We start from the raw sequence: 57,671 nt of genomic DNA, 5'->3' as shown, positions 1-57,671 counted from the left end.
GGTTTATCCGTACTTGGGCTATGGCTGCCGCCATCGGCATGTCGCTGCTCTCGTCTTCCTATCAGGTCGCCAACAACCTGCCCAATATGCTCTATGAGCTCGTGATGGGCGGTATGTTGGTTACCGCCTTTTTGCCGGTGTACATGGGCGTGCGTCGTGAGCAGGGTCGCGACGCCTCAAACGAATACGTAGGTAATCTGCTCGGCATCCTGCTTTTGCTGCTGGGCGGCATTTCGGTGTTGGGCACCGTGTTTGCTCCGGGCTTTATCTGGACGCAGTCGTTCCTTTCGGGCGATGGCGGAAGCATGGATACCGCTGCATTCATGTTCCGTTTCTTTGCCATTCAGATTTTGTTCTACGGCTTGGGCTCGGTGTTCTCGGGCGTTCTTAACGCGCATCGTGACTACTTTTGGTCGACGTTCGCCCCGGTACTCAACAATGTGATTGTCATTGCGAGTTTTATGGGCTTCGCTCCCGTATCTGCCTGCTTTGGTGAGCGGGCGGGCGTCGTTTTGATTTCGCTCGGCACGACGCTTGGCGTTTTTGTCCAGATGGCGTGCCAGATTCCCGCACTCGGTAAGCATGGTGTCCGGCCTCATATTCATATCGACTTTAAGGATCCTGCACTGCGACAGACGCTCGCGCTCGGCGTCCCGACGTTGCTCGCTACGGTATGCATGTTCGTGTCGACTTCCATTACCAACGCAGCCGCGCTGGTGGTGCAGCCCGAGACCGGTCCTTCTGTAATTGCCTATGCGCGCCTTTGGTACACACTGCCTTATGCCTTGATAGCCGCCTCGCTCTCGACGGCGCTTTATACCGAGCTTTCGCACGATGCCCAGGAAAAGGATTATGACAGCGTGCGCGCTGGTATCTCGCGCGGCGTGGCCCAGATGCTCTTCTTCCTGATTCCTTTCGCGCTATATCTCATGGTGTTTGCCCGTCCGCTCAACATGATTTATTGCGCCGGCAAGTTCGACGAGTCGGGTGTGGCGCTTGTGTCCGAGTTTCTGGTTTATCTGGCGCTCTCCCTGCCGCTCTACGGCGTGGTCGTGTTGATGCAGAAGAGCTTCTCGGCGCTGCTCGACATGAAGCCCTATAGTCGCTATTGCCTATACTCTGCCATCGGTCAGGCTGGTTCGGTTCTGCTGTTTGGTGTGGTGCTGGGCTATGGCATGCCTGCGATTGCGATGTCGTATGTTGTCGACTATGTGATTCTGGTCGGCTGTTCGCTGTGGTGGCTGCGTCGTCGTCTGCAGGGTCTTCAGGTTAAATCTATTCTGCACGGCTGCTTCTATGGCCTTTTGCTCGGCGGCCTGGGTGCCGCAGCGGGTGCCGGCGTTTTGTGGGCGCTCGAGAGTTTTGTCGGAGCGCTTGGCGGATCGATTCTTATTACCTTGGGCTATGTTTGCATCGCGGGCATGGTTTCACTTGCCGTGACTTTTGGCCTTGCCGTCCTTCTAAAGATGCCTGAGGTCTCCGCGCTTCTTCGCCGCAGGTAGGCAGTCGTGGCAGGTCATGACAACATTCCAACGCTTGCCGAACAGGTTTCGCGTGTGCCCATGCAGCCTGGCTGCTACCTTTGGAAAGATGCCAAGGGCGATGTCATTTACGTTGGCAAGGCTAAAAATCTGCGCTCGCGCATGCGTCAATATGTGACGCTGCAGGACGAGCGCCAAAAGATTCCACTGATGATGCAGCTGGTTGCGAGCTTTGACTATATCGTTGTCGAGAACGAGCATGAGGCGCTGGTGCTCGAGCGCAACCTGATCGGTCAATATCATCCGTACTTTAATGTCGACCTTAAGGACGATAAGAGCTATCCCTTTATCGCTATCACCAAGAGCGATCTGTTCCCAGCTATTAAATATACTCGTGAGCGTCATAAGCCGGGAACGCGTTATTTTGGTCCCTACACCGACAGCCGCGCGGCGCGCGAGACCATTGATACGCTGCGCAAGGTAATCCCGATCTGCTCGGCTTCTTGTGCGGAATGGCGTCGATGCCGCCGTATCGTCGAGTCCCACAAGGGCGAAGAAGATATCGTCAATATGATTTGCGCTCAAAACGGGCGTCCCTGCTTTGACTTCCATGTTGGCCGCGGCCCGGGGGCATGCGTCGGTGCTATCTCTCCAGCCGACTATGCTAAAAACGTTAAACGCGTCGAGCGATTTTTGTCGGGCCATCGTAAAGATGTCGTTGATGAGCTTACATCCGAGATGACGGACGCCGCCGAAGCGCTCGATTTTGAGCGGGCGGCGCGCGTCAAGCGTCGCTTGGAAGTTATTAGGGGCCTGGACGACCGACAGCAGGTCGTTTTTCCGTCGAGTGTCGATCTCGATGTGATTGGTTTCTATCGAGAAGAGACCATTTCGGCCGCCTGCGTGTTTGTTGTGCGCGAGGGGCGAACGGTTCGAACCTGTGAGTTCATTCTCGATAAGGGCCTGGATGTCGATGAAGAGGAGCTTCAATCGGGCTTTCTCAAGCGCTATTACGACGAGACGGCTGATATTCCAGCCGAGGTGAACCTTTCCGTCGAGCTTGAGGATGCGGAGGCGCTAGGGGAGTGGCTTTCGGACAAGCGCGAGCGTTCCTGTCATCTCCATAGGCCTCAGCGCGGCGAAAAACACCGGTTGCTCGATATGGCATCTAAAAATGCGCGTCATGCCCTCATGCGTTATATGATGCGCACGGGATACGCCGACGATCGCACCAATCGAGCGCTCCTGGAGCTTGAGAGCGCCTTGGCGCTACCTGCGCCGCCAATGCGAATCGAGTGCTTCGATATCTCTACGCTTCATGGCACCTTTACGGTCGCCTCGATGGTGGTGTTTACCAACGGCCACGCCGACAAGAGCCAGTACCGCCGCTTTAAAATCCAGGCCGAATTGGACGAGGCGAACGACTTCGTTTCGATGTCCGAGGTTTTGGGGCGTCGTTATGCTCCCGAGCGGATGGGCGACGAACGTTTTGGCTCGCGCCCCGATTTGCTCGTTGTCGACGGCGGCAAGCCGCAATTGACGGCTGCAATTAAGCAACTTGAGGCCCTTGGGCTCGATATACCAGTTTGTGGTTTGGCAAAGGCCGATGAGGAGGTTTTCGTGCCTTGGGACGAGACTCCTGTCGTACTTCCGACCGGGTCTGCGTCGCTCTATCTCATCAAGCAGGTGCGCGACGAATCGCACCGTTTTGCCATCACGTTCCATCGCGAATTGCGCGATAAAGCCATGACGGTTTCGGTACTCGATGACGTTCCAGGCGTGGGACCCACTAGAAAACGTGCAATTATGCGCCATTTTGGCTCGATGAAGCGGTTGCGCGCGGCGAGTGAGCAAGAGATCGCGGAAGTTCGCGGCATACCTGCCGATGTTGCCAAGGCGGTCCACGAGGCGCTCGTTGCATGGAATGCCGAGCGCGCCGAGGCAGCGGCTGGCCATTCCGATAGCTAAACACGAGCCTAAACAACTGATATACATGATTGCGCGATTTTCAACCATTTATTTCGCCATGATTGCCTGCTGGTTTCGGGTTTTATTAACGCTAAAACGTTTGACTAACCCAAGCGAAAACCCTGCTATCCTGCGGGTTGACGAAGACTGATATCTCACCTCGCCGATACATACTGTCTGCTGTATCGTTTGTCAACGAATTCGGTGAACGGTAGTAAATACCGTTCAAGCGTATGTATGTATCGGTCGCCGAGCGCGGCACCTCAGTTGGGTTTGTCGGTAGGTAAGGTATATATCGTCCGCAAGTTGCGCGGGGGCAAGTTTAGGTGCTCCCGGGTAAGATTCTCTATTGATAGGAGAAGACATGGCCATCATCAATAAGGGTATGTCCAGGCGTTCGTTCCTTGGCCTCACCGGCAGCGTCGCTGCTGTCGCCGGCTTTGGTCTCACTGGCTGCGGTGGCAGCTCTAGCGACGAGGGTTCCGCTCCCGCCGATTCCGCCAACCGTGGCGGCGGCGTGATCACCGCCGGTTCCGCTTACGCTCCGTCCAGCTTCGACCCCGCCAGCACCGGCTCCGCCGTGGGCCTGGGCGCTAACTGGCACGTCATCGAGGGCCTCTACGGCATCGATTACCACGACTACAGCACTTTCAACGAGCTCGCCACCGATGATCCCAAGTCCGTGGACGACACCACCTTCGAGGTCACCATCCGCAAGGGCGCCAAATTCTCCGATGGCACCGAGGTTACCGCTGACGACGTCGTCGCCTCCTACACCGCTTGCGCCGCTTCTGCCACCTACGCTCCGTTCTTCCAGCCTTTCGAGTCCATCGAGGCCAAGGATGCCAGCACCGTGACGGTCAAGACCAAGGTCCCCAACTTCTCCCTGCTCAAGGATCGTCTGGCCATCATTCGCGTTACTCCTGCCGCCCAGAGCGAGGAGGATCGCGCCAAGCAGCCGATCGGCTCCGGCCCCTGGATGTACGATTCTATCTCCGATACCGAGATCACCCTGGTTCCCAACCCCGAGTACAACGGTGAGTATGCTGCCGAGGATAAGAAGATCCAGTACAGCATCCTGACCGACCCCACCGCTCGCGTCACCGCTCAGCAGGAAGGCTCCACGCTCGTCATGGAGCTCGTTACCGCTGATGCCGTCGACCAGCTCGAGGGCGCCGGCTGCAAGATTGACAACGTCCAGGGCTTCGGCACCCGCTTCATCATGTTCAACGTCGCCAAGGAGCCTTGGAACGACGTCAAGGTCCGTCAGGCTGTCATGTATGCGCTCGACACCGAGAAGATGATCAGCAACACCTTCGCCGGCCTTGCTACCGCTGCCAGCTGCTACCTGCCCAAGAGCTTCACCAACTATCATGAGGCCTCCACGGTGTACAAGACCGACGCCAAGAAGGCCAAGAAGCTTATCGAGGAGTCCGGTATCACCCCGGGCGCCATTACCCTGCGCACCACCGATAACGAGCAGATCAAGGGTATGGCTGCCCAGGTCAAGAACGACCTCGACGCTCTCGGCTTCGATGTGACCATCCAGACCGATACTTCGCCGGCCACCTATGCTGCCATCGACGGCGGCGAGGCCTACGATATCCTCCTTGCCCCTGGCGATCCTTCCTGCTTCGGCGCAGACCCCGACCTGCTGCTCAACTGGTGGTACGGCGACAACGTCTGGATGCAGACCCGTTGCCCGTGGAAGGAGTCCGCTGAGTGGCAGAAGCTCCACGGCCTTATGGACGAGGCTCTTGCCGCCGAGGGCGACGAGCAGCAGAAGAAGTGGAACGAGTGCTTCGACATCATCGCCGACAACGCCGTTCTGTACCCCGTTGTCCACGTTAAGACCGTCTCCGCTTCCTGGAACGACCCGTCCATTGCGCCCAACGGCGAGGCCCTCGATGGCTTCAAGGGCATCGGCACGACGAGCATGTCCTTTAAGGGCGTCGCGACCGTCAAGGCGTAAGACTCGCTTGAGTCTATATGCAGGATGTCGGCCGTTGGGACCGTATCCTCATAGTTGAAACAAAGACCCGGGCGGCAACGATGTCGCTCGGGTCTTGTAATGAGTGTCCGTACTCATATACCAGTTGGTCCTACCGACAAAAGAAAGGGGAGAGAACGTGAACAACTTTCTACGTTTGATTGGAAGGCGTCTCGTGGCGCTGCCGATCATGGCATTGGGCGTCACCGTCCTGGTGTTCTTCCTTATGTCGTTCTCCAAGACCGACCCCGCCTACACGGCGTTGGGTGACGGTGCCTCGCCCGAGGCGGTTGCCGAGTACCATGAGAAGTATGGTCTGGACGACCCCTGGCCCGTGCGCTACGTGCGCTATATGGGCAATTTGATCCATGGCGACATGGGCACCTATGGTGCTGCTCGCAACTCCGTTGCCAAGCGCATCTCCACGGCCCTACCCGTCACGATGCAGCTGACCTTCATCGGTCTTGCCATCGGTGCGGTCGTATCGTTTTTGCTCGGCGTCATCGCGGCACTGTATCGCGATAAATGGCCGGACCAAGTGATCCGCGTCTTTTCCATCGCCGGCTTGGCAACCCCGTCGTTCTGGCTTGCCGTTCTGTTGATCCTGCTGTTCTCCTCCTACCTTAAGGTACTCCCGGCATCGGGTGCCCTGCCGCACTTCACCACGAATCCGGCTGGCTATCTGGGACGCATGATCATGCCCGCCATCGCCTTGGCATTTCCGCTGACGGGTCAGATGACTCGTATCGTGCGTACCGCCATGGTCGAGGAGCTCGACAAGGACTATGTCCGTATGGCTCGCGGCGCCGGCGTTCCCGAGAAGGTCGTCGTCGGCATCAACGTTCTTCGCAACGCGCTGATCACCCCGGTCACCACCCTCGGTCTTAAGATTGGCTATCTCATGGGCGGCGCCGTCGTCATCGAGGTCATCTTCAACCTCCCCGGCATGGGCACTGCGATCCTGCAGGGCGTTCAGGGCAACGAGGCGAACCTGGTTCAGGGCGTCGTCATCGTCGTTGCTCTTGCCTTCATCATCATCAACATCGTGGTTGACATGCTCTACCTGCTCATCAACCCGCGCATCAGGACGGTGTAGATTATGGTAAAGATTCGAGAGAAGCAAACCGAGCAGCTCGAGAAGGCTGCCTCCAAGGGGCTCAAGCTCGGTGGCTGGAAGAAGATGACGTTATCTTCTAAGATTGCCGCCATCGTGCTGGTGCTGGTCGCCCTGACTGCGATTCTTGCCCCCGTTCTTGCCCCCTATAGCCCGGTCGAGATCTTTACGGCTCGCCAGGCTCCCGGCAACGGGTTTATCTTCGGAACCGACGACAAGGGCCGTGACATCCTTTCGCGTATGCTCTACGGTGGCCGTTACTCGCTGATCATCGGCTTTGGTGCTACCGCTATGGCTCTGGTCTGTGGCTCCGTTGTCGGTGCTCTTGCTGCGGTTTCGCGCAAGGCCGTCTCCGAGACGATTATGCGCATCCTGGACATCATCATGTCTGTCCCGGGTATCGCCCTCGCAGCCGTCTTCGTTTCCATCCTGGGCAACTCCGTGCCGTCGATTATCTTTGCGATCGGCTTTATGTACACCCCGCAGATCGCCCGTATCGTGCGTGCCAACATCGTATCCGAGTACGGTGAGGACTATGTCCGCGCGGTCATCGTCTCCGGCGCCAAGGCTCCGTGGATTCTGATCAAGCACGTTCTTCGTAACTGCATTGCCCCGATCATGGTCTTCACCGTCACCCTGGTCGCCGACGCTATTATCTTCGAGGCTTCGCTGACCTTTATCGGCGCTGGCATCCAGGAGCCCACTGCTACGTGGGGCAACATCCTCGCCGACGCCCGCGGTGGCGTGCTCGCCGGTCGTTGGTGGCAGGCGCTGTTCCCGGGTCTGGCCATCATGATCACCTGCCTGGCGCTCAACATCCTCTCCGAGGGCATTACCGACGCTATGGCCGCTGCTCCTTCCGCCGCCCTGGATCCGACCGATTCCTCCAAGCGCCGCGAGGCCGACCTGCTGGTCTCCGACCCCGTTCGCGCCTACAAGGAGCAGGCCCAGTCCCTGTCCGCCCGTCTTGGCGCCCTGCGCGATGTCGAGCTCAAGCGTAACGACCGCCATGTGCCCGATGAGTCCGTTGAGCCGATTCTTTCGGTCCGCGATTTCTGCATCCAGTTTGAGCACCACGGTGATATCAACGTGGTCGACCATGTCAACTTTGACGTCCGTCCCGGCCAGACCATGGGCCTGGTAGGCGAGTCCGGCTGCGGTAAGTCCATCACCACGCTGGCCATCATGGGCCTGACCGATGAGGACGAGCATCTTTCCGGCGAGGTCCTCTGGGAGGGTCGTGACCTGCTCAAGATGAGCAAGAAGGAGTGGTTCGGCCTGCGCGGTACCGATATCGCCATGGTCTATCAGGACGCCCTGTCCTCGCTCAACCCCTCTATGCTCATCTCCGCCCAGATGAAGCAGCTCACCAAGCGCGGCGGCACCCGCAGCGCCGAGGAGCTCCTGGAGCTCGTCGGCCTCGATCCCAAGCGCACGCTCGAGAGCTATCCGCACGAGCTTTCCGGTGGACAGCGTCAGCGCGTTCTGATCGCTATGGCCCTTACCCGCGACCCCAAGCTGGTCATCTGCGACGAGCCCACGACCGCTCTGGACGTTACCGTCCAAAAGCAGGTCATTAAGCTGCTCAACGATCTTCAGGCCAAGCTCGGCTTTGCCATGATCTTCGTTTCGCATGACCTGGCGTTGGTCGCCGAGGTCGCCCATAACATCACGGTTATGTACGCCGGTCAGGTTATCGAGCAGGCGCCCACCAAGGAGCTGCTCACCAACCCGATTCACGAGTACACCCGCGGTCTTCTGGGTTCCGTTCTGTCCATCGAGAGCGGTTCGGGCCGCCTGCACCAGGTGCCCGGCGCCGTCCCCAGCCCGCGCGATTTCCCCAAGGGCGATCGCTTCGCGCCCCGCTCAAGCCATCCGCACATCGGCCTGGACACCCGTCCGGTCTTCAAGCGCGTGCCCGGCACCGAGCACTTCTATTCCGAGCTCCCCGATGAGGTGCTCAAGGCAAATGGTTTGACCCCTCATGCGGAGGTGATGTAGATGAGCGAGACTGCGGTCAACGGCGTCGAGCCGATTATCTTCCTTGACGATGTCCACGTCACCTTTAGGACCCGTACCGGTTCGATCCTGCACCCCAATCTGGTTCATGCCGTCCAAGGCGTGACCATTAAGCTCATGCCCGGTCAGACGATCGGCATCGTCGGCGAGTCCGGTTGCGGCAAGTCCACCACTGCTAATGTCATGTGCGGCCTGCAGGCCCCCACGAGTGGCAAGGTCTACTTTAAGGGCAAGGACGTCACCAAGCGTACTGCCGAGGATCGTCGTCACATGGGCCGCGTCATCTCGGTCGTGTTCCAGAACCCCGCGACGGCACTCAACCCTCGCATGGTCGTTCGTGAGCAGCTGCTCGACCCCATGCGCGTCCACAACCTGGGTACCGAGGCCGAGCAGGAGAAGCGCGTTAAGGAACTCCTGGAACTCACCGGTCTGCCCAGCTCTGCCGCCGAGGTTCTTCCCGGCCAGCTTTCGGGCGGTCAGCGCCAGCGCGTGGCAATTGCCCGTGCCCTGTCGTTGAACCCTGACGCCATCATCGCCGACGAGCCCACCTCGGCTCTGGACGTTTCGGTCCGCGCGCAGATCCTCAACCTGTTGACCGATCTTAAGAAGGAGCTCGGCCTGGCTATGGTGTTCATTAGCCATGACATCCAGACGGTCCGCTACATCTCTGACGACATCATCGTCATGAACGGCGGCAAGATCGTCGAGCAGGGCGAGGCCAAGCAGGTCTTCCAGAACCCGCAGGACCCCTACACCAAGATGCTGCTCGGTGCTGCGCCGTCGCTGCTGCACCCCAAGCTTGGCGAGTAGGTTCGCTTTCCCTCCTGTGCGCCCGGCTCCCTTGCCGGGCGCACCTTCGTTGCGATTTCGAAAGGTTGGGTTCACGAGCCATGCCAAGCGCTCAGGAGCTACAACAGCAATTTGGTGGTTATCGGGGCGCCATGCCTCGTCCATCAGATTTCGATCTCTTTTGGAACGACCGCATGGCCGAGGCTGACGCCGTCGAGATCGACTATTCGGTTGAGGCGGCATCGATTGCCGATGCTGCGACCTGCCAGTTTTTTGACCTCTGGTATACCGGCATGTGTGGCGCCCGCCTGCATGCCAAGTATCTCAAGCCGGTTTCGGACGAGTCCGTGCCGCTGGTGCTACAGTTCCACGGCTATCCGGGCGCAAGCCGCAGCTGGTTCGAGCAGGCATCGTTTTCGGGTATGGGCATGGCACTTGTCGCCCTCGACTGCCCCGGTCAGGGTGGCCCCTCCGCGGATATTGGTGGATTTGAAGGCACAACGGTTGCCGGGCATATCGTTGCCGGTATCGACGGCGATCCGGCCAATCTCTACTACGTACGCTTGCATCAGGATATCCGCATTCTGTGCCGCATTATTCGCGAGCTCGAGGGCATCGATCTTGCCCGTGTTTTTGTGAACGGTGCTTCGCAGGGCGGTGGCTTGGGCATTGCGACCTGCGCGCTTAACAGCGAGCTTATCAATCGTGCCGCCATCCTCTATCCTTTCCTGTCGGATTTCCGCCTGGTCTGGGATTTGGATGCCGACGACATTGCCTACGAGGGCCTGCGCTATTGGTCTCGCTGGTTTGACGAGGACTCGACTCGTATTGACGAAGCCTATGCCAAGCTGGCGTATTTCGATTCCAAGAACTTTGCCCCCATGGTCAAATGCCCCGTGCTGTTTGGCACGGGAACGGCTGATATCGTCTGTCCACCGGCGACGCAGTTTGCGGTCTACAACAACCTGACCTGTGAGAAGCGCCATGAGTTCTTTGAGGGTTTTGGCCACGAGGAGATTCAGGATTTTGACGATCTGATCATTCCGTTTTTCTGCAAGGAAGGGGAGGCTCATGTCTAAGTGCGAGAGCAATGTCAATGAGCTGATTGACCCCGAGCTTGCGGGGATCTCTGGGACGGTTTCGTCAAGGCTCTCCGATTTCCGTGATTGGCGTGGCGATGCCTTGGCGGATGTTTCCGAGTTGGAGACAGCCGCTTCGGACCTTGAGGTTTGCGGACTGACTGTCACGGCGATTGATTTCGCCAATCCGTGCGCGCGTTACTCCGAGGTTTCCTTTGAACTTGCCGGGGAAGTCGTACACGGCCGTTTGATTGAGCCCTCAGGTTGCGCCCGGGCATCCGAGCTTGTGCCGCTATGCCTGATGTTTCACGACATCGACCGACCCGTACGTGGATGGCATCACATGACGAGGTTTGCCGCCATGGGATATGCCGTGCTTGCGCTGGACGACGATGTGATTGGGCTCAGCGAGCTGAAGCAGGGGGTTACCTCGCCCGTTTTTGTTGAACGCGTCCGCTGGGGCTGTGCAATGGCAAAGGTCGCGCGCAATCTTGACGGCATGGACCCCGACCGCATCTTTGCATGGGGCGAGGGCCTTGGCGGTGGAGTCGCGCTGGCGGTTTCTGCTCTGGACGAGCGGGGCCTTGCCTGCACGGCGGTTGCCAATCCGCTTCCCGGCGGCCTCGAAGCGCTGTCGTCTCGGGTGCGCGGATCGGTACTCATGGGTACATCGCTCATGGATGCCGTGAGCGATCCCAAGGGCCAGTTTGCCGTATTCAACGGTCTTGAGTGTGACCGGAGGCATATTATCTATGCCAAATATGCTCACGAACGCATCAATGCGTTCGAAAACGAAGTCGTCGACTTCTTTAACCAAGCGTTCTACCTGTGTTCTTTGGCCTAGACGGCCTGGACACTGCCAACAAGAGTGGGCGGCATAGGGCCACCCGCCAGACAACTAAGGAGATTCTTGTGGCAACTCAGAAATTCACCGGCGTTATTCCTCCCGTCGTTGTTCCCGATACCGAAGATCACCAGCTCGACGTTGCCTCCTTTGAGCGCAGCATCAACCGCATGATCGACGCCGGCGTCGATGGCCTGTTCTTCCTGGGCTCTTCGGGTGAGGTCGTTTTCTCCACCGACGAGCGTCGTCGACAGATCATCGCCGAGGCCGTTCGAATCGTCGACCACCGCGTTCCTGTTCTGGTCGGCATCATCGATACCGAGACCGAGCGCATGATTGAGCACGGTAAGGTTGCTCAGGAGCTGGGCGCCGATGCGCTCGTCGCCACCTGCCCGTTCTATGCCCTGCAGGGCATGACCGAGGTCGAGGAGCATTTCCGCATCCTGCACGAGGAGCTCGACCTGCCCATCTTTGCCTATGACATTCCCGTGTGCGTTCACACCAAGCTCCCCTGGAAGCTCCTTGCAAAGCTCGGCGCCGAGGGCGTCCTTGCTGGCGTCAAGGATTCCTCGGGTGACGACGTCTCGTTCCGCTACCTCGTTCAGGAGAACGAGAAGAACGGCCATCCGATGAGCATCCTCACCGGCCATGAGGTCGTCGTCGACGGTGCCTACCTTGGTGGCGCCGACGGCTCTGTCCCGGGTCTCGCCAACGTTGAGCCCGAGGGCTACGTGCGTCAGTGGAAGGCCGCTCAGGCTGGTGACTGGGCTACCGTCAAAGCCGAGCAGGATCGCCTCAATGAGATTTCGCACATCTGGGACGTCACCTCGGGCGTCCAGGGCTATGCCGGTGGCGTTGGCGCCTTCAAGACCGCTATGAACCTCATGGGCATTTTCGACAGCCCGACCATGCCGCGCCCGGTGAAGGCCATGACCGGCGAGAACGTCGAGGCGATTAGGAAGGTCCTGCAGGACAACGGTCTCCTGTAAAGCTTTCCCGGGCACCCGATCTTGGGCTCAAGCGATCGAGCGTGACCCATTAGGTCAATGCCCGACCGCTTTCACCCCAACCCCGGGCACTCGGGAAGCCTTTAGCAAGCTGCGGCGATAACACCGCCTTTAATTTCCTGTAGTTGTTTTTATCTCCTAAGGAGAGCGACATGGAGAACAAGTACATCTGCTCCGTTGATATCGGTGGCACCAAGATTGCGACCGCCATTATGGAATATCCGGCTGATGGCGGCGTGCCCCATCCCGTATTTGAGGCTGAGGTTCCCACCGAGGCCCAAGAGGGCGGTGAGGCCGTCTTCCAGCGTATCGAGGCGTCCGTCAAGGCCGCTCTCGAGGCGAATCCCGATGTCGAGGTCCTTGGCGTCGGTATCGGTGCCGCTGGCGTCGTCGATCCCAAGACGGGCGCCATCGCGTATGCCAACGAGATCATGCCCGGCTGGTCCGGCGTTCAGTTGGGGCCGCGTCTGCGCGAGGACCTCGGTCTTCCCGTTGCCGTTGTAGGCGACGTGCAGGCTCATGCTCTGGGTGAGGCCCATTGGGGCGTCGGCAAGGGCAAGTTCTCCGTCTTGTGTCTGGGCATCGGCACGGGTATCGGAGGCGCATATGTCGAGAACGGCCGCGTGATGCAGGGCTTCCATGGTGCTGCCGGCCATATGGGCCACATCGAGTGCTCGGCTGCCGCCGGCATTCCCTGCGCCTGCGGGCGTTCCGGCCATCTGGAGTCGGTGGCTTCGGGTACGTCGATTGGGCGCATGTACGACGAGCGCTTCGGTCGTGTTGACCCCAGCCGTCCCTCGGTTGGCCGCGACGTGAACGACCTGTGCCGCGCGGGTGACGCAAAGGCGACCGAGGTCATCCACGATGCCGGCTTTGCATTGGGCGCTAGCTTGGGCTCGCTCGCCAACATTCTGGATCCAGAGGTCATCGTGCTTTCGGGTGGCGTAATTCACCAGGGACCCGATTGGCGTTCGCAGACGTGGAAGGATTCGGTACACGAGGGCTATGCCAGCCAGGCGCTCGATCCGCTTCAGGACACGCCGATCCTCATCGGTTCTCTGGAGGGCGACGCACCGCTTATCGGCGCCGCCGAGCATCTTCTTGCCTCGTTAAAGTAAACGTATCTGCTGTAGGAGCCTCCCGAGACGACACGCCTCGGGAGGCTGTTCTGAGAAAGGTTATAGCCTTATGACCGTCGATCCTTTAATTCAATCCCTGAAGGGTAAGCTCATCGTGAGCGTTCAGGCGTATATGGGCGAGCCGCTTCGTACGCCCGAGACCATGGCTCAAATGTCTCGCGCTTGCGAACTCGGAGGCGCCGCCGCCATTCGCTGCCAGGGCCTTGCCGACATTGCTGCCATTAAGGGTCGTTGTGAGGTTCCTGTTATCGGCCTGTGGAAGGATGGACACGAGGGCGTTTACATCACGCCGACGCTGCGTCACGCCCGCGCCTGCGTTGCTGCCGGTGCTGACATCGTGGCGATTGACGCCACCGATCGTCCGCGCCCCGATGGCAAGTCGCTCGAGGACACTTTTCGTCCGCTGCACGAGGAGGGCGTGCTTCTGATGGCGGACTGCGCCACGATCGAGGATATCCGCCGCGCGGTCGACATGGGCTTCGATTTGGTTTCCACTACGCTTTCGCATGGCGTCGCCGCCATCGATTGCACCATGGCAGACGGCCCCGACCTGCCGCTTTTGCGCCAGGCAACCGAGGAGTTCCCCGGTCTTCCCATTATTTGCGAGGGTCGTGTGCATACGCCCGAGGAGGCTCGCGCCGCGATTGACGCCGGCGCCTGGGCCGTTGTCGTTGGCACTGCCATTACGCACCCCACAAGTATTACGAGTTGGTTCAAGGCTGCGCTTGAGGCGTAAGACGGGCCTCGTATCCGCTTGGGGCGGTATACTCAACTAAGGCAATTGATCGCGCGGGATCCGCTGGCCGGGTCCTGCGCTTATTTTAGGAGGCAGCACATGCAAAAGGGAGATGCCATGGATGCGGCGGAGCGCACGGAGCGCATTCCCGATATCGTCATCATCACCGGAATGTCCGGATCGGGCCGAACGCAAGCCATGCATGTGTTTGAGGACATGGGCTATTTTTGTATCGACAACCTGCCTCCGCGTCTGATTGCGCAGCTCGCAGAGCTCGTTGGCATCAATACGGGTGTGGGTAGACATCTTGCTGTTACCTGTGACCTTCGCAGCCAAGGCCTGTTTGATGAGCTGCTTGACGCCGTTGCCGCCTTGGAAGAGCGCGAGATGAGCTGTGACATTGTGTTTCTCGATGCATCTGATGAGGTGCTGATTCGCCGCTACAGCGAAAACCGCCGCCGCCATCCCATTGCGAAGCCGGGGGAGACCACGGCCGACGCCATCCAGCGCGAGCGTTTACAACTCCAGGGCGTGCGCGACCGAGCCGATATGATCATCGATACGAGCCGCCTTCGTACCTCTGCTTTACGCAATAAGCTGCGTGCGGCTTTTTCAGAGCTGTCCGACCAGCAGCTCATGGACGTCCACGTCTTCTCATTTGGCTTTAAGCATGGTATGCCCGTCGAGGCAGACATCATGATCGATGTTCGCTTCCTGCCTAATCCATTCTACGACCCCGAGATGCGCACGTTGACCGGCCTCGATAAGAAGGTCTCCGACTTTGTCCTGGACCATCCCAAGACGCAGGAGTTCTGGAAGGTTTGGACGCAGTTGCTCGATACGGTCATGCCGGGTTATATCGCGGAGGGCAAGCCGCAGCTTTCCATTGCCATCGGCTGTACGGGCGGCCAGCACCGCAGCGTTGCCATTGCAGAGGCTACGGCCCGATACCTGGAAGGTGCTCAGTATCACGTGAGCATTTCTCACCGCGACCTGTCGCGTGCCAATACGAAAGCATAGGTTTGAATGTCGTTTACCGCCGAGGTGCGTGACGAGCTCGCGCGCTGCGAACCCGAATGTGAATATTGCGATCTGTCGACACTTGCCGCTCTTACACGTGTGAGTGGCACGCTTTCGCTGGCGGGCTCTGGTCGGTACCGTTTGACGGTTGCGACCGAGACGGGTGCCGTTGCACGCACGATGATTACGCTGACGCACCGCATCCTCAAGCTCAAAACGGAGTTTACCGTTCGCAAGTCGGTCTTGCATAAGGTGCGAAACTATCTCATCACCTTGCCCGACCAGCCCGACCTCGATAAGGCTTTGGTTCTGCTGGGCATTCTCGACCGCAGGGGAGGGCTCGTCGCCGGTGTGCCGCGCCATATCGTCGCCCGGCCCTGCTGCAGGCTCGCCTACATTCGCGGCGCTTTGATTGCCGGCGGCTTTGTGGCAGACCCGCGTGGCGATTTTCACTTGGAGATTGCGGTGCAGGGCGAACAATACGCCAAGGGGCTTTGCGACCTGTTGGAGCAGGTCGGGGTTCATGCACGCGTCAACGCCCGGCGAGGATCATATGCCGTGTACATCAAGAGCGCCGAGGAGATTGAGCATTTGCTCAAATTGATTGGCGCCAAGCGCAGCGTTGCCGAAATCGAGGAAGCCCGTGCGGTCAAGTTGGTGAAAAACGACGTAAATCGTCGTGTGAATGCTGAGCTGGCCAACCAGACGAGAAGCGCCGGCGCTGCCCAACATCAGCTCGCGCTTATCGAGGAGCTTGAGCGACGCGGCATGCGCGATGTGCTCCCGGATGCCTTGGCGGCCTTTTGTGACTTACGTGAGCGCTATCCCGATCTCTCACTGCGAGATTTGGGGGAGATGGCCGACCCTCCTTTGTCAAAGTCGGCCCTATATCACCGTGTTTTGCGTCTTGAAAAGCTCATTGAAGCGAACAGGTAGTTTAAAGCGGCAGTTTATATAGTACTTGAACTGCTGTTTTATGCTTTAAAACGTTTTAAAGCAAATTTGATTTTCAATTTCGAGCATTCTCGTGAAATTCAAGTCAAAAAAAAGGTATATTAGGCGAGTGGTTAGTTTGTGGGCCTCAACGGCGGGCGCTGTAGCTTGCGGGGGCCTTACGAAAGGAGACACAATGGCAGTAAAGGTTGCTATTAACGGCTTCGGTCGCATCGGTCGTCTGGCCTTCCGTCAGATGTTCGGTCATGAGGGCTCCGAGATCGTCGCTATCAACGACCTCACCTCTCCCGATATGCTCGCTTACCTGCTGAAGTACGACTCCACGCAGGGCAACTATGCTCGCGATCACGAGGTCGTCGCTGGCGAGGATTCCATCACCGTTGACGGCAAGGAGATCAAGATCTACAAGGAGGCCGACGCCAACAACCTGCCTTGGGGCGACCTCGACGTCGACGTCGTTCTCGAGTGCACTGGCTTCTACACCAGCAAGGCTAAGGCTCAGGCCCACATCAACGCTGGTGCCAAGAAGGTCGTCATCTCCGCTCCGGCTGGCAGCGATCTGCCCACCATCGTGTACAACGTCAACCATGAGACGCTGACCGCTGAGGACAACATCATCTCCGCTGCTTCCTGCACCACCAACTGCCTCGCCCCGATGGCCAAGGGTCTGAACGACTTCGCTCCCATCGTGTCCGGCATCATGACCACCATTCACGCCTGGACTGGCGACCAGATGCCGCTCGACGGCCCGCAGCGCAAGGGCAACAAGCGTCGTAGCCGCGCCTGCGCCGTCAACATCGTCCCCAACACCACCGGTGCTGCCAAGGCTATCGGCCTGGTTCTCCCCGAGCTCAACGGTAAGCTCATCGGTGCCGCCCAGCGCGTCCCGACGCCGACCGGCTCCCTCACCAACCTCTACGCTGTCGTTGACAAGAAGGTTACCGCCGACGAGGTCAACGCCGCTATGAAGGCCTACGCTGCCACCATCTCCGAGACCTTCGCTTACAACGAGGACGACATCGTCTCCACCGATATCATCGGCGAGACCCATGGCTCCATCTTCGACGCCACTCAGACCATGTGCTCTGACCTCGGCAACGGCCAGACCCTCGTTCAGGTTACCTCTTGGTACGACAACGAGAACTCCTACACCTCTCAGATGGTCCGCACCATCAAGTACTTCGAGAAGTTCGTTGCTTAATTTAGCTTTTAGCGAATAGCTCGTTGAGCGTCTAAAAAAGGGCGCGGCCTTATAGGGCTTACACCCTAAGGTCGCGCCCTTTTTATAAGAAATCGTCTGCCGTAATGGGAGGCAGACACGTACGAAAGGTAGAAGCAAACATGGCCTTTACCAAGAAGACCGTCCGCGACATCGATGTCGACGGCAAGCGCGTTCTCGTCCGCGTTGACTTCAACGTGCCTATCAAGGATGGCGTCGTTGGCGACACCACCCGTATCAAGGCTGCCCTGCCCACCATCAACTATCTCGTTGAGCACAATGCTCGCGTTATCCTCATGAGCCACCTTGGCCGTCCTGAGGGCACCGGCTTCCAGCCCGAGCTTTCCCTCGAGCCCGTCGCCAAGAAGCTCGCCGAGCTCTCTGGTCTCGATGTTGCTTTTGTCGCCGACACTTATGGCGAGAAGGCCGCCGAGGCCGTCGCCGCCGTCGAGCCGGGCAAGGTCCTCGTTCTCGAGAACGTCCGTTTTGACAAGCGTGAGAAGAAGAACGATCCCGAGATCGCCAAGACCCTCGCTTCCTATGGCGACGTCTTCGTTCTCGACGCCTTCGGTACCGCTCACCGCGCCCAGGGTTCCGTCGTGGGTCCCGCCGCTTACCTGCCCGCAGTCGCTGGCTTCCTTCTGGAGAAGGAGGTCGACACGCTGACCGGTATCTTCGCCGAGCCCGAGCGTCCCTTCGTCGCCATCGTCGGCGGTTCCAAGGTTTCCTCCAAGATCGGCGTTCTCGATCACCTTATCGACTCCGCCGACACCCTGATTATCGGTGGCGGCATGGCCTATACCTTCTTCCTGGCTCAGGGCATGACCGTCGGTCAGTCCCTCAAGGAAGAGGACTGGGTCGAGCGCGCTGGCGAGATGCTCAAGAAGGCCGAGGAGAAGGGCGTCAAGATCCTGCTCCCTATCGACAACCGTGTTGCCGACCACTTTGGCGAGGACGCTGTCCCCGAGGTTGTCGCTTCCGACGCTATCCCCGACGACCGTGAGGGCATGGACATCGGCCCCAAGACCGAGGAGCTCTACGCCGAGGCCGTCAAGGGCGCCAAGACCGTATTCTGGAATGGCCCCATGGGCGTCTTTGAGTTCGACAACTTCGCTCACGGCACCCAGGCTATCGCCGAGGCTGTCGCCGAGGCTGATTGCACCTCGATCATCGGTGGTGGCGATTCCGTCGCAGCCGTCAACAAGTTTAACCTGGCCGACAAGATGAGCTGGATCTCCACCGGCGGTGGCGCTTCCATGGAGCTCGTCGAGGGTAAGGCCCTGCCCGGAGTGGAGGCGCTTCTCGATGCCTAATCGCACCCTTCTTATCGCTGGTAACTGGAAGATGAACAACGACGTCGCCGAGGCTGCCAAGCTCGCCGACGAGCTGGCCCAGGCTCTGCCCGAGGTGCCGGCTGGCGTCGAGGTGCTCGTCTGCCCTCCGACCATCGACATTACTACGGTTCATGACCGCATTCAGGCTGCCCCCATCGCCCTCGGTGCACAGAACGTGTACTGGGAGGCCAAGGGTGCCTTCACCGGTGAGTCCTCTTGCGACATGCTCAAGTCCGCTGGCTGCACCTACTGCATCATCGGCCACTCCGAGCGTCGTGACTACTTCCACGAGACCGATGAGGACCAGAACAAGAAGGCTAAGGCTCTCGTTGCCGCCGGTCTTGTTCCCGTCTTCTGCTGCGGTGAGTCCCTTGAGGTTCGCGAGGCCGGCACCTATGTCGAGCATGTCGTGAACCAGGTCAAGGCTGGTCTCGAGGGTCTTGAGATCACCTGCCCCAAGCAGGTCGTCGTCGCCTACGAGCCCATCTGGGCCATCGGCACCGGCAAGACCGCTACCGCCGAGGACGCTCAGGAGGTCTGCGGCGCTATCCGTGAGACCCTCAAGGAGATGTTCGGCGAGGAGCTCGCCAACGGCATCCGCGTTCTTTATGGTGGCTCCGCCAAGCCCGCCAACATCGCTGAGCTTGTTGCCAAGCCCGACGTTGACGGCGCCCTCGTGGGCGGCGCTTCGCTCAAGGCTGCCGACTTCGCCTCTATGGTCGTCAAGGCAGGCGAGTAGGGCATATGGCACAGCGTCATCTTCCTGCACTCCTAATTATCATGGATGGCTGCGGCTTGGCTCCGGCCGACGGCGAGAACGCCGTCGCTGCCGCCAAGACGCCCTTCCTCGATAGCCTGTACGAGAAGTATCCTCACACCACGCTCGGTGCTTCGGGCGAGGACGTGGGCCTTCCCGACGGCCAGATGGGCAACTCCGAGGTGGGTCACCTCAACATCGGTGCCGGCCGCATCGTGTTTCAGGAGCTTTCGCGCATCAACAACGCCATCAAGGACGGCTCCATCGCCAAGAACGAGGTTTTCGTCAAGGCTATGGATGACGTCAAGACCGAGGGCAAGACCCTGCACCTCATGGGCCTCATGAGCCCCGGCGGTGTTCATTCTCACATGAACCATGTCGAGGCCCTGGTCAAGATGGCTGCCCAGTATGGCATTAAGACCGTTCGCGTTCACGCCTTTATGGATGGCCGCGACGTCGATCCGCAGTCCGGTGCCGGCTACATGAGCGAGTTCTGCGCCTTCCTGGCCAAGATCTCCGAGGAGACTGGTTGCGACGCTCGCGTTGCTACCGTCTCGGGCCGTTATTGGGCTATGGACCGCGACAACCGTTGGGAGCGCATCGAGCGCGCCTACGACGTCATGGTCAATGCGTCCGATGCCGATACCGACCCCGTTGCCGGTATCAAGGCCTACTACGAGAAGGATCCGCGCGGCGATGAGTTCGTTGAGCCGTTCGCTGCCCACAACGAGGGCATCCACGAGGGCGACGCGGCCATCTTCTTCAACTTCCGTCCCGACCGCGCTCGTCAGATGACCCGCGTGTTCACGGACAAGGAGTTCGACGGCTTTGAGCGCGAGCAGATCAAGCTCTCGCACTTTGTGACGATGACCGAATACGATCCGACGTTTGACGTCGAGGTCGCCTTCCCCAAGACGTTCCCCGAGAACGTTCTGGCCGACGTAATCGCAGCCAATGGCCTGAAGCAGCTGCACACCGCCGAGACCGAGAAGTACGCCCACGTGACGTTCTTCCTTAACGGCGGCATCGAGGAGCCCAAGGAGGGCGAGGAGCGCGTGCTCGTCGCTTCCCCCAAGGTTGCTACCTACGATTTGCAGCCCGAGATGAGCGCTCCCGAGGTTACCGAGAAGCTCGTCGCTGCCATCAACGAGGACCGCGCTGATTTCTACATCGTGAACTTCGCGAACTGCGACATGGTTGGTCACACCGGTGTCTTCGACGCGGCCGTTAAGGCCGTCGAGGCTGTTGACGATGCCCTGTCCAAGGTTGTCCCGGCGATTCTCGCTAAGGGCGGCTTTGCGCTGATTACCGCCGACCACGGCAACGCCGATCACATGTTTGACGTTGCTTCCGACGGTTCCAAGCATCCGTTTACGGCTCACACCACCAACCGCGTGCCGTTCATCATCGTTGATGAGAAGGCACAGCTCACCGGTATCGAGGACGGTCGACTTTCCGATATCGCCCCGACTATGCTCACCATGGCTGGTCTGGAGCCTTCCGCCGAGATGACGGGCCGCGTGCTCGCGACCGAGGCCTAAGAGAAAACGCCAAGCGTTTCTTTGCAAGGGGGTTGACCATATTCGGGCAACCCCCCCTTTTTTTGGTATTTCTGCCATTTCTACCTCGTCCCCAAATGGCAGGTGGGGAGTGTCGGGGGTTGTGGTACAGTACTAGAGTTTGAATTGTTCTATTAAGGAGCTTCTCTATGGGTCCGTTTCAGATTCTGCTGTTTGTAGTTTGGGCTGTCTCTGCCGTGGCGCTGACGATTCTCGTCCTGATGCATTCCGGTAAGGGCACCGGCGTTTCGGATATGATTGCCAGCTCGCTGTATAACTCCAGCTCTGCCACGGGCGTTATGGAGCAGAACCTTGACCGCCTGACCGTCATCATGGCTGTCGTGTTTGCCGTGTGCGTCGTGCTCTGCATGTTTTTCTTCCCGCAGGGCATCGTGGGCTACTAAGCACGAGTCGCATAAAAAAATTAAAAAGGGTCCCGCATGTACGGGGCCCTTTTTGTTTACAGACTTGTAACAGAGCCAGAATATCACCACATACTGCGCCCAACTAAAGAAATTCTCGACCGTTAACCGGAATTAGCCCCAAGCCGTGCATAAAATGCGCTACTGTATTGAAAACGTTGGCCTGTTGTGCATAACCAGCCATAGCAACGGGCGGCGTTTCGATAGTTCGGATCGGATTGTCTCGACATATGTCCGACTGAACGTTTCTTTGTCCTATCTCATAAGGAGGATGGCATGGCTGATTCTATGTTCCACCAGCCCGTTATGGGTCGTCGCGCCTTTGTCGGCGGTACCCTTGCTGCGAGCTCCATGGCTTTTCTTGCCGCATGCGGCAAGAAGGGCGGCGACGCTTCCGGTTCTGAGTCCGGTTCGACGCTGAACTTCTACATCAATAACCCGGTCTGCATCGACCCCTACAATGTCCAGGAGGACCAGGGCACTCAGGTCGAGTACCAGCTCTTTGACGCTCTGACCTCTTATGACGCCGAGAAGGGCGAGATCGTTCCGCTGGCTTGCGAGTCCTTCGAGGCCAACGACGATGCCACCGAGTTTACCTTCAAGATCAAGAAGGCCAAGTTCCACAACGGTGATGACGTTACCTCCAAGTCCTTTAAGCTCGGTTGGGAGCGTCTGGTCAGCACCAAGTCCGCTGTCGCTCAAGAGTATGGTCCTTCCGAGGTCTCCTATCACCTTTCCATGGTCGAGGGCTATGACGATCTGCTTGCCGGTAACACTACTGAGCTCAGCGGTGTTACCTGCCCTGACGATGAGACCCTCGTCGTCAAGCTGACTTCCGCTTACGCCGACTTCCCCTTCGTCGCCTCTCATCCGGCTCTGTCCCCGGTTCCCGAGTGCGCCGAGTCCGATGTCAAGAGCTTCTACCTTGCCCCGATCGGTAACGGCCCGTTCATGATGGACGGCAAGTGGGAGGATGGTCAGGAGATCAACCTCAAGAAGTTCGACGATTACTATGGCGACAAGGCCAAAATCGATGGCATCCACTTCCAGGTCATCAAGGACGTGGAGACCGCTTACAAGGAGTTCCAGGCCGGTAACCTTGACATCTGCGACGTTCCCGTTGCTCAGATCGACGCCGCCAAGAAGGATCGCGGCGAGTCCAAGGACGGCTACACCATGGGCGACGGCGAGCGCATGCTGCTCGGTGCCGAGCCTTCCACCTACTACCTGACCTGCAACACCACGGCCGAGCCGTTCAACAACGCCGATCTGCGTAAGGGTATCTCCCTGGCCATCAACCGTGAGGCCATCTGCAAGACCATCTTCAAGGGTACCCGCACCCCCGCTGATGGCATTGTTCCTCCGGGCATCGATGGCTACAAGGAGGGCGCATGGGAGTTCTGCGCCTACGACGTCGACAAGGCTAACGAGTACCTCGACAAGGTTGCTCCCGCCGACGCCAACGGTGACCGTGGCATTAACGTGACTCTGTCCTACAACCAGGACGGTGGCCACAAGGAGATCATGGAGTCCATTATCGGTGACCTTGCCAAGGTTGGCATTACCGCCGTCTCCGATACCCCCGAGTGGTCTGCCCTGCTCGAGCAATACCAGAACCTCAACTATCAGTTCGGTCGTCTGGGCTGGATTGCCGACTACCCGATCATGGACAACTTCCTGTATCCGCTGTTCCACTCCGACTCCCTCGGTGGCGACAACCGTTCTGGTTACAACAACCCCGAGTTCGACGCCAAGGTCGACGAGGCCCGTACCACGATTGACGACGAAGAGCGCGTCGCTAAGATGCAGGAGGCCGACGCAATGGTCGCTGCTGACTGCCCGGTCATCCCGCTGATGTTCTACACGCACACCATCGCCGGCTCCGATCGCATCAAGTACCTCTATGTCGATCCGCAGAAGCACGCCGATCTGGGTACCGCTGAGCTCGCCTAAGAGTTTTGCAGCTTCCGTGAGGGTCAAGTATTTACGTAGACCTCATGGGAAACATACAGTTCTCCCTAACCTGGGGTAAACTGGCTGATGGTAATTTTGGGATGCCGGTCTGGCGATCGGCATCCCATTTAGGTTAATCCCTAGATAGGGGAGTGGTATGGGTAAGTACATCGTTAAACGTGTGCTTCAGTTCATCCCGGTATTTTTGGGCGTTACGCTGATTCTGTTCGCCCTCCAGAATATCGTGCCGGGAGATCCGATCAAGCTGATCGGTGGAGACAAGGCTCTGTCCCCCGAGGTGGAGCTTCAGCTTCGCGTCCGCTATCACCTGGTCCAATCGGACGAGGACGGCAACGCGATCCTTGACGAGAACGGCGACCCCGTTCAAACGTCGCTCGTGGACCGTTACTTGTATTACATGAACGGCCTGCTTCATGGCGATCTGGGTAATTCCTATCAGCGCAAGCTGCCGGTTACGGAAATCTTTGCCCAGAAGTATCCGTATACGGTCAAACTTGCCGCGTGCGCCATCGTACTCGAGGCAATCATGGGTATCGGTGCGGGTATCATTTCGGCGGTAAAGCGTTATTCCTTCTGGGATATTTTGGTAACGCTCACCACGTCGATCCTCGTTGCCGTCCCGGCCTTCTGGCTCGGTATGTTGCTGCAGCTGTTCTTTGGCGTCATTCTCAAGGACGCCACGGGCGGTGCATTCTCCATGCCGATCTCGGGTGCCGGTGGTTCCAGTTCTCAGTATCAGGATTGGATGCACTATGTGCTTCCGACCATTACGCTGGCTTCGGTTTCGACCGCTTATGCCGCCCGCATTATGCGCTCGCAGCTGCTTGACGTCATGAGCCAGGATTACATCCGTACGGCAAAGGCCAAGGGTCTCTCCAATCGCGCGATCATCATCAAGCATGCGCTTAAGAATGCACTCATCCCCGTCGTTACCTATATTGGTGTCGACTTTGGTGCCATGCTTTCGGGCGCCATCCTGACCGAGACGGTTTTTAACTGGCCCGGTATCGGCTATGAGGTCTATCGCGCCATTAGCATGCGTGACTGGCCCATCGTTATGGGCGGCGTTACGCTCATCGTCGTCGTCGTCATGGTGATCAACCTGCTCGTCGACATTAGCTATGCATTCCTCGACCCGCGCATCCGCCTTGGCGGTCCGTCGGATAAGGCCTAAGGGAGGTACGTCTCATGCAGGAAACTGATTCTCAGTCTCAGGAGCAGGCTACCGCCACCATGGCCGCATCTGCTCCCGCCAAGTCTCGCACGCTGTGGGGCGACGCTTTTAAGCGTCTTCGTAAGAACAAGCTCGCCGTTATCGGTGTCTGCTGGATCATTATCGTCGTTGTGGTTGCCTTGACCGCAGATCTGTGGGCTAAGCCCTGGCTCGGTTCGCCGACGGCTTCCGATTCGACCACCATGGCCGAAACGTCGCTGCTGGCTCCGTGTGCAGAGCACCCGTTTGGCACCGACTCCCTTGGCCGTGACATTCTCGTCCGCGTTATCTACGGTGCACGCGTTTCGCTGTCCGTCGGCATTATGGCCACTGCGATCTCCACGGTGATTGGTCTGGTCATGGGCGCTCTGGCCGGTTTCTACGGCGGCATCTGGGATACGATCATCATGCGCTGTGCGGACATCTTCCTTGCGTTCCCGTACGTGCTGTTCGTTGTCGCCATGATCGCCGTTATCGGCCGTGGTCTTCAGAACGTCTTTATCGCCATCGGTATTCTTGGCTGGCCTTCGATTGCGCGCGTCTTCCGATCCGCGATCTTGACGGTCAAGGAAAACGACTATGTTGACGCTGCGCGCGCGATGGGTGCATCTGATGCTCGTATCGTCGTGCGTCACATCTTCCCGAACTCCGTTGCCTCCATCGTGGTCTACGCGACCATGAACATTGGTGGCGCCATTCTGACCGAGTCCGCTCTGTCCTTCCTCGGCATGGGCGTTATTCCGCCTACGCCTTCGTGGGGCTCCATGATTCAGGACGGCCAGCAGTATCTCCTGACTGCTCCCTGGATGATGATCATGCCCGGTCTGGCAATTCTCTCGACGGTGCTCGCCTTCACCCTGCTGGGTGACGGTCTGCGCGACGCCCTCGACGTCAAGATGAAGGACGCATAAGGATGAAGAAGAACAAGAACTATGTGGACCTGAAGGACCAGCCGGTTCCCGAGGGCCAGCATCTGCTCGAGGTTGATGACCTTAAGATGTATTTCCACACCGAGGATGGCGTCGTTCGCGCTGTCGATGGTGTGTCCTACACGCTCGATCGTGGCGAGACCCTGGGTGTCGTCGGTGAGTCCGGCTCCGGTAAGTCCGTGACCGCCATGACCATCATGGGTCTTATCTCGATGCCTCCGGGAAAGATTGAGGGCGGTGACGTTCGCTATCGCGGTCGTTCTATCCTCGAGATGACCGAGGAAGAGATGCAGCACATCCGTGGCAACGATATCGCGATGATCTTCCAGGATCCTATGACCTCCTTGAACCCGGTCTATAAGATCGGCAAGCAGGTGGGTGAGGGCCTTCGTCTGCACCGTGGCTACTCCAAGCAGGAGGCGCTCAAGCGCGCCACCGAGCTTTTGGACCTCGTTGGCATTCCCGAGCCCGAGAAACGCGTCAATGAGTATCCGCACCAGTTTTCTGGTGGTATGCGTCAGCGTGTCATGATTGCCATGGCCCTTGCCTGCGATCCCGATATTCTGATTGCCGACGAGCCCACGACTGCCCTTGACGTTACCATTCAGGCTCAGATTATTGAGCTTATGCAGGAAATGCAGGAGAAGAACGGCAACGCCATCATCATGATTACCCATGACCTGGGTGTTGTCGCCGATATGGCCGACAAGATCATGGTTATGTACGCCGGCCGTCCCGTCGAGTTCGGTACTGCTGAGGAAATCTTCTACGAGAGCCGTCACCCCTATACCTGGGGCCTGATTCGCTCCATCCCGGAGCAGGCCATCGATGAGAAGAAGCCGCTTACGCCGATTCACGGCAACCCGCCTTCGCTCATGAACCTGCCCGAGGGTTGCGTGTTCTCGCCTCGTTGCCCCTATGCGACCGATAAGTGCCGCAAGCAGCGCCCCGAGCGTTTTGTCACCGAGTCCGGCCACTATTCTGCGTGCCATTATTCCGGTGACCCCGAGTTCCTCAAGAACGCCCCTGAGACGTCCCGCACGCGTAAGGATTCCAAGAAGGGAGGCGAGGCGTAAATGGCAGACAATAACGAGCGCACTCCGCTACTGAAGGTCGAGCACCTCTCTAAGGAGTTCTCCGCAGAGTCCGGCATGTTCGCCAAGCGTTTTTCCAAGCGCGTCGTCTCTGCTGTAAACGACATCTCTTTTGAGATTTATCCTGGTGAGACCTTTGGTCTGGTTGGTGAGTCTGGTTGCGGTAAGTCCACTACGGGTCGCACCATCATGCGCCTGACCAAGCCGACCGCCGGTAAGGTGTTCTTCCAGGGTAAAGATGTTGCCGAAATGAGCAAGCATGAGATCAAGGATATGCGTCGCGAGATGCAGTTTATCTTCCAGGACCCTTATGCCTCGCTGAATCCTCGCATGACCATCGGCGAGATCGTCTCCGAACCCATGACCATTCACGGCGTGGGAACCAAGGAGGAGCGCATTGAGCGCGTCCGCGAGCTTCTCGACGTTGTCGGACTGAACCCCGAGCACATCAACCGCTATCCTCATGAGTTCTCGGGTGGCCAGCGTCAGCGTGTCGGCATTGCCCGCGCCTTTGCACTGAAGCCCAAGCTGATTATCTGTGACGAGCCGGTATCCGCTCTGGATGTGTCCATTCAGGCCCAGGTTCTGAACCTGCTTAAGGAACTGCAGGACAAGTTTGGTACGGCGTATCTGTTTATCGCCCACGACCTGTCCGTCGTTCAGCACATCTCCGATCGCGTTGCCGTTATGTATCTGGGTAAGGTAGTCGAGGTTTCTGACTGGAAGACGCTCTATAGCGAGCCTCACCACCCGTATACGCAGTCGCTGCTGTCTGCCGTGCCGGTTCCCGATCCGGATATCCAAAAGTCTCGTAAGCGCATCATCCTTGCCGGCGATCCGCCGTCACCGCTGGATCCGCCGACTGGCTGCCGTTTCCACACGCGCTGCCCGATCGCGCAGGGCATCTGCTCCGAGAAGCTTCCCGAGTTTAGGGAAGTTGCTCCGGGCCACTGCTGCGCCTGCCACTTCGCCGAGCCGTTCCCGATTAAGGAATCGCATATCGACCTGTAGTCGGTTGTTGTCGTCCGGGCCTGCCCTGGTGTTGCTTTTCAGAACGTCCTCGGACATGTCGGAAGCCCCGCTGCGCGCTACGCGCTGCGGGGCTTCCTCCGTCCTGCGGAATGTTCTGAAAAGCAACACCAGGGCAGGCCCTGCGGCAACTCGGCAGGTGGAATGCGGTTCCCTGATCGCTCACTTAATCTAATGGGAAAGATAGCGAGGCCGGAGCTTTAGCTCCGGCCTCCTTATATAAGGGCTCGGCAAAGCCGAGCCACCAAATTTGCATCAGCCCCAGTATATGTTTGAGAATCGTACTTGGAGTATGTGGCTGTAGGGCCGGAATGGGGGCAACTTCCCAACGCATTCCGCAGGGGGCGGTACATTTTGTAGCGCGAAGCGCGAATCAAAATGTACCGCATGCCCGAGGACGCGTTGGGAAGTTGCCCCCATTCCGGCCCGGACATATAGATCTACCTGCGCATTTTCAAATTCGTAAACTTTTTTGAAAAAAGTGCTTGCACAGTTCTCGAATCATAGGTTATTATCTTCCTCGTTGAAAGCGCGGGTCCAACAAAACGAACTGCGAATCAACAATATAGCATGTCGGAGTGGCGGAATTGGCAGACGCGCTAGCTTGAGGTGCTAGTGACCGCTTTTTGGTCATGCGGGTTCAAGTCCCGCCTCCGACACCATCGCATTTGAGAAGCCTCTTCGGAGGCTTTTTTGTTACCGATAGACGGTGAGGTTCACGATGGAAACGCTTGAGCGCAATGAGTGGGTTGACGTTGCCCAATTGGTCGATATTACGAGCGATGCTGTCATTATCTGCGAGCTCGACGGAACCATTTTGCATGTAAACAATCGCTTGCTCGACTTGATCTGCGAGGAACGTTCCGATGTGATCAACGGGGACGTTAAAGATCTCTTGTACTCGTCAGCATTTGAACGCGCGACAGAACATCGTCTTCCTTTTGAGACCAATGGTACCGAGAGCGAGTTGATGCTTAAGCTCAGTGACGGCTCCTTTATTCCCGTCCTAGTTTGTGCCGGCTCGGTTACGCCGCCTCGTATCTTTGGCCGCCGTGCGCCGCGTGTTCTCGTGGCGCTCCATAGTATCGAAGAGCAGTATTCGCATGACCGTCAGCTCAAGCGTGCGCTTTCGGAGCTCAGAGTGGCGAATAAGCGCCTCTCGGGCACGTTGTCGGTCATTATGAGCACGGTGGGCTCCGATGAGCTGCCTAGTTTGTTGGATACCGTTTTGAACCAGCTTGTAGGAACCCTCGATGCCTCGGGTGCTGCCATCTATTTTTCTGAGAGCGGCGGTTTTAAGCTTCGCTGTGTTTCCAAGGAGTTGTATGACAGCTACCTGCCCGAGTTTATGCCGTATGGTGCAGGTATCCCGACGTATGTGCTCCGTGAGGCTCGTGCCTGCCGCCTGTCGATTCAGCAGGACCTCGAGGGCGATAGGGTTGCCTCGGGTATGTTTATGGACCTGGACAATCGTTCTAAGCACCTGCTACGCGTGCAAGATATGCCTCCATACCGCAGCGAGATATGTCTTCCCGTGTTTTATGGCACTCAGGTGCTCGGTGTGTTGGAGGTCGGTTGGAAACGTCCGCAGGCGCCGCTTGCCTATGATGTCAACGTGCTCGAGGTCATTTGCGATTACCTCTCCATCCAACTAGTCGGCATGGCATCGAGTCTACGTTCACGTCGCACGGCAGAGCTTGGCCGTTCTCTCAACGTGCTGCGCGATGAGTTGTTTGCCTATCTCGATGATCCTATTGCCGCCTCGCGTGCGGTGTCGACCGAAATCTGCGCTGTGCTCAGTTGCCATTTCTGCCCCGTGGAGTATGATGCGGGCCTCGGAACCTATGTCATCGATTTTGAAGGCGGCAGTCGTGTGGCATTGCCGGGCGATCCGGAGTCACTCTTCTTTTCTGTCACGACGCCGGCGGCGCGCCTGGGGGCAATTTCCGATGGATTTGAGACATCGGTGCTGGGTGGGACGAGCGCCGACGACCTCAAGCACGTGCGCCTTACGCGCGTGGACGAATCCACGACTATGGGCGCATGGTTGAGAGCCCACGGCCTGCCGTGTCAGGGACTTTATGTCGACTCCGGTATCGAGGCGGGGCGCTGCCACTCGGAGGCGGATGGTACGCGAAGCAACGATGCAATCGTGCCCGCTGATATCGCCAAGGGACCGACGAGGCGCGTTTTGCTGCTCCGTGATGGCAGCCAGGAGCCAATCGACGACCTTGAATACGACTACATGGTGCATTTGGCACACGACTTTGAGCTGATCTATGAGGGCGAGTCTCAAAAGCGTGAAGAGCGTCATATCGCTCAGACGCTTCAGATTGGCATGAGAAATTCGCTAGGCGACGTTCCGGGCATCGCAACCGATTCGGTATACCTGTCGGCAACGAATTCGGCGTTGGTCGGTGGTGACTTCTATACGCTTATCCGTCTTCCCGACGATTGCGCCGTTATGATATTGGGCGATGTCTCCGGCAAAGGAATTGAGGCGGCGTCGATGTCGGCGCTCGTCAAGACGGCGTTGACGGCTTATGCCTGGGAGGGTGCGGGACCCGCTCGCATGGCCCGCTCGCTCAATAGCATGCTCATGGGCTTTTCGAGGGTCGAGACGTTTGTGACGGCGTTTATCGCCAAGATTGATCTTAAAGCGGGCCGCGCTACCTATTGCTCTGCGGGACATCCTCCCACTATGGTCATTAGGCCGTCGTCAACGCCGCATGGCGGAGGAGAGACCTGCGGGGGAGAAGTGGAGCTCCTTGGGTGCCAATCGGGCGTGATCGGTGCCTTTGAGAGCATGGTGTACGAGACGGGCGTGTTTACGTTCGATCCTGGTGACATGCTGTTTATGTATACCGACGGAACGATCGAAGCACGCGACCGCTCGGGTGCTTTCTTTGGCGAGCAACGCCTGCGCGACCTTCTACTCTCTGTTTCGGGTGAGGGCGTATCGGGCATCTGCGGTAAGGTCTTGGGCGAGCTTGACCGCTTTACCGACTCGGCGCTGGACGATGACATTGCATTGGTGTCCCTTGAGTTTTTACGGGGTCGATCGTAGGTCGCGACGTTGGGCATACAGAATCCTAACGGTTGCAGAAAAGTGTGCATCGAGCGAGCTCTTTTGGGGAACCATGGTCGCATGAATGAGTGGAATGACATAGCGGTTTTGACGCCACCGGGCGATATCGATATCGCCTCGGTGCCCGAGCTGCGCCGACGGTTGGATAATTTAATCGACCGGGGGGTGCGCCGTGTTGTCATCAATTGCCAGACCGTGGCTTTTATCGACTCGACGGGTTTGGCGTTTTTGCTTACGCGTGCCAGAGAGCTTATGAGACGAGAAGGGCTGCTTTCGCTTGTTAACGCCTCCGATGAGGTCGTTCGCTTTTTGGAGATTGCCCGACTTGTCGACATCCTTCATGTTGCGGGTCCGGTGCGGGAGTCGATTCCCGCCATTCCGGTGGGGGAGTTGCCGCGATGGAGCAAGAGCGTCAAGGTGCAGCGAGGCATCGAGAATCTCCCGTATTATCGGCACCGTGTGGCCGAGCTTCTCGAATCACTTCCCCTGAGGCGTGATGAGCGCTATGACGTCGCATTAGCGTTGGGGGAGGCATTGGGTAACGCATATGACCATGCGGGCGGTGTTGGCTGCATCCTGACGATTCAGGCCTATGGGGACCGTGTTGTGCTTGAGGTGCTTGATCGAGGCGCTGGCTATTCTATCGATGGGGCGAGCGAACCGATGGCATCCGAGGAACGCGGACGCGGTATCAAGCTTATGCGCATGCTCGTCGATAATGTGGAGGTTGCCCGTCGCACGGATGGTGCCGGCACACGCGTTCGGATGGTGAAGCTGTTTAGCTCGGCATTGGAATCGTGCGCTTAGCGCCTTGGGTTGACATGATTTTCCTGCGTGAACTTGCTTTGGGCAACTTTTTTGAAAAAAGTACTTGCGTCTTTTGGATAACTCGCGTAAATTAATAACCCGCAAGCGGACATGGCTCAGTTGGTAGAGCACAACCTTGCCAAGGTTGGGGTCGCGGGTTCGAGCCCCGTTGTCCGCTCCATTGCATTTCCGGACCGTTCTTAACGGTCCTTTTTCGGCGAAGTGGCCAAGTGGTAAGGCAGAGGCCTGCAAAGCCTTTACCCCCGGTTCGAATCCGGGCTTCGCCTCCAGGCAACATCCGGGCGCTCCGGCGCCCGTTTTGTTTTACATATGCGGACATGGCTCAGTTGGTAGAGCACAACCTTGCCAAGGTTGGGGTCGCGGGTTCGAGCCCCGTTGTCCGCTCCAAGCACAACAGCCCGACTACCACGGTAGCCGGGCTTTTTCGTACCCATTGCAGAGGCTCGAACCCGAGAGGGAGCGAGCGTTAAGCAAACGCGGAGCGTTTGTAGCGAGCTGGCGAGGTCGCCGGCAGGCGGCCGAAGCCGGTGCGGATCCGCGAAGCGGATACGCGGATGCCCCGTTGTCCGCTCCAAGTACAACAGCCCGACTACCACGGTAGCCGGGCTTTTTCGTACCCATTGCAGAGGCCCGAACCCGAGAGGGAGCGAGCGTCTTGGGGCGTGGCTGTGGCGTTGTTTGCCGCGAATAACAGCTTTGGGCGTATCATCGTGGGTATTACCCAGCAGATGGACTATCTTGAGCGGCTGGGCATCGAGGCCATCTGGCTGAGCCCGTTTTACCCATCGCCTCTTGTCGATGGTGGCTATGATGTGGCGGACTACTGCGATGTCGACCCACGTCTCGGCTCGCTTGACGACTGCGATGACATGGTCGCTGCGGCTCACGCACGCGGCATCAAGGTCATCGTCGACATCGTGCCCAATCATTCATCCAACCAGCACCCCTGGTTCAAAGCCGCTCTTGCCGCCGGCCCTGGATCGCCCGAGCGCGCCCGTTATATCTTCCGCGATGGTCGCGGCGAACATGGCGAGCTGCCTTCCACCAATTGGAATGCCAACTTTGGCGGCCCCGCCTGGACGCGTGTTGCGGACGGTCAGTGGTAGCTGCATATGTTTACGCCCGAGCGGCCGGACTTTGTCTGGTCATGCCCTGAGGTTCATGCGTTCTTTTGCGACGTCCTGACGTTTTGGAGCGATCGAGGCGTTGATGGCTTTCGCATTGATGTGGCGCACGGTCTCGCCAAGGACCTCGACCGCGATGACCTCGACCGGTGGCATCTCGCCGAGGGCGATGACATGGTTGACGACGGCACCCATCCGCTGTGGGACCGCAACGAGGTCCACGAGATCTATCGCGCGTGGCGACGCGCTATGCCCTGCCGCAAATCAAGGCGACGCGCTACCACCAGATTGCGCTCGACTGGCTCTTACGCGACGGGTCGTCTTATGACGAGGACCGTGAACTCGGCGAGCGCCGCGCGCGGGCGGCCCTTTTGCTTGAGCTGGCGCTTCCGGGCTCGGCATACGTGTATCAGGGTGAGGAGCTCGGCCTTTTTGAGGTGGCTGATGTCTTCGTGAGGTTCGCGAGGGCGTCGCAAAACTTTTCAAAAAAAGTTCTTGCATAGGATGCGGGTATCACGTAAGATTAATCCCCGTAAGCGGACATGGCTCAGTTGGTAGAGCACAACCTTGCCAAGGTTGGGGTCGCGGGTTCGAGCCCCGTTGTCCGCTCCATTTGGGCGTTTAGCTCAGGGGGAGAGCGCTTCCCTGACACGGAAGAGGTCACAAGTTCAAATCTTGTAACGCCCACCAAATGTTCGCAGCTCAGAGGCTATGTCTCTGGGCTGTTTTATTTTATACCGCCAAACATGCCGGCAAATATGCCAGCAAATTTCGAATTTTTGATCCAATGGGGGTACTTCTAATATAGTTTCAGACCCCTTCACAAGTCCTACAAATGTATAAAATCGGCCCTGCTGAAAATATGCGAAATAGCTCTGTATCTATGCGTAAACTATAGTTTACGTTTTCAACTTTTATATATCAGAGTGTGACAAACTGTTACGCCGGTGTGACACTCCGCAGCTTAATTAGCTGACAGCTAGGCTGAGATAGTGTTGTGAAACTCAGCGCGGTTCACCGTTCGCCGTCTGTGACGTGCGCATTTTTTCTTTACTTGCCTTATCTTCATCTTGGCGCGTCACGATGCGACAGTTGGAGGTGATCAGATGGCAGAGGTAGTGAAGCCCAGGGGTCTCTATATGGCCGGTTATTCCGTCGATGAGATTAACCATCTTCCGGCGGTAATCGGAACGACTGAGGTTGCCCGCCTTGCCCGCGTATGCGTACGTACCGTTGCGAAAGAAGCCAACAAGGGCAATCTGGACGGGGCATTCCGTTTTGGTGGGCAATGGCGTTTTTACACCGATAAGATCTGTGCTCAGCTCGGCATCGAGCGCTCGTAATCAAACCGACAAGTGAATCCATATGAGAGGAGGCAAGAAATGGGCTTCGCGGATATCCCTATGTTTTTGACGCCCGCTCAGCTCGCTGAGTTGACTGGAGAGCATGTGGGGTCGGTGAGACGCGGGTGCGTCGAGGGGCGCATCCCGGCGGACAAGGTCAACGGGCGTTGGCTGATCTGCCGTGACACGGTATTTAGCAATGCGAAGGAGGCGATCGCCGATGGAAAGCGTCGGCCGTTTGCCGGGGCGCCCGTGTAGGCGCACGGCACACAAAATGGCGCAGGCGGGATTAGGGCCCCGACTGCGCCGTGGAAAACCTTGGGGAAGGTATCCGGCGCACAGTGTAGCACGCAAAAGCGAACTGTGGCGTTTTGTTGCGCGGGGTGATGTCTGATGGGCGTCCTATGCATGGTGCTGGGGCCGTCGGGCTCCGGCAAATCTACGTCGATGAGAAACCTCGACCCGCGTTTTACGGAGGTGCTGGGGTGCACCGGCAAACGTCCTCCGTTTAAGACACAGCTCTCCGTTTGGCTGAGATCGGACTATCCGAGCATCTGCCAGATCTTGGCGGCGAACACGCACCCGATCTACGTCATCGATGACTCGACGTACCTGATGCAGTTCGACAACTTCCGCCACGCGAGTGAGAAGGGCTACGACAAGTTCGTAAAAATGGCGGTCAACTTTGAGATGTTGCTTGAAGCCGCCATGGCCACGACACCCGATACGGTCGTCTACTTTCTCCATCACCCGCAATTTGGCGATGACGGCTCATCCAAGCCGCAGACCATCGGCAAGATGCTCGATAGCCAGCTGTGCATCGAGGGGCTGTTTGACGTGATCTTGGAGTGCGCGGTCGTCGAGGGACGCCACGTGTTCTTTACCAACGAACGCGGCGTGGCCAAAAGCCCTTGGGGCATGTTTTCCGAGCAGATGATTGATAACGATCTGGCGGTGGTGGATGCGGCAATCCGTGACTTTTGGAGTTTGCCCCCGCTGCCGCCGATTGAGACCCCTGGAGGTCAAGACCATGAAGATTAACGAGGAGCTTGCTGTCCTCACCGCCCTGCAGAAAGTGGTCGGATCGCGCCTGGATGCGGTTCGCGCCGAGGCCGACGCGGGGATGCGCCAAAGCTACGACGAGGACGGCGTGACCAAGAAGGCGTTGAAGCTCGGTGGCGCCAAGGTCGGTGACTATATCGTGACCCTGACCAAGGGCACGTGGCGCGTGGCCGATGCCAAGGCGTTTGAGGACTTCGCCCTGAGCTATGGGTTCGCCCGTATCGACAAGTCCATTCGTCCCGAGTATATGGCCATGGCCATCGAGTTGCTTGAGGACGTCGAGGGCGCGCTGGAGACGAAGGTGACGGTCGATGAGAAGTGGCCGAACTTTATCACCAACGTCGACGGGCACGCCTTCTACATGGACAGCGAGCTGGAAGTTCCAGGCCTTGAATGGGCTCCGCAGCGTATTAAGGGCCTGCAGGTGCGCGGCTGCAATCCAGACGACGTGATGCCGATCTTGCGCCAGCTGGGCGTGGCGCCTGCCGCCCTGCTTTCCGATTCCAATAATACTGAGCTCGAGGAGGCTTAAGTATGAAGGTTATGAACTGGGTGGGCGTTGAGGAGTCGACGCCGTTTGAGAAGCTGCCCGCGGGCGGCTACGTGATCCGCATTGTGGACATCGAAGACGTGACGGACCGTGAGTACCTGAACGTGGTCTATGACGTCGCCGAGGGACAGTATGCGGGCTTCTACAACGATGAGTTTGGCCAGAAGAACCCGTGGGCGCACCGTTTCGTGCGCTCGTACAAGGAGAACTGCGAGGGCATGTTCAAGCAGTTCCTGAGCCGCCTGGAGGACAGCAACCCGCAGTGGACGGTTGCCGCCTGGACGCAGACGTGCGATCCGATGAACCTGATCGGTCTGACGCTGGGCGCCGTGTTCCAGTTTGAGGAGTACACGAATGAGCAGGGCGACGACAAGGAACGCCTGAACCTCGTGGGCGTGTACTCCGTCGATGATATCCGCGCCGGGAACTACAAGGTTCCCGAGCGCAAGGACAACCGTACGCACGCCACACCCAAGCCTAAGGTTGGCGGAGGCGTGAGGGTGGGGGTCGCCGACACCATGCCTGTTGGCGCTTCGGCAAGAACCGTAATGGAGATGCCGCCAACGCCCCAGCCGCCCGTGCAGCCGGTGCAGACGGTGGCCCCGGCGCCGTACCCGGCCTATCCGCCGCAGCTCGCGCCCTACCCGACGACGCGCCCCGTGCCGTATGACCCGAACATCCCGTTCTAGGCATGGGCGGCGTGTATCTGGAGGACACGCGCCAGCAAGCCGGCAAGCATGAGGTGAAGCACGAGTGGTGGGCCGATCGGGGCATCACCCTCGTGCGGAGTAAGCTCGCCTTTGGTGACTATTGTCGCCCTCCCGAGGTGGCGGTGGACACCAAGGCGAGCATCGCCGAGCTCGCGATGGATATCGACCGGGAGCATGCCCGGTTCCGTCGCGAGCTGATCGGCGCGCGTGATGCCGGTGTACGGCTGTATGTCCTCGTCGAAAACGACGCGGGTGTGACTGATTTGAGTTCCCTAGCGTTGTGGACGGAGCCAGATGCCGATTTTAGGCTCCGAAAGTACGCGCAGCGGCGCATAGAGGGCAAGCGCCTGGCGAAGGCGTGCAGGACCATGTCAGACCGTTACGGCGTGATGTTTCTGTTCTGCGCTCCCGAGGATGCCGCTCGCATCGTGACCGAGATTTTGGAGGGACGTTATGGGCCTGAGTGAGTTCGGCGCGGCGGCTGTCGCATACGCCGAGCGCGGCTGGGCCGTCTTTCCCCTGATCGCCCGAGATAAGGTGCCCGCCATTCACGGCGGGTGCCGCTCTGCACTGGCCGATCCGGTTCAGGCGCGCGCGTGGTGGAGCGCCAACCCGCGCCATAACGTCGGCATCGCCTGCGGTGCCGTGTCGGGTGGGCTGGTCGTCATTGATATCGACGTTGATGAGAGCGAGGGCGAGGATGGGCGTGAGACGCTGGCCCGCTGGGAGGACGAGCACGGGGCCCTGCCCGCGACCGCGACGGCGATCACGGGGCGCGGCGGCATGCACCTGTTCTTCCAAGTGGACCATGAGGTACGCAACAGCGCTAACAAAGCCCTGGGTGTGGATATCCGTGGCGATGGCGGCTATCTGGTCGCACCGCCCTCGGTACACCCCAACGGCAGGCGCTACACGTGGCTCGCGTCGCCGGAGGAGGTCGGGGTCGCCGAGGCGGATGCCAACGTCCTGGCGTTCTTGGATTTCGTGCGCCCTGCAGCGGCGACGGCTGAGGCGCGCCCGGGTGGCACATCGGGCCCACGCTTCACGCTGCCGGAGGAGATCGGCGCGGGTGCGAGGAACGACACGCTCTTCCGGTATGCGAGCTCGCTGCAGGCGCAGGGTAAGGACGATGCTCATATCCGTGCCGCCGTCGAGGCGGTGAACGGCGAGCGGTGCTTTCCACCGTTGCCTCAGCAGGATATCGAGAAGATCTTGGGCAGCGTGTGCTCTCGCTATGAGAAGGGGCGTCCGCGTGCGTTTAGGAAGCTCGATAAAAACGGGAACCCAACCGGGCCCGTTCGCCATAACGTGGTGGCGCGTGAGCTGATTGATGCCCATAGGGCCTGCATCATCGACGGAGCTCCCGCCATCTGGGACGGCAAGCGCTATGCCACGGGCTGGCAGGAGATAAACCGGGCGACCATTGACCTGCTTGACGACTGTAAGATGGCAGACCAAAAGGAGGTTCGAAACTACATCCTGCATATGGCTCCCGAGACCAAGGCTTCGGCTGCTACGCTGATGGGCTTTGCCAACGGCGTGCTGGACCTTGAGCGCGGGCTGGTTCCCCAGGCGGCGGACATGGTGATCACCAACATCATCCCGCACTCGTACCGCGCCGACGCGTACGACGAGGCGGCTGACAGGTTCTTGGACCGGATCAGCTGCGGTCGCGCCGAGGTGCGGGCGAACCTGGAGGAGACGATCGGCATGTGCATGTACCGGAGCAATGAGTTCGGCCAATGCCCGGTGCTGATCGGCTCGGGGTCGAACGGTAAGTCCACCTTCATCCTCGCTTTGAGGAACGTCTTGGGAAACGAGAACGTTAGCTCACTCGATATCAACGTGGTGGGCAAACAGTTCCAAGCGGGCAGGCTCTTGGGCAAGCTCGCGAATCTAGGCGACGATATCTCGAATGAGCGGCTGAATGGAGACGTGCTCTCCGTTTTTAAGAAGGTCGTGACGGGAGAGTGGATCTACTCCGACGTTAAGAACGGTGAGGGGTTCGAATTTCGGCCGTACTGCACGCTGGTCTTCAGCTGCAATGAGTTTCCATCACTTGGCGACTCGAGCGAGGGCATGATGCGGCGACTGTTCCCGATACCGTTCGAGGCGTCGTTTTCCAAGTCTGATGCCGATTACGACCCGCGCATCTGGGAGAAGCTCACCAGTAGCGCCGCAGCGGAATACCTCGCGCGCGTGGGCGTTGAGGGGCTGCGGCGATTGATAGCCCAAAACGGCATGACCCCGAACGGCAGGAGCGATGCGCTTGCCGGAGAGGTGCGTGCGGACAACGACTCGGTCCTGAGCTGGATTGAGGATGAGATGCTTGATGGCGATAACTTTGCCGAGGCGGTTATCGCTTGGAGATATGAGGACTACAAGGCATGGTGCGAGTCGAGCGGGCTGCGGCCGTTTGGACGGCAGAAGTTCACCCGCAAGATAAACGAGCGTTACGGCTTTGAGAGCGTCGTGGCCAAGCGGCAGTTTGGTGTGGGCGTCAAGACCGTGCGTGTGTTTAGGCGCCGCGTCGAGTCATAACGGTTTGGTTACGGTCTGGCATGTCGTGCCGTAACCCTTTTGAGCTGGGATTGTTACGCGGTTACACGGTTACGGATGCCCTTTTCCTATCTCTCTATAAAGGTAAGAAATATATAAGAGATATAGGCTGGGCGCCCCGTAACGTAACCGCGAGATTACGGAGGTTTCTGATGATGATTGAGCACGACGAGATGAACGAGGCCAAGTTTCTCTATGCCTGTGCATCGATGAAGGTCGCGATTGCGAGTTTTCTGGAGGTCTGCGAGGTCTACGGGTGCGCGAGCGATGAGCTCGTGAAGATGCTCGACGAGTCGCGCGAGGCCATCGACGGCCTGATGAGGGCATGAGCCGCCCGGGTCCTGCCGTTCCCTGGACGTGCCGGCAGGAGGAGATCGTGCGCGAGCAGAGCCACCTGGGGGCCGCGGGCGTGCGCGAGGCGATCTACCGCGAGACGGGGGTGTTTCGGACGGTGCGGTCCGTCGAGGCGCATGCGAGCCGGATCCATGTGTCGCTGAAGGTGCGCCCCCAGTGTCCCGAGTGCGGGGTGATCGGCGTGCGTCTGGTGCGTACGACCGGAATGTGCCCGCTGTGCACCGAGCGGCTGCACGTTGAGGAGGAGCGGGCGTATAACGAGCTCCTCCAGGCTGAGGCGGCAGGTGTTGAGGGTGCCGAGCTTGAGGCCCTGCAGCGCGAGTACGCGCGGTTGAGGCAGGCGAACTCGCGGCTGCGAAGGCGGTATGGGTTGAGGGGGAAGCGGGAACGAGGCTGATCCGTTAGGCTCTCACTCGTGAGCCGGCTACGATTATGTCTTCGATGATTGCATACTCAGCCGTGTGGCTGAGGAAGGAGTGCGGCTCCCACGTCCTCGTTTCATCATTCCATTCCAGGTCACTTATGATTTCCGGTCTGATTCCGTCTGTGCGAACTCTAAATGCCCGTTCTGCCCTAATTATGACTGGATGGACGGTGGGCGGATTGGTGACACGTTCTAGAGGGCAGCCTTGAAATAGTGTCGCTTCTAGGAAGAGCCCCTCGTTTTTATGGAGCGGGATGAGGCAGATCGCGCTGTAAACAATTGCATCGCATGCCATCTGACTTTTCAGGATATAGTCGACCCTATCTGGCAGCGTGCCGGGTAGGGTCAGCTTGTTTAGCAAGCCGGAAAGTGCCTCCCCGCCTTTGGTCTTGAATCTAGCTGGGGCTTCGAACTCGCCGGTTTTAACGTACTGGAACTTTGGCATAGCCGCTCCTGTCTACCGTGTTTGCATCCATTTTACTGAGGCAGACGAACTCGAGGCACGACGAAGGTGTGAGTTGAGGGGGAAGCGGGAACGGAGGTGATGCCTAGGTGTTTCCGTGATTTGACTTGTCCTCGAACGGTTTGCTCGCCCGCATAATAGCGAACCACTCTTGCGACAGTTGCGGGACGATCCGCACCCGCCCTTTCTCTTCTACGACAAAGGGTATGCCCCCGATGGCAGGAGTCTCCTGACCTTCGGCCAGCGTCGGACCGAGCAGATATGCGGTTCCGCCTTTGAAGGGGCAGGCGTTGGTGACCTTGACGTTCCATGCTCGATATTTGTATTTGACCCAGGCGATGGCAATCTGTGCCCTCACGTTCCGCGACCCCCTCAGATTGCTGCTTCCATTACCTATTTCCATTCGGTCTTGGGCTCATGCCGCTGGGCGGCGTAAGGCCTGAAGCCGATTCAATCTTAACGTCTCTTTGTGACCTCCTTCGACCATAAGCGGTAGTTAAACGCTGGTCGGAGGAGGTTTATTTGAAGCCGAAACTCACTGAGGAACTGATCGAGGTCATGTGCGGCCTGAAGGCCAAGGGCATGCATAACAAGGACATCTGCATGGCCGTTGGCATCCATGAGGCAACGCTGTATCGCTGGTTGAACAAGCCGAGTAGCAAGTTGCATCGCGCATTAGGCGAGGAATTTAAAAAAGCTGAAGCTCAGTACAAGCAGGAGCTGCTTGAGTCCATCCGCGAGACGGCTCTGTCCAAGCCTCGCTACTGGACTGCCGCCGCCTGGTTGCTTGAGCGAAAGTATCCAGAGGAGTTCGGCCGTCCCGAGACGCGAAAGACCGCCGTCGAAACGGAGGACGCGCCCAAGATCGTGCTCGGCGTCGAGGTGCGCACGGCTACGGGCGACTCGGCGGATACGAATGGTTAAGGCGGCCGATCTCATCATCCCGTCTTTTCATGACGTGCTGGGCGACGTGATGGCGCATGGCCATACGCATTACTGGATGCACGGCGGTCGAGGCAGTACGAAGTCGAGCTTTATCAGCGTGGCTATCGTGCTGCTGATCGTCGCCTTTCCGGAGGCGAATGCTTGCATTGTGCGACGGTTCGGCAATACGCTGAGGGACTCCGTATATCAGCAGATGCTTTGGGCTATTGAGGCGCTGGGGCTGGAAGGGTACTTCCAGTGCAAAATCTCACCAATGGAAATCATCTATAAGCCTACGGGGCAGAGGATTGTATTTCGCGGGGCTGATGATCCGGTAAAGCTGAAGTCGGTGAAGTTCACCAAGGGGTATTGCGCGGTTGTCTGGTTTGAGGAGCTGGACCAGTTTGACGGTATCGAGGCCGTACGCTCGATATTGAACTCTTTGAGGCGTGGCGGAGACAGGTTCTGGATCTTCTACAGCTATAACCCGCCCAAGACGATGTGGTCTTGGGTGAATGTGGAGCGCCTGGAGCGTTGTAGGCGTTGCGACACGATCGTTCGGCATTCATCGTATTTGGATGTGGTGGAGTCGCATCCTGAATGGCTCGGCGAGCCTTTTATTGAGGAAGCTGAGTATCTGCGGGAGACGTGCGAACAGGCCTGGCGGTGGGAGTATCTGGGAGAGGTTACTGGCACCGGCGGCAACGTGTTCGATAACATCCTCGACATTCGCATGAGCGATATGAGGTGTCGTGGCTTTGAGAGGACGCGCAACGGCGTTGACTGGGGATGGTTCCCTGACCCTTGGCGGTTCGTTCGCTGCGGATGGGAGCCGGGCGCGCGAAGGCTCAGCATTTATAGCGAGATGAGCGCCAATAGGAAGACGCCCGCGGAGACGGGGCAGATGGTCGTGGACGCTATGACGTATAGCGACGTGGCCGGAGAGGATGCGTATTTCCATGACGAGCTGATCTGGTGCGATGATACGCCTGATGGAAAGCAGTCGATGGCGGTGTATCGGCGTGACTTTGGGCTGCGGGCGCGTCCGGCGAGGAAGGCTCGGATGCGGCGGCTGTCGTATGACTGGCTGGCGGGCCTGCGGGAGATCTGCATCGATGCGGAGCGGTGTCCGTTGACGTATGCGGAGTTCACCTGCAAGGAGTATCTGCGCGACCGTGATGGGACGTGGATTGATGACATACCGGACGGGAACGATCATTCGATTGACGCGGTTCGGTATGCCATGATGGACGACGTTCTGCGTGGGTGACGGTAGCCGGTGGAATACTCGGCAGCTTAATACTCGACGGCAGAATGCTCGGCATATTGATTAGAATGGTTGGTAGCCGTCTGCGTGTGTTATTTCATGTCGACCGCGCGGACGGATAGGCCCCGGGGAGTACCAGTTCCCTCGGGGCCGTTTTTGTTTGATGCGATTAGTCGTCGTCTTCAGGCAAGTACCATCCGTGTTCTGAATGGACGGGGAACTTGTTTTCATCATCCTCATGCCCCGCCCAAGCTCTACGGCTCATTTCGTTGTCAAATTGCCACAGGACTCTTTGAGCTCTCTCGTCTCCAGAACAATGCTTGAGGCGCACCTTTTCTCGTTCCGTTTCGAGCTCTTCGTCGCTCGCATTTCTCATCCATTTATCCGAGTAGAACAGATCTTCACCATCAGATTTTTGGAACAGTTTGCTAAACAGACCCATGACCCCTCCCGACTTTGAATGCGGCGCCCATGCACTTAATCCAGTGTACCCGCGGCCATGGGGGTTGAAGCGGTGGCTAGATGGTGGGCTAGGCGGTGGGCGTAGTGGGCGCCGTGGTCGGTAGTGGCGTGTTCGATGATGTGGGTGGCGCGGGTGTTGGGGTTGTAGGTGACGATGCCCGCGTGGTGGCGATCGCCTTCGGGGTGGTAGGCGTAGAGCAGATCTTCGGCAGATTCATTCAATAGCTCAAACGTAACCACGGGCGACCCCTTTTCTCGGCTGCTTAATCCGAGGGTGCATTATACGGCTCGGCGCTTGTGACCGGACGGTTCAATTTGCTCGACATTGAATGCGGGAGATTGGGCTGTCTATGGTCGGTGATGATGAGTATTGGGTGCCCGAGCACGTGCGTGCTTATTTGCGGGGGCTCGGGTTTGTGCTACCGCTGGAGCCGATGGAGGAGCACATTCGTGAGTGGAATGAGTGGATGCGGTCTGAGGGCAGTTTCTACGACTACTACGACACGGATGCGTTCGGCCGCTCGTATGAGGTGCATCGGCGTAGCGTGAAGCCCGCAATGCGCGTTTGCACGGAGTGGGGTTCACTGCTGCTTAATGACAAGACAATCTGTGCATGCGATAACAAGGCCGTGACGGAGTGGATGGAGGACTGGATTGAGGACTCCGGCTTTCTGCAGGCGGCGCAGGCGTGCCTGGTGCGAGCCTTCGGCCTCGGTACCGGGGCATGGGCCCTGTGGGTCGATGGTGACGCCGGCAAGGTGAGGGTTCGGCATTACGATGCCCGGATGATCGTGCCGCTGACGTGGGACGAGGACGGATGCACCGAGTGTGCCTTCGTGACGCGTGTGGTGTACCGAGGGCATGCGTATGACCAGCTGCAGATGCATGTGCGTGGTGGGCTTGATGGTGATATCGGATCGCTCGGCCAGAAACTCGGCAGGCAGGAGCTGACGTATCGGATCATCACCGTGGTCTTTGATGAGAGCGGCAACGTGATGGAGCCCGAGGGCGTGTGTACGGAGTGGGATAGCGGATGCCCGAGCCCGACGTTCGCCCTGATCCGACCTGCCGTGGACAATACACGCGTCGACCTCTCGCCGTATGGACAGAGCGTGTTTGCGGATGCTGTCGACACCGTTCAAGCAGTCGATCTGGCTTTCGACGCCTTGATTAACGAGGTCGATGCGGGCAAGATGCGCATCTTTGTCGCTGACGTGCTGGTGGACCAGGGCACGGACGGCGGCAAGCGTGTGGCCATTCCCTTCGGCAAGCATGACTGCACCGTGTTCAGGAAGGTTATGAGCACGGAGGATACCATCCAGGAGTTCGCGCCGCCGCTGCGGACCGATCAGCAGCTGACGGCCCTGAGGACGTCGTTATCGCTCCTGGGCGATCTCTGCGGCTTTGGGTGCAAGTACTTCGACTTCGATACCGAGACGGGCTACGTGAAGACCGCTACGGAGGTGTCGAGCGACAACTCGGCCCTCATGCGCAACATCGCCCGCCATGAGCACGGGCTTGAGCGTGCGCTGAGGCAGATCTTCCATGCGGTGATTTGTGCCGCCCGCCATATGGGTGAGCCGCTGCCTGACGAGGGCGAGGTGCGCGTGACGTTCGACGACTCGATCATCACGGACACGGCGGCAGATAAGGCGCAGGACATGGGCGAGGTCGCGGCGGGTCTGATGCTGCCCTGGGAGTACCGTGTGAAGTGGTTCGGCGAGGATGAGGCGACTGCCAGGGCGGCGATGGCTGAGGCGGACGCTGCGAGCGGACGGTCGGGCCAGAGTGAGAGTGGCGAGCCCTCGGTGGCGTGTGTCGGATCCGATGGGACGGCCTCGGGTTCCTGAGTGTCGGTGGCGATCTCCTGAGGGGGTGTGGCCGGCTCCGTAGTGGCCGGGTCGATCTCCTGAGTGACGGTCGCCTGGCCGTGGCGCGGGCCGCTCCGGAGTGGCGCTGGCGATCCGCTGGCGCGACCGCTGCCCCTGGGTGATCGTCGCGCTCCGCTGGGTGATCGTCGCGCTCCGCTGGGGACGTTGCGAGTCCTGTGTGACGGGTGTGCCCACCGCCGGGCTGGCAAAGACGTCGCCGGGTGCGCCGACCCGAGGAGCGTAGCCCCATGACCCCCGGCAAAGCGTAGTGCGCACCGACAAGCGAGGCACCACCCCGCCCGGACCGCACGCCCCCTTGTCCGCGCTGATGCAGGACACCACCCGGCCCGCCCGCTGTGCGCCCGCTGCGAGGGACAGACGCCTGCCAAACACGCTCGTTTCCTTTGCTGAGGCCGACGGCCGCGGAGCCGCCGCATGCCCGCGGGCACGAGCGACAGACCGCAGGGCTGGCGCGAGCCGCGGGCTATGCGGGGGCGGAGCGGACGGCGGCCGTCCCCGTTGCCCTTGCATGCGTGTTTGGCAGGTAGCTGGCCCGAGCCGTGGCGCACAGCGGGCGGGCCGGGTGGTGGCCGTGCGTGACTTTTGGGCGTGCGGGTAGGGCGGGTGTGGTGCCGAGCCGGTGCGCGACGGAGCTTTGCCGGGGGCCATGGGGCGGAACGACTGGGTTACCGTAAGCGCCCGGTGGCGGCTTTGCCTGCTGGGCGGTGGGCGATAATCCCCCTGAAATAACATATCAGTCGTTAGCAGGGAGGCTTGTGCGGGCGCCTTCCGGATGAGGCGGTGGTAAACTTTGAGCTGGTCAAAGTCCTTCCTACATTTTGGCCGGCCCGGCGCTTGGGTGTATATCCTGCGCCGGGTTTTTCTTTCGCGGCTTGTAATGCCGTTCTATCGCCTAGTCCCAAGCTCGGGGTATTTTGACAGAGCTATCGATGCGGGCTATGCGTTCGGATTGATGAAGAGCGCTGCCTTCGCGAGCTCCTCAGTTTGCGCCCACGCCACGGCGATATGGGCAAATGTATCGGGCTCGTCGGTTTGGGAGACGATTGAAAGCTCGTTATCACTGCCCAGTTCGAGACGGTAGTCGTTGACGTCGCCCACGACATGGAACCCTGATGCGCTTTTTGCTGGGTCGAGTACGTCGATGCCGAAGGTGGTTCCGTTTGCGAGCGTTGTCGCGTAACGAATGCCCTGCTTTGTTGGCTCGAATCCTATAAGTGGGCGCCCGTTGACAGAGAGGACGAACGGTACGTTCTTTTCCATGCCGTCGAGTGCGACGTGGAGGACGACCATGCGGTCGAGCTTGAGTTTGTTCCCACTTTCAATCTCATCGATGTCGAATGTCAGCGCGCCTTTGTTTCCGATTACGCTCAGCATTCCGGCTGGAGTCTCGAGTTTGTTGTCGTACGTTTCAAACATATGGGGTCCTTTTGACAGAGGGTACGATGTGGGACTGGTTGTTCGTTCGTTCGCTGTCTGCTCGCTTGGCTCGATTCGCTTCGTTCGTTGCGCTATGGTTCGCTTTCAATTCGGTTTGCGCGTTTCGTTTGCTCCTGTGTTTAGTATTGCCTCTCTCTCGTTTGTTTGTATACCCCCTTATTTGACACAGGGTACGACGCAGGACAGGGCGGCAGGTATTTTGTTCTGATCGCCACGCTTTCCTGCATTCGTTGTCGCGTTTGCTTTGTTGCTTCGCTCGCTTTTGTTGCTTTGCTTTTGGTTCGCGCGATGCTTTTCCCTCAATTTTTGTTCTCTACACCTCTTTGATTTTGGACATCCCCCTTATTTGACACATATACCGACAGGGGACCCATGTCCCTACGGGGTGGGGTCGATATCGTTCTTGACCAGGGTGTTGTCGAATGCCCAGACCCACCAGCGCAGGTGGTCCTCGGCGCCGTGGATGGGGTCCTCCTTGTGATAGTGCTCGAGGTAGATTTCGGTCTTCCAGCGGGCGAAGCGGCAGGTGTAGGTCGCGGTCTGCGTGTCGTGGATAATGGGTCCGAAGGGTACGGTCTTCACGATCTCGTCGATGGTGAAGCAGCGGCCGTCGGGCCAGCACACGCGGATGGGCACGATGGAGCCATCGGCATTGGTGCGCGCGAACACGTCCACGTACTGTTTGTGCACGCGGCGGCCGGGCTTGGTGCCGCGGCAGCGTATGGTCTTGTTTGCGGGGATGTCGGTGGCCACTAGGCGCTCACCGCGATTCCGGAGCCGCGCCTGACAAACCAGCGGCCATTCTCCCACCACAGGGTGCGGCGCTGGCGCGCGATGCAGATGTCGTAGCGCACGCACAGGTTGCCGAAGATCATGCGGCCGAACTCTTGGCGGCAGTAGATGGATTCGGTCTTCCAGCAGCGGCCGTCGGCCCAGTGGATATATTGCGGGTCGGCAGGTCCCGTTGTAGGGCTATCGTCGGCGATGGTATCGACTTGAATGTAGATTCGCTCGGGCTCGCGCGGGATGCCGCAGGTACCCGCGAGCGAGTGCTTTTTCATGATCACGCTGCCGCCCCTTTCGTACATGCGTTCGCTGTTCGGTGACACTAGTATCGAACGAGTGTTCTTGTTTGTAAAGCGAACGTGGTGTGAGGGTTGCGTGGGTATGTCCGGGCGAAGGGGTAAAACTCAGCCCGGACTAATCGCTTAGTTGTCCTGGGAATGCAAGCCGTTGTAGAGGTCGTCTACGAGTAGGTGGACGAGGTCTTTGCGAACTTCCTGATGGTTGAGCAGGAAGTTGTAGAACTCTTGGTGCTTGTCGTAGTTTTCGACCAGAGCCTCCTCGGTCTGATCGTCCACGGTGTTCGTGAAGTCCTGTTTGCTGTTAGCTTTCGCGCTGCGCTTGATGCGGTCGTTCGTGCGAAGGGTTCCGCGCAGCGAGATGAGCGAGCTGGCGGCGACTTCATCGTCAAAGCTTGTGCCATACCGAGCATTCCAGTCGGCAATGATCTTGGAAAGGCTCTCCATTACATCATGGGTGAGCCCCATGCCGATGCCTCTTGCTACCGAAACTTCCGGCGAGGCGACAAGATCGCTTTTACCTGTTTTCGGGTTGATGTGCTCGCCGTTTTTCGATACGTGAAAGTCCGAGAACGTGACTTTATCCGAGATGTCGATGCCGGGCTCATGCGTTCCTGCCTTTGCGATTTCGCGAATGAGGTACTGGCAGAATCGGTATTCCATGTGCATGTACTCGTTGGTGAAGGGCGATGCCATGATAAGGAACGCGTACTGGCGGATGAAATGTCGGATGATCCTGCGGGCCCTGTCGGCCTCTTCCTCCTCCATTTCCCGAACAATCGCCGTTGCGGTGCCCAGAAGACCCCACATGCGCTCTTTGTCCTTAGCCGTCTGCCTTTCTTTAGCGAGGAGCTTATAGAACGCACGGATGTCGTCGGCGTCGAGAACGTTGAGCTCCTCGAGGTGCCTCTCAGTTTCCTTGAGGTCGGCATACGTGAGGGGGTTTTCGAGCACGGTATTTTCGTAGTAGGGAGCAAACGCTTCGGCAATGTCCTCATAGTCGTTGACGAAGTCGAGTACATAGGGACGCTTTTCGTAGGGAGGGCAGATACGGTTGAGGCGCGAGAGCGTCTGCACCGCGGCGAGGCCGTGGAGCTTCTTGATGACATACATCGCTGAAAGCAGCGTCTCGTCAAAGCCCGTCTGGTACTTGTTTGCGACGATGAGAACGCGATAGTCGTTCTTGTGAAACAGCTCCGGCAGCTTATCTTCTTCGAGACCGCCGTTCATACCGCGCTCGGTATATTTCTCGCCATCGACCGTCACTTCACCAGAGAATGCGACGAGCGCCTGTGCATGTCCCAGTTTCTGCATGTTGTTGTTACGCAGTGAATCATAGGCCAGGCGGTAGCGCACGGCTGCTTCGCGGCTCGGGGTGACGATCATTACCTTGGCCCTGCCGTCGAGATCGCCCTGGACCTTCTGGAGAAAATGGTCAACTATCACGCGAAGGTTGCCCTGTACGGTTCCATCATTGGTTGCGATTAGGTGTGCAAGCTGGCGCTTTGCCGCTGCTGACTCGAGTTCGGGGTCATCCGGGATGGACTTGACCACCTTGCAGAAAGAATCGTATGTGGTGTAGTTGGACGTGACGTCGAGGATGAAGCCCTCCTCGATGGCTTGGCGCATCGAGTAGAGGTCGAAAGCTTCTTTCTTTCCCTGTGCGTTGAGCGTGCCGAACATGTCGAGCGTCTTGCCCGTGGGCGTGGCAGTGAAGCCAATGATGGTGACATTTTCTTGACGACCTGAACGTGCGATATCATCGGCGATGATGTCCGACACCGATGTGGGAACCTCGTCCTCTTCGCCGACGTCGGAAAGGACGCCGTTGACCGCGGCCATGGTCTCGCCTGAGGTTGAGCCATGGGCCTCGTCGATGAGTACGGCGAAGCGGGAGCCCGTACCGTCGAAGATGCCGTGATCGAGGTTTAGGAATGTGGGCATGGTGCACACAACGATGCGGTACCCACCCGAGAGAGCTCGCTCGAGCTTGCCCGATTTGCTTGTCTCGCCGTATTCGTCGGACTGGCCCTTGGAGTCGATAACCTTGATGGTGCCTGAGACTTTGGCCATGTCCTGCACTGCTGCCTGGAGTTGCCTGTCAACGACGATGCGGTCGGTGACGATGAGGACCTTGTTGAATAGCAGGTCGTCCTCGCCCTCGGCAAACATTCCAGCAAGCTTGTGGGCAAGCCAGCAAATGGTATTGGTCTTGCCGGAACCAGCGCTATGCTCGACGAGGTAGTCGCGCATGGTCTTATTCTTTTGGATGTCCTCCGCAACGCGGGTGACGGCTCGATATTGCTGATAGCGCGGGAAGATGGGCCTCTCGTCCTTCTTCTTGTTGGTTTCGCGGTTGCGCGCGTAATAGATGAAGTCGTAGATGAGGGTGAAGATGGTGTCCTTGGTGAGGATCTCTTCCCACATGTATGCCGTTGCGATGCTGTCGCGGCGTACGGGATTGCCGGCCCTCGTTTCGTGTAGCGAACCTTCTGAGCGGACACCCTTGTTGAACGGGAGGAACTTCGACGCGCCGCCCTTGAGTTCCGCGCATACCCAGACTTGATGCAGGTCCATGGCGAAGTGCGCCAAGGCACCGACCTTGGGCATGAGCAGACGCGTCTTGCAGTCGCGCTCGAACTTGTACTGCGATATGGCGTTTTCGTACGTCCAGCCTGACCCCGACGACTCGCATTTGAGCTCGATGGTGAAGATGGCGAGGCCGTTGAGGAAGATGACGACGTCGATGCGTTCGTCTTCCTTGTGGTAGACCTCGTCCATGACCGAGAGGGTGTTCTCGTCGAAGAGGTCGATGGCTTTTCTGTCGAAAGCAGCCGAAGGGCGCGGATATACGAGATTGAGCTCGATACCGGCATCGAAGGGCACGCCGTTCCAGAGGACATCCACGAGGCCGCGATTGCCGATAGCCGCGACGATCTTGGCGAGAATGGTCTCGCGCGAACCGCCGTTGTAGAGGGCGTGGAGCTTGTCCATTTCCTCTTTCTGCGTACGGTTCAGGAAGTCAAACAGTACGTCGACGTCCATAGCGCGAACGGGGTCGTAGCTCGTCTTTGCCGTGCGGCGGGTGTAGCCGTTGTCCTTGACGAGATGCTCGATCACGACTTCCTGAAGGTTGACTTCCTTGAGGGCGTTTCGGCCCATGGGGGCGCGGCGTTCGAGGACTGTGTCTTGTGGTTGCTCGGGCATGAGGTTATGCCTCCTCGGTCACGCGGCGTTTGCCGGTGACGTACTCGTAGATGAGGGACTGGCGACGACGTTTGAGGATATCGAGCTGCTTGCGCTTAGTTTCCAGAACGGCGTCGATGGCGGCGGTGCGGGCGTCGAGGTAGTCGGCGATATCGATTTGATCCTGTTTTGGTGGCAAAGGAAGTAAGATATTCTTGAGAAAATGCTGGGTTAGGTGCGGGACGCCCATGCCCGTCATCAACATTCGCGCCTGATGCTTAAAGACCTCGCTATCAAAATAGTAATGAAGGTAACGCCCTTCAACAACGTTCTTTGGGGTAAGAACCGCTAGCGAGCCATTGACTGTAGAAGGCCTTTCTAGGCTCTGCACATAGGCGTGTTTGCCATATCCGGCACCGTCTTTGACCAAGAGGACGTCGCCTTCGGAAAGCATGATTTCAGGTGATTCTTTGTAGCGCTGCTCATTAATATAATCGCACTCCGCTTGAACCAACATATTATTCTGGATGTTGAAAGCGGAAAAGAGTGGATAACCTTCTTCAACATACTCATCTGCCTTTAGCCCTTTCCAGCCCAAACGTGCTCTCAAATAGGCTATTTGCTGCAGCTTCGTCAGGTTCCAACCTGTGGGGATATTTCCAATCCAGCCAATACCGCTAGGCTTGGTACTGGCGGTCGAGTCGAGGCCTCGAGTCACGGCTTCATGGATGACGGAGGAGCGGTAGCATGTGAGGGTCTTAAGCTGTGTCTCAAGATTGGCGATTGCCTTATCAAGTCGTCCGCAGCTTTCATCAAGTCTCGCGGAAATGACATTCTGCTCAGCTAAAGATGGCAGCGGGAACACAAAGTGTTTGAAATCTTTTTGAAATAGATGCTGTATCGTGCTCGCTCCTGCGTTGATGTCTTTAAACCATTCAGTGAAGACATCGGTTTGCAGGACGTAATACAAGTACTTGACAGAATAATCGGTATCGTTCAACGGGACTATTCGCATAACTCCGCTGTTTAACGAGGCGTTTCCAGGCATATCTTCTACTATAGCAAGCTTGCCAACGGTTCCATCCTTGGTTATCAGCAGATCGCCCGGCTGCAATTTAATTTGCCAAGCCTCTTCCCATCGCTTATCACTTATGTGAACGCAAGAATCCCAGTTTACCCTGCCATCTTGAAAATCCGTGCCAGTAACAAGCCAAGGACCCTCGTCCTGATATTCGTCTGCCGTGAGTCCTTGCCAGCCTATACGCCCATAGAGGTTAGCAACATTGTTTAGGCGTTCAAGGCGCCAGTCCCCTGACAAGGTTCCTATGTATTCTTTTGACATTACGCCATCAGCTCCTTGAGCTGATCTTGAAGTTGAGTTTCGAGTTCGTTGAATTTCTCGAGAAGCAGTTCAGAAGATTCGGGTGCCTCATATTTGTAGAAGTAGCGCGTGAACGGGATTTCGGCACCGGTTTTCACGATCTTGTCGGATTCCTCGTCGAACCATTTGGCATCCGGCACGTAGGGATAGACTTCACGTTCGAAGTACTCGTCCACGTCCTCGGAGAGCCTGACAAGTTCGGTGTCTTTGGTGGTGTCGTCGTATTCAATGGAGCCGTCTCGCTTGTGGCGCAGCGGTGCGGTCTTGTCCATTTCGGACATAGCATCGACGACTTTCTTTACGACTGAGGTGCGCTGGGCTGCTGTCTCGCCTTCATAGAATGGCGGCAGTGCCTCGATTAGGGTTTTTACCGATTTTGTAAATTCCTTATAGTCCTGCGTAGAGCTGTCCATGGTGTTGTCTAGCAGTAAGGTGATCATGCGCTGGAAGATCAGCTCAGCGTTCCTGAGCCTTTCAAGCTTGGCACGATCTTTTGAATTGAGGTCCTCCTCATCGATGAGTTCAAGCTCCTCTAGCTTAGCGGGATTATGGACGTTGTCGCTAAACTTGGCGTTTGCCATCGCCTCGACACGTTCTGCTGTGATCTGATAACTACGCTGAAGTGGCTGCTTGACCGTGTACTCCTTATAAATGAATTCCTCGTTGGGAAGGATATGGCAGAGCTCGCCCTCCTCAAAGTCGGTATAGAGCTTCACGATTTCTGAGATTTGTGCATCGGAGATTTGCTTGCGTTTGTTGCCGAGGCTACGACGCATTGGCTCCCACTTGCCTGTGGCATCGATGAGTTGCACCTTGCCGTGGCGTTTTGGGGCCTTGTTTTTGGAAAGCACCCAAACGTAGATGCCGATGCCTGTGTTGTAGAAGAGGTCTCCTGGAAGGCCAATAATGGCCTCAACATAGTCGTTCTCGAGAAGCCAGCGCCGCGTCTGCGACTCGCCAGAGGATGTGCCTCCAGAAAAGAGCGGCGAACCGTTAGAGATGATGCAAGCTCGACCGTTGGACTCGCTGAGCTTATAAATGGCGTGCTGCATAAAAAGCAACTGCATATCACTTTTAGCAGGCAGGCCCGCAGGAAAACGTCCGCTAACCTTCTTCGACTCTTCCATGACGGCCTTTTCCACGCCGTCGCCAGCGTCTTTTCCGCCCCACGGCTGGCCGAAGGGCGGATTCATGAGCACGAGACGCATCTTGTCCTCAGGGAAGCAGTCTTCCTTCATGGTGTCTGCTTGACGGATGTTATCTGCGCGCTGTCCCTTGATGAGCATGTCGGCAAGGCAGATGGCGTGCGTGTCGGGAATGATTTCCTGCCCGTAGAGGTAGACATCGGTCTCGGGGCACAGTTTTGCAAGCTCATCTTTGGCAGTAGAGAGCATGCCGCCCGTGCCGCACGCGAAGTCGCCGACCTTGATAACCTTGCCGGGTTCCTTGAGGTCTTCGCATCCCTCGGCAAGCGCTAGGCGCGTGATAAGGCGTACCACCTCGCGCGGGGTGTAGTGGTCGCCTGCCTCAGCGTTTTCAGAGAAGCGACGGATGATCTCTTCGAACATATAGCCCATGGCGATGTTGTTTACGTTCTCCGGGTCGAGATCGAGCTCGGAGAACTTACGAACGACTCCCGTGAGCTTTGAGCCCTTGTGCATCTTCTTGATGTCTTTTTTGAAATCCAGATCTGTAAAGATCTGCTTGATATTGGGGGAAAAGGCATCGATATAGGTCGGTAGGTTCTTGTCGAGATTTGCCGGATCACCGAGTAGCTTCGACAGCGTCCACCTGCTGGTGTTGTAGAAAGCATGGCCAGACTTTCGACGAAGCACTGCCTCGGCAATATTGGGATTTGCTTCATATGCCTCACAGACAGCGTCTTTGGTCTTGGCGAGGGCACATTCGACACGACGCAGGATGACCATGGGGATAATGACGTCGCGGTACTTGTCTGCCTGATAGGTGCCACGAAGAGTCTGTGCGATGCTGAAGACGGTGGAGACCTGTTTGGCCACTGAAGGTGTTTCTGGCATGGAATACTCCAAGCGTGGAGGGGCTACTGTAACTGTTCCAGATTGTATCAATTTGCCGGGACGTATTGATGATGCTGGTCCATAGCACGATCAGCCGCTGGCCGATTATTAGCTGGCGCCTAAGAAGTCAATCCCAGATGAGCCTATGATTAGGATGATTGTTGCCTTGGAGTAATGAATTCGATGGCGTGGGCAACTATTGTTGTATCAAAAGCGGGGCATCCGCACCGAGCGGTGCCCTTTCAAGGCATGGAAAGGGTTGTGCTGTGAAATTGCCGGGGAAGAAGAAAAAGGAGCCTGCTGAGCCGGAACGGACCGTTGAGCCGCAAAAGGCTTCCAGTCCGTCTGGCTTTGTGGACAAGGCTGCATCGAAGGTTAAGGACTTTGTCGAGCCGACCTTTGATGAGCCTCTACCGCCGAAATGGAAACCTCTGTCACGCCATCGAGAGATTAAACGACGGCAAAAGCAGCGGGATATACGCAAGATAATTGTCTGGGCAGTTGCTTCCTTCGCAGTGTTTTTCGCCATTATCGGTGTCGGAATCGCGCTTGACGGCGGCAGCACTTCTGTTTCATCTGAACAGCCTGCCATTGAGAAGGCCAAGCCGAAGAAATCCAAGGCTAAGAAAAAGTCTTCGACTGAACCGGTTGCTGTCGCTGAGCCTGAACCCGAGCCGGAACCTGTTACGCTGACAGACTTGGTCGTGAAGTTTGTCGACGTTGGCCAGGGCGATGCCAGTATTATCGAGTTCCCCGACGGCAAGACGATGCTGATCGACACGCCGCGGGGCAAGGCCGATATCGTGATGGCGACGCTGAGGGCGGATGGTCGACCGACGATTGATTGGCTGGTGGCTACGCATCCGGACGCCGACCACATCGGTGGACTCGATAGCGTTATCTCCTCTATGGATATCGGCTCCATCTGGGCGCCTGAAGCGAACAGCCCCACGCAGACCTATACGCGCTTTTTGACGAGTATCTCGAATAAGGGTATGGGCATCGAGCCCGCCTACGCGGGGCGCCAGATTGCGACGGGCGAGAACTATTCGATTGATATCCTGTGGCCGCAGCAGGGGGCGAGTTATTCCGAGGACAACGCCTATTCGATTGTTATTAAGGTTACCTACGGCCAGAATACGTTCCTCTTTACGGGAGACGCGCCAGTTGAGGCTCAGAACAGTTGCGTTGATGGACACGTTGACGTGCTGAAGGTCTCGCACCATGGCAGCGCGTCAGGAATGAGCAGCGCTCTTGCGGCGAAGCTGACGCCTACGATTGCCGTACTCTCGTATGGCAAGAACTCCTATGGGCATCCGACTCAGGTCGTTCTCGACGCCTTGTCTTCCGTCGGCGCGCAGGTGTACGGCACCTACGTCCATGGCACGGTTACTGTCGTCTCGAACGGCAAGGATGTTACGGCTTCGACAGCTACCGAAGGCACCATTGAGGCCGCGAGCCAGGATTCCGGTGCCGACTCTCAGGGTATTGGCTCGGGCGGCGGCGGATCGAGCGGAACCGCCGAGCAGCAGGCAGCTCCCGCTCAGCCGGCGCCAGCTGCGCCAGCGGCTGATCCCAGTGCCGACACGACGGTTGTGATTACGCCAACGGGAAGTAAATACCATCGTCCCGGTTGTCGCACCACGTCACGCAGTAAAAGTTTGACCGAAATGACGAAGTCACAGGCTCAGGCTCAAGGATACGCCCCCTGTGGCGTCTGCAACCCCTAAGGGAGGACGATATGCAGGCAATCGTTGATCGCATTGAAGGCGATATGGCGGTACTCGAGGTCGACGGCACCAAGTTTATGGACGTGCCACTCGCCGAGATGCCTGAGGGCTGTGCCGAGGGCGATGTCTATGAAGGCGGACCCGGTGCATGGGTGAAAGACGACGGTGCAAAGGCTGAGCGCCTGAAAGCCAATGCCGATCTAATGGCTTCACTCTTTAAACACTGATAACAACACGGCTACCTTGTGACAGGCCCGTACCCTGAACGCGAATTGTTTGGGGTGCGGGCCTTTTTCTGTGTCGGTCCGCCCGGTTATGGAGGGTATCCATGGGAGCTGAGGCCAATGGCGAAGAGACGATCGACGAGACGCAGGAAGACCAAGAAGGGCAAGAAGAGGTGCCGTTGAACGAGACCGCGCCCGAGGATGTTGAGGACGGTTCCGGCGACGCCGAGACCGAAGACGAAACGCCACCCGCAGCCGATGCGACCGAAGCGCGCATCAAGGAGCTGGAGGAGCGTCTGGCCGCACAGGACGTGGACTTTAAGCTGCGACTAGCCGGTGCTCGCAACGTGAAGGCCGCGCAAGCCCTGCTTGATGACCATGACGGCGACGTCGACGCGCTGAAAGCCGCCGAGCCGTGGCTGTTTGAGACTTCACAGGTTACTTCACAGCAAGTTTCCAAGCCCAAGGGCAAGACCGGCCTGCCGAGTGCCGGCGCTGCCGTGGATAGCGAGAAGCAGCTGAAGCACTGGCGCGAGGTTGCCGGACTGGGTGAATAGGGCTCGAAGATGCCCTGATGGGAGGCTATTTTGGCTAATACGATTGCTGCTATCAAAAACTATACGACCATCCTGGATGAGGTGTATAAGCGCGAGGCGCTGTCCACGTGCCTGAACTCGCCGCGCCGCATGGCCCGTGCTGGCCGCAACGCCAAGGAGATCATGATTCCGAAGATCTCCGTGACGGGCCTTGGTGACTACACGCGCAACCAGGGCTACAAGACCGGTGCCATCACCTACGAGTACGAGACCAAAACGTTCAACTATGACCGCGGCATCCGCCTGCTTGCCGACGTGATGGACGTCGAGGAGGCCGGCGTTCTGGACTGCTTTGTCGCTGCCGGTGCCGAGCTGCAGCGCACGCAGGTGGCACCCGAGGGCGATGCCTTCACCTTCTCCGAGATCGCGGGCCATACCGGCGTGACCAAGGAGACCAAGGACTACAGCGCCGCCGAGGCCGCTGACGTCTTGGGCGACCTGCGCACCGTGACCAACGCCATGGACGAGAAGGAAGTCACGCGCGAGAGCCGCTATCTGTTCATCACGCCGACGCTGAAGGGTCTGCTCGATGATTACTCGACGCTGAACCCGACGCTTTCCAAGAACGTGCTGACGCGCTTTGCCAAGATCGTCGAGGTGCCGCAAGGCCGCTTCTACTCGAAGATTAAGCTGAACACGGGCGACGGTGACCAGTTCGGTTACGCCAAGGATGCTGAGGGCAAGGCTCTGAACTTCCTCGTGGTGGAGAAATCTGCCGTGATCAAGTTCGACAAGCATGTTGCCGGCCGCGTGTTTAGCCCCGACGAGCTTGAGAACTTGGACTCCTACATGCGCAAGTACCGCAAGTACGGCATCGTCGAGCTGCTCGACAACAAGCTGGACGGCGTGTTCGCAAGTGTTGGTGCTTAAGGATGGCGCACCAGTGCAGCCGTCCGGTCATCTGCTCGGGCACGTGCTCGGTGGGCGCGGTTGACTACATCTTCTACCAGGACGAATTTGGTGGCGAGATGGGCGCGGAGGAGTTCGCGCGCATCTTGCCGCAGGCTGAGCGCCACGTGAAGTGGATGGCGGGCAACCCCGACCTTTCGGGTGCTCCCGCCGACGTCGTGATCTGCTGGAAGCGTGCCATCTGCGCTGCCGCCGAGGCGTTCTATGAGTGGGACGAGGACCGCAAGGGTGCTATCTCGCTGGGCGATTACAAGGTGAGCCGCTACCTGGAGGACCGCGAGACGACCTCGCGCGAGGAGGCAAGTGCCGCCGCCACGCGTGAGCTCTTTGGTACCGGCTGCCTGTTTGGAGGTCTGGGCTGATGGCGTTT

General features: G+C 58.3%; 54 protein-coding genes, 6 tRNA genes and 1 pseudogene (2 of these 61 cut by a window edge). 51 read left to right on the top strand and 10 right to left on the bottom strand.

Annotated elements, in window-relative coordinates; genetic code table 11:
- The 42 genes and pseudogenes from murJ to ACTQ48_RS03720 all read left to right on the top strand — a co-directional run.
- Positions 1-1,502: the 3' portion of a murein biosynthesis integral membrane protein MurJ gene (gene murJ, locus ACTQ48_RS03925; RefSeq protein WP_441570179.1), read on the top strand. The gene continues 796 nt to the left of window position 1, outside the view; only the last 1,502 of its 2,298 coding nucleotides appear in the window; its start codon lies off the left edge, out of view; its stop codon occupies positions 1,500-1,502.
- Between the two features lie 60 nt (positions 1,503-1,562).
- Positions 1,563-3,449: an excinuclease ABC subunit UvrC gene (uvrC, locus tag ACTQ48_RS03920; RefSeq protein ID WP_427728785.1), complete on the top strand. Its 1,887-nt coding sequence runs from the start codon at positions 1,563-1,565 to the stop codon at positions 3,447-3,449.
- Between the two features lie 364 nt (positions 3,450-3,813).
- The gene (locus ACTQ48_RS03915) at positions 3,814-5,421 is read left to right on the top strand and encodes an ABC transporter substrate-binding protein (RefSeq protein WP_441570178.1); all 1,608 of its coding nucleotides are present in this window, start codon (positions 3,814-3,816) and stop codon (positions 5,419-5,421) included.
- 157 nt (positions 5,422-5,578) lie between these two features.
- A complete protein-coding gene (locus ACTQ48_RS03910; RefSeq protein WP_370450641.1) occupies positions 5,579-6,535 on the top strand; it encodes an ABC transporter permease in 957 nt (318 codons plus the stop codon).
- Positions 6,536-6,538: 3 nt separating this feature from the next.
- Positions 6,539-8,554, top strand: a complete 2,016-nt coding sequence (locus ACTQ48_RS03905) for a dipeptide/oligopeptide/nickel ABC transporter permease/ATP-binding protein (protein ID WP_427728769.1) — start codon at positions 6,539-6,541, stop codon at positions 8,552-8,554.
- Complete coding sequence (locus ACTQ48_RS03900) at positions 8,555-9,382, top strand: ABC transporter ATP-binding protein (protein ID WP_154517508.1); 828 nt, start codon at positions 8,555-8,557, stop codon at positions 9,380-9,382.
- A gap of 80 nt (positions 9,383-9,462) precedes the next feature.
- A complete protein-coding gene (locus ACTQ48_RS03895) occupies positions 9,463-10,440 on the top strand; it encodes an acetylxylan esterase (protein ID WP_441570177.1) in 978 nt (325 codons plus the stop codon).
- Entirely contained in the window at positions 10,433-11,284 is an 852-nt protein-coding gene (locus ACTQ48_RS03890) for an acetylxylan esterase (RefSeq protein WP_441570176.1), read from the top strand. Before ACTQ48_RS03895 ends, ACTQ48_RS03890 begins: the two co-directional genes overlap by 8 nt.
- 68 nt (positions 11,285-11,352) lie before the next feature.
- Positions 11,353-12,273, top strand: a complete 921-nt coding sequence (locus ACTQ48_RS03885) for a dihydrodipicolinate synthase family protein (protein ID WP_427718650.1) — start codon at positions 11,353-11,355, stop codon at positions 12,271-12,273.
- Between the two features lie 170 nt (positions 12,274-12,443).
- Positions 12,444-13,409, top strand: coding sequence for an ROK family protein (locus ACTQ48_RS03880; protein ID WP_441083174.1), 966 nt, complete (start codon positions 12,444-12,446; stop codon positions 13,407-13,409).
- Between the two features lie 70 nt (positions 13,410-13,479).
- Positions 13,480-14,166 carry an N-acetylmannosamine-6-phosphate 2-epimerase gene (locus tag ACTQ48_RS03875; protein ID WP_154517496.1) on the top strand — a complete coding sequence of 229 codons (687 nt, stop codon included), beginning with the start codon at positions 13,480-13,482 and terminating at the stop codon, positions 14,164-14,166.
- A gap of 99 nt (positions 14,167-14,265) precedes the next feature.
- Positions 14,266-15,186, top strand: coding sequence for an RNase adapter RapZ (gene rapZ, locus ACTQ48_RS03870; protein ID WP_427718645.1), 921 nt, complete (start codon positions 14,266-14,268; stop codon positions 15,184-15,186).
- Positions 15,187-15,192: 6 nt separating this feature from the next.
- Entirely contained in the window at positions 15,193-16,122 is a 930-nt protein-coding gene (whiA, locus tag ACTQ48_RS03865) for a DNA-binding protein WhiA (protein WP_154517461.1), read from the top strand.
- Positions 16,123-16,315: 193 nt separating this feature from the next.
- A complete protein-coding gene (gap, locus tag ACTQ48_RS03860; RefSeq protein WP_154517458.1) occupies positions 16,316-17,341 on the top strand; it encodes a type I glyceraldehyde-3-phosphate dehydrogenase in 1,026 nt (341 codons plus the stop codon).
- Between the two features lie 140 nt (positions 17,342-17,481).
- The gene (locus ACTQ48_RS03855) at positions 17,482-18,672 is read left to right on the top strand and encodes a phosphoglycerate kinase (RefSeq protein WP_304212190.1); all 1,191 of its coding nucleotides are present in this window, start codon (positions 17,482-17,484) and stop codon (positions 18,670-18,672) included.
- Positions 18,665-19,432: a triose-phosphate isomerase gene (tpiA, locus tag ACTQ48_RS03850; RefSeq protein WP_154517452.1), complete on the top strand. Its 768-nt coding sequence runs from the start codon at positions 18,665-18,667 to the stop codon at positions 19,430-19,432. The genes ACTQ48_RS03855 and tpiA overlap by 8 nt, the downstream gene beginning before the upstream one ends.
- Positions 19,433-19,437: 5 nt before the next feature.
- Positions 19,438-20,991 (top strand): 2,3-bisphosphoglycerate-independent phosphoglycerate mutase, encoded by a 1,554-nt coding sequence (gpmI, locus tag ACTQ48_RS03845; protein ID WP_441083173.1) that lies wholly within the window; start codon positions 19,438-19,440, stop codon positions 20,989-20,991.
- 167 nt (positions 20,992-21,158) lie between these two features.
- Complete coding sequence (secG, locus tag ACTQ48_RS03840) at positions 21,159-21,413, top strand: preprotein translocase subunit SecG (RefSeq protein WP_006236144.1); 255 nt, start codon at positions 21,159-21,161, stop codon at positions 21,411-21,413.
- A gap of 294 nt (positions 21,414-21,707) precedes the next feature.
- A complete protein-coding gene (locus ACTQ48_RS03835; RefSeq protein ID WP_441548326.1) occupies positions 21,708-23,384 on the top strand; it encodes a peptide ABC transporter substrate-binding protein in 1,677 nt (558 codons plus the stop codon).
- 157 nt (positions 23,385-23,541) lie between these two features.
- Entirely contained in the window at positions 23,542-24,579 is a 1,038-nt protein-coding gene (locus tag ACTQ48_RS03830) for an ABC transporter permease (RefSeq protein ID WP_304212150.1), read from the top strand.
- A gap of 59 nt (positions 24,580-24,638) precedes the next feature.
- Positions 24,639-25,529 (top strand): ABC transporter permease, encoded by an 891-nt coding sequence (locus ACTQ48_RS03825; protein ID WP_370450642.1) that lies wholly within the window; start codon positions 24,639-24,641, stop codon positions 25,527-25,529.
- 2 nt (positions 25,530-25,531) lie between these two features.
- The gene (locus ACTQ48_RS03820; protein ID WP_154517437.1) at positions 25,532-26,623 is read left to right on the top strand and encodes an ABC transporter ATP-binding protein; all 1,092 of its coding nucleotides are present in this window, start codon (positions 25,532-25,534) and stop codon (positions 26,621-26,623) included.
- Positions 26,624-27,652 (top strand): ABC transporter ATP-binding protein, encoded by a 1,029-nt coding sequence (locus tag ACTQ48_RS03815; RefSeq protein ID WP_427795958.1) that lies wholly within the window; start codon positions 26,624-26,626, stop codon positions 27,650-27,652. It begins immediately after the preceding gene.
- Positions 27,653-28,242: 590 nt separating this feature from the next.
- Positions 28,243-28,332: transfer RNA gene (locus tag ACTQ48_RS03810), tRNA-Leu, on the top strand.
- Positions 28,333-28,391: 59 nt separating this feature from the next.
- Positions 28,392-30,737 carry a GAF domain-containing SpoIIE family protein phosphatase gene (locus tag ACTQ48_RS03805; protein ID WP_441570175.1) on the top strand — a complete coding sequence of 782 codons (2,346 nt, stop codon included), beginning with the start codon at positions 28,392-28,394 and terminating at the stop codon, positions 30,735-30,737.
- Between the two features lie 81 nt (positions 30,738-30,818).
- A complete protein-coding gene (locus ACTQ48_RS03800) occupies positions 30,819-31,565 on the top strand; it encodes an anti-sigma factor antagonist (protein WP_154517428.1) in 747 nt (248 codons plus the stop codon).
- A 105-nt stretch (positions 31,566-31,670) separates the two neighbouring features.
- Positions 31,671-31,746, top strand: a tRNA-Gly gene (locus ACTQ48_RS03795).
- A gap of 35 nt (positions 31,747-31,781) precedes the next feature.
- Positions 31,782-31,855: transfer RNA gene (locus tag ACTQ48_RS03790), tRNA-Cys, on the top strand.
- Between the two features lie 42 nt (positions 31,856-31,897).
- Positions 31,898-31,973: transfer RNA gene (locus ACTQ48_RS03785), tRNA-Gly, on the top strand.
- A 167-nt stretch (positions 31,974-32,140) separates the two neighbouring features.
- Positions 32,141-32,914 (top strand): annotated as a pseudogene (locus tag ACTQ48_RS03780) (alpha-amylase family glycosyl hydrolase); the annotation flags it as partial.
- A gap of 32 nt (positions 32,915-32,946) precedes the next feature.
- Positions 32,947-33,213 carry a hypothetical protein gene (locus ACTQ48_RS03775; RefSeq protein ID WP_427727887.1) on the top strand — a complete coding sequence of 89 codons (267 nt, stop codon included), beginning with the start codon at positions 32,947-32,949 and terminating at the stop codon, positions 33,211-33,213.
- A 33-nt stretch (positions 33,214-33,246) separates the two neighbouring features.
- A tRNA-Gly gene (locus ACTQ48_RS03770) sits at positions 33,247-33,322 on the top strand.
- Between the two features lie 3 nt (positions 33,323-33,325).
- A tRNA-Val gene (locus ACTQ48_RS03765) sits at positions 33,326-33,400 on the top strand.
- A 416-nt stretch (positions 33,401-33,816) separates the two neighbouring features.
- Complete coding sequence (locus ACTQ48_RS03760; protein ID WP_441570174.1) at positions 33,817-34,053, top strand: hypothetical protein; 237 nt, start codon at positions 33,817-33,819, stop codon at positions 34,051-34,053.
- Between the two features lie 39 nt (positions 34,054-34,092).
- Complete coding sequence (locus ACTQ48_RS03755) at positions 34,093-34,311, top strand: helix-turn-helix domain-containing protein (RefSeq protein WP_441570173.1); 219 nt, start codon at positions 34,093-34,095, stop codon at positions 34,309-34,311.
- A gap of 135 nt (positions 34,312-34,446) precedes the next feature.
- Positions 34,447-35,094 carry a hypothetical protein gene (locus ACTQ48_RS03750; protein WP_441570172.1) on the top strand — a complete coding sequence of 216 codons (648 nt, stop codon included), beginning with the start codon at positions 34,447-34,449 and terminating at the stop codon, positions 35,092-35,094.
- Positions 35,084-35,647 carry a hypothetical protein gene (locus ACTQ48_RS03745; RefSeq protein WP_441570171.1) on the top strand — a complete coding sequence of 188 codons (564 nt, stop codon included), beginning with the start codon at positions 35,084-35,086 and terminating at the stop codon, positions 35,645-35,647. Before ACTQ48_RS03750 ends, ACTQ48_RS03745 begins: the two co-directional genes overlap by 11 nt.
- Before the next feature lie 2 nt (positions 35,648-35,649).
- Positions 35,650-36,354: a hypothetical protein gene (locus ACTQ48_RS03740; RefSeq protein WP_441570170.1), complete on the top strand. Its 705-nt coding sequence runs from the start codon at positions 35,650-35,652 to the stop codon at positions 36,352-36,354.
- 11 nt (positions 36,355-36,365) lie between these two features.
- Positions 36,366-36,842, top strand: a complete 477-nt coding sequence (locus tag ACTQ48_RS03735) for a hypothetical protein (RefSeq protein WP_441570169.1) — start codon at positions 36,366-36,368, stop codon at positions 36,840-36,842.
- On the top strand, positions 36,829-38,916 hold the full coding sequence (locus ACTQ48_RS03730; RefSeq protein ID WP_441570168.1) for a phage/plasmid primase, P4 family: 2,088 nt from the start codon (positions 36,829-36,831) through the stop codon (positions 38,914-38,916). The genes ACTQ48_RS03735 and ACTQ48_RS03730 overlap by 14 nt, the downstream gene beginning before the upstream one ends.
- A 170-nt stretch (positions 38,917-39,086) precedes the next feature.
- Positions 39,087-39,263, top strand: coding sequence for a hypothetical protein (locus ACTQ48_RS03725; protein WP_441570167.1), 177 nt, complete (start codon positions 39,087-39,089; stop codon positions 39,261-39,263).
- A gap of 47 nt (positions 39,264-39,310) precedes the next feature.
- Complete coding sequence (locus ACTQ48_RS03720) at positions 39,311-39,685, top strand: hypothetical protein (RefSeq protein WP_441570166.1); 375 nt, start codon at positions 39,311-39,313, stop codon at positions 39,683-39,685.
- 4 nt (positions 39,686-39,689) lie between these two features.
- Here the strand turns inward: ACTQ48_RS03720 and ACTQ48_RS03715 are convergent, their stop codons facing one another.
- Entirely contained in the window at positions 39,690-40,157 is a 468-nt protein-coding gene (locus ACTQ48_RS03715) for a hypothetical protein (protein WP_441570165.1), read from the bottom strand.
- Between the two features lie 103 nt (positions 40,158-40,260).
- A complete protein-coding gene (locus ACTQ48_RS03710; RefSeq protein ID WP_441570164.1) occupies positions 40,261-40,533 on the bottom strand; it encodes a hypothetical protein in 273 nt (90 codons plus the stop codon).
- 164 nt (positions 40,534-40,697) lie between these two features.
- Between ACTQ48_RS03710 and ACTQ48_RS03705 the strand changes: the two genes are divergently transcribed.
- Both ACTQ48_RS03705 and ACTQ48_RS03700 read left to right on the top strand, forming a co-directional pair.
- Positions 40,698-41,099, top strand: coding sequence for a hypothetical protein (locus ACTQ48_RS03705; protein WP_441570163.1), 402 nt, complete (start codon positions 40,698-40,700; stop codon positions 41,097-41,099).
- Complete coding sequence (locus ACTQ48_RS03700; RefSeq protein ID WP_441570162.1) at positions 41,092-42,369, top strand: PBSX family phage terminase large subunit; 1,278 nt, start codon at positions 41,092-41,094, stop codon at positions 42,367-42,369. The genes ACTQ48_RS03705 and ACTQ48_RS03700 overlap by 8 nt, the downstream gene beginning before the upstream one ends.
- A gap of 166 nt (positions 42,370-42,535) precedes the next feature.
- On the opposite strand, the gene ACTQ48_RS03695 is transcribed toward ACTQ48_RS03700, so the two are convergent.
- Together ACTQ48_RS03695 and ACTQ48_RS03690 are read right to left on the bottom strand one after the other, a co-directional pair.
- Positions 42,536-42,808 carry a hypothetical protein gene (locus tag ACTQ48_RS03695; protein ID WP_441570161.1) on the bottom strand — a complete coding sequence of 91 codons (273 nt, stop codon included), beginning with the start codon at positions 42,806-42,808 and terminating at the stop codon, positions 42,536-42,538.
- Positions 42,809-42,843: 35 nt separating this feature from the next.
- Positions 42,844-43,068, bottom strand: a complete 225-nt coding sequence (locus ACTQ48_RS03690; RefSeq protein ID WP_441570160.1) for a hypothetical protein — start codon at positions 43,066-43,068, stop codon at positions 42,844-42,846.
- 110 nt (positions 43,069-43,178) lie between these two features.
- Here ACTQ48_RS03690 and ACTQ48_RS03685 point away from each other — a divergent pair, with 110 nt between their 5' ends.
- A complete protein-coding gene (locus ACTQ48_RS03685) occupies positions 43,179-44,678 on the top strand; it encodes a phage portal protein (RefSeq protein ID WP_441570159.1) in 1,500 nt (499 codons plus the stop codon).
- Between the two features lie 978 nt (positions 44,679-45,656).
- Here the strand turns inward: ACTQ48_RS03685 and ACTQ48_RS03680 are convergent.
- The 6 genes from ACTQ48_RS03680 to ACTQ48_RS03655 all read right to left on the bottom strand — a co-directional run bounded on the left by ACTQ48_RS03680 (position 45,657) and on the right by ACTQ48_RS03655 (position 53,842).
- Complete coding sequence (locus tag ACTQ48_RS03680) at positions 45,657-46,136, bottom strand: hypothetical protein (protein ID WP_441570158.1); 480 nt, start codon at positions 46,134-46,136, stop codon at positions 45,657-45,659.
- Between the two features lie 399 nt (positions 46,137-46,535).
- Entirely contained in the window at positions 46,536-46,910 is a 375-nt protein-coding gene (locus ACTQ48_RS03675; RefSeq protein WP_441570157.1) for a hypothetical protein, read from the bottom strand.
- The gene (locus tag ACTQ48_RS03670; RefSeq protein ID WP_441570156.1) at positions 46,910-47,224 is read right to left on the bottom strand and encodes a hypothetical protein; all 315 of its coding nucleotides are present in this window, start codon (positions 47,222-47,224) and stop codon (positions 46,910-46,912) included. Before ACTQ48_RS03670 ends, ACTQ48_RS03675 begins: the two co-directional genes overlap by 1 nt.
- Before the next feature lie 141 nt (positions 47,225-47,365).
- Positions 47,366-50,446 carry a DEAD/DEAH box helicase family protein gene (locus tag ACTQ48_RS03665; RefSeq protein WP_441570155.1) on the bottom strand — a complete coding sequence of 1,027 codons (3,081 nt, stop codon included), beginning with the start codon at positions 50,444-50,446 and terminating at the stop codon, positions 47,366-47,368.
- A gap of 4 nt (positions 50,447-50,450) precedes the next feature.
- Complete coding sequence (locus tag ACTQ48_RS03660) at positions 50,451-51,767, bottom strand: restriction endonuclease subunit S (protein WP_441570154.1); 1,317 nt, start codon at positions 51,765-51,767, stop codon at positions 50,451-50,453.
- Positions 51,767-53,842: a type I restriction-modification system subunit M gene (locus ACTQ48_RS03655; protein ID WP_441570153.1), complete on the bottom strand. Its 2,076-nt coding sequence runs from the start codon at positions 53,840-53,842 to the stop codon at positions 51,767-51,769. The genes ACTQ48_RS03660 and ACTQ48_RS03655 overlap by 1 nt, the downstream gene beginning before the upstream one ends.
- A 266-nt stretch (positions 53,843-54,108) precedes the next feature.
- Between ACTQ48_RS03655 and ACTQ48_RS03650 the strand changes: the two genes are divergently transcribed.
- The 6 genes from ACTQ48_RS03650 to ACTQ48_RS03625 all read left to right on the top strand — a co-directional run.
- Positions 54,109-55,572: a ComEC/Rec2 family competence protein gene (locus tag ACTQ48_RS03650; protein ID WP_441570152.1), complete on the top strand. Its 1,464-nt coding sequence runs from the start codon at positions 54,109-54,111 to the stop codon at positions 55,570-55,572.
- An 11-nt stretch (positions 55,573-55,583) separates the two neighbouring features.
- Positions 55,584-55,799 (top strand): DUF3006 domain-containing protein, encoded by a 216-nt coding sequence (locus ACTQ48_RS03645; RefSeq protein WP_427795497.1) that lies wholly within the window; start codon positions 55,584-55,586, stop codon positions 55,797-55,799.
- A 101-nt stretch (positions 55,800-55,900) separates the two neighbouring features.
- A complete protein-coding gene (locus tag ACTQ48_RS03640) occupies positions 55,901-56,353 on the top strand; it encodes a hypothetical protein (protein WP_441570151.1) in 453 nt (150 codons plus the stop codon).
- A 30-nt stretch (positions 56,354-56,383) separates the two neighbouring features.
- Positions 56,384-57,262, top strand: a complete 879-nt coding sequence (locus tag ACTQ48_RS03635; protein ID WP_441570150.1) for a hypothetical protein — start codon at positions 56,384-56,386, stop codon at positions 57,260-57,262.
- Between the two features lie 2 nt (positions 57,263-57,264).
- Positions 57,265-57,663 carry a hypothetical protein gene (locus tag ACTQ48_RS03630; protein WP_441570149.1) on the top strand — a complete coding sequence of 133 codons (399 nt, stop codon included), beginning with the start codon at positions 57,265-57,267 and terminating at the stop codon, positions 57,661-57,663.
- A protein-coding gene (locus tag ACTQ48_RS03625; protein ID WP_441570148.1) for a putative minor capsid protein crosses the window boundary here: on the top strand, positions 57,663-57,671 show its 5' portion. It continues 321 nt past the right edge of the window; the window shows 9 of its 330 coding nt (coding positions 1-9); its start codon is at positions 57,663-57,665; its stop codon lies off the right edge, out of view. Before ACTQ48_RS03630 ends, ACTQ48_RS03625 begins: the two co-directional genes overlap by 1 nt.

The organism is Collinsella sp. Sow4_E3, from assembly GCF_052116285.1.
Taxonomy (GTDB): Bacteria; Actinomycetota; Coriobacteriia; order Coriobacteriales; family Coriobacteriaceae; genus Collinsella.
The sequence above is the reverse complement of the archived record's forward strand: the minus strand, read 5'-3'. Positions and strand labels throughout refer to the sequence as shown.

Coding starts and splice junctions, on each gene's coding strand:
- uvrC (WP_427728785.1), top strand. CDS start 1,563: ATGCAGCCTGGCTGCTACCTTTGGAAAGATGCCAAGGGCGATGTCATT.
- ACTQ48_RS03915 (WP_441570178.1), top strand. CDS start 3,814: ATGGCCATCATCAATAAGGGTATGTCCAGGCGTTCGTTCCTTGGCCTC.
- ACTQ48_RS03905 (WP_427728769.1), top strand. CDS start 6,539: ATGGTAAAGATTCGAGAGAAGCAAACCGAGCAGCTCGAGAAGGCTGCC.
- ACTQ48_RS03900 (WP_154517508.1), top strand. CDS start 8,555: ATGAGCGAGACTGCGGTCAACGGCGTCGAGCCGATTATCTTCCTTGAC.
- ACTQ48_RS03895 (WP_441570177.1), top strand. CDS start 9,463: ATGCCAAGCGCTCAGGAGCTACAACAGCAATTTGGTGGTTATCGGGGC.
- ACTQ48_RS03890 (WP_441570176.1), top strand. CDS start 10,433: ATGTCTAAGTGCGAGAGCAATGTCAATGAGCTGATTGACCCCGAGCTT.
- ACTQ48_RS03880 (WP_441083174.1), top strand. CDS start 12,444: ATGGAGAACAAGTACATCTGCTCCGTTGATATCGGTGGCACCAAGATT.
- ACTQ48_RS03875 (WP_154517496.1), top strand. CDS start 13,480: ATGACCGTCGATCCTTTAATTCAATCCCTGAAGGGTAAGCTCATCGTG.
- rapZ (WP_427718645.1), top strand. CDS start 14,266: ATGCAAAAGGGAGATGCCATGGATGCGGCGGAGCGCACGGAGCGCATT.
- whiA (WP_154517461.1), top strand. CDS start 15,193: ATGTCGTTTACCGCCGAGGTGCGTGACGAGCTCGCGCGCTGCGAACCC.
- gap (WP_154517458.1), top strand. CDS start 16,316: ATGGCAGTAAAGGTTGCTATTAACGGCTTCGGTCGCATCGGTCGTCTG.
- ACTQ48_RS03855 (WP_304212190.1), top strand. CDS start 17,482: ATGGCCTTTACCAAGAAGACCGTCCGCGACATCGATGTCGACGGCAAG.
- tpiA (WP_154517452.1), top strand. CDS start 18,665: ATGCCTAATCGCACCCTTCTTATCGCTGGTAACTGGAAGATGAACAAC.
- gpmI (WP_441083173.1), top strand. CDS start 19,438: ATGGCACAGCGTCATCTTCCTGCACTCCTAATTATCATGGATGGCTGC.
- secG (WP_006236144.1), top strand. CDS start 21,159: ATGGGTCCGTTTCAGATTCTGCTGTTTGTAGTTTGGGCTGTCTCTGCC.
- ACTQ48_RS03835 (WP_441548326.1), top strand. CDS start 21,708: ATGGCTGATTCTATGTTCCACCAGCCCGTTATGGGTCGTCGCGCCTTT.
- ACTQ48_RS03830 (WP_304212150.1), top strand. CDS start 23,542: ATGGGTAAGTACATCGTTAAACGTGTGCTTCAGTTCATCCCGGTATTT.
- ACTQ48_RS03825 (WP_370450642.1), top strand. CDS start 24,639: ATGGCCGCATCTGCTCCCGCCAAGTCTCGCACGCTGTGGGGCGACGCT.
- ACTQ48_RS03820 (WP_154517437.1), top strand. CDS start 25,532: ATGAAGAAGAACAAGAACTATGTGGACCTGAAGGACCAGCCGGTTCCC.
- ACTQ48_RS03815 (WP_427795958.1), top strand. CDS start 26,624: ATGGCAGACAATAACGAGCGCACTCCGCTACTGAAGGTCGAGCACCTC.
- ACTQ48_RS03805 (WP_441570175.1), top strand. CDS start 28,392: ATGGAAACGCTTGAGCGCAATGAGTGGGTTGACGTTGCCCAATTGGTC.
- ACTQ48_RS03800 (WP_154517428.1), top strand. CDS start 30,819: ATGAATGAGTGGAATGACATAGCGGTTTTGACGCCACCGGGCGATATC.
- ACTQ48_RS03760 (WP_441570174.1), top strand. CDS start 33,817: ATGGCAGAGGTAGTGAAGCCCAGGGGTCTCTATATGGCCGGTTATTCC.
- ACTQ48_RS03755 (WP_441570173.1), top strand. CDS start 34,093: ATGGGCTTCGCGGATATCCCTATGTTTTTGACGCCCGCTCAGCTCGCT.
- ACTQ48_RS03750 (WP_441570172.1), top strand. CDS start 34,447: ATGGGCGTCCTATGCATGGTGCTGGGGCCGTCGGGCTCCGGCAAATCT.
- ACTQ48_RS03745 (WP_441570171.1), top strand. CDS start 35,084: ATGAAGATTAACGAGGAGCTTGCTGTCCTCACCGCCCTGCAGAAAGTG.
- ACTQ48_RS03740 (WP_441570170.1), top strand. CDS start 35,650: ATGAAGGTTATGAACTGGGTGGGCGTTGAGGAGTCGACGCCGTTTGAG.
- ACTQ48_RS03730 (WP_441570168.1), top strand. CDS start 36,829: ATGGGCCTGAGTGAGTTCGGCGCGGCGGCTGTCGCATACGCCGAGCGC.
- ACTQ48_RS03725 (WP_441570167.1), top strand. CDS start 39,087: ATGATGATTGAGCACGACGAGATGAACGAGGCCAAGTTTCTCTATGCC.
- ACTQ48_RS03715 (WP_441570165.1), bottom strand. CDS start 40,157: ATGCCAAAGTTCCAGTACGTTAAAACCGGCGAGTTCGAAGCCCCAGCT.
- ACTQ48_RS03700 (WP_441570162.1), top strand. CDS start 41,092: ATGGTTAAGGCGGCCGATCTCATCATCCCGTCTTTTCATGACGTGCTG.
- ACTQ48_RS03695 (WP_441570161.1), bottom strand. CDS start 42,808: ATGGGTCTGTTTAGCAAACTGTTCCAAAAATCTGATGGTGAAGATCTG.
- ACTQ48_RS03685 (WP_441570159.1), top strand. CDS start 43,179: ATGGTCGGTGATGATGAGTATTGGGTGCCCGAGCACGTGCGTGCTTAT.
- ACTQ48_RS03680 (WP_441570158.1), bottom strand. CDS start 46,136: ATGTTTGAAACGTACGACAACAAACTCGAGACTCCAGCCGGAATGCTG.
- ACTQ48_RS03665 (WP_441570155.1), bottom strand. CDS start 50,446: ATGCCCGAGCAACCACAAGACACAGTCCTCGAACGCCGCGCCCCCATG.
- ACTQ48_RS03660 (WP_441570154.1), bottom strand. CDS start 51,767: ATGTCAAAAGAATACATAGGAACCTTGTCAGGGGACTGGCGCCTTGAA.
- ACTQ48_RS03655 (WP_441570153.1), bottom strand. CDS start 53,842: ATGCCAGAAACACCTTCAGTGGCCAAACAGGTCTCCACCGTCTTCAGC.
- ACTQ48_RS03645 (WP_427795497.1), top strand. CDS start 55,584: ATGCAGGCAATCGTTGATCGCATTGAAGGCGATATGGCGGTACTCGAG.
- ACTQ48_RS03640 (WP_441570151.1), top strand. CDS start 55,901: ATGGGAGCTGAGGCCAATGGCGAAGAGACGATCGACGAGACGCAGGAA.
- ACTQ48_RS03630 (WP_441570149.1), top strand. CDS start 57,265: ATGGCGCACCAGTGCAGCCGTCCGGTCATCTGCTCGGGCACGTGCTCG.